At 63.1% G+C, this 57,671-nt stretch carries 44 protein-coding genes (2 of these 44 running past the window's edge); 26 read left to right on the top strand and 18 right to left on the bottom strand.

Translation table 11 applies throughout. The features are described 5' to 3' along the window. Positions 1 to 669: the 5' portion of an FAD-dependent oxidoreductase gene (locus tag HEP69_RS18820; RefSeq protein WP_290560041.1), read on the bottom strand. The gene continues 669 nt to the left of window position 1, outside the view; 669 of the gene's 1,338 nt are visible here — the first part of the coding sequence; it begins with the start codon at positions 667 to 669; its stop codon lies beyond the left edge, outside the window. 489 nt (positions 670 to 1,158) lie between these two features. On the opposite strand from HEP69_RS18820, the gene HEP69_RS18825 reads away from it, so the two are divergent. After that, entirely contained in the window at positions 1,159 to 1,941 is a 783-nt protein-coding gene (locus tag HEP69_RS18825) for a UDP-2,3-diacylglucosamine diphosphatase (protein WP_290560042.1), read from the top strand. Continuing rightward, on the top strand, positions 1,938 to 2,960 hold the full coding sequence (locus HEP69_RS18830) for a glycosyltransferase family 1 protein (protein ID WP_290560043.1): 1,023 nt from the start codon (positions 1,938 to 1,940) through the stop codon (positions 2,958 to 2,960). The genes HEP69_RS18825 and HEP69_RS18830 overlap by 4 nt, the downstream gene beginning before the upstream one ends. Before the next feature lie 35 nt (positions 2,961 to 2,995). Here the strand turns inward: HEP69_RS18830 and HEP69_RS18835 are convergent, their stop codons facing one another. After that, positions 2,996 to 4,504 carry a hypothetical protein gene (locus HEP69_RS18835; protein WP_290560044.1) on the bottom strand — a complete coding sequence of 503 codons (1,509 nt, stop codon included), beginning with the start codon at positions 4,502 to 4,504 and terminating at the stop codon, positions 2,996 to 2,998. A gap of 396 nt (positions 4,505 to 4,900) precedes the next feature. Between HEP69_RS18835 and HEP69_RS18840 the strand changes: the two genes are divergently transcribed. The 4 genes from HEP69_RS18840 to HEP69_RS18855 all read left to right on the top strand — a co-directional run bounded on the left by HEP69_RS18840 (position 4,901) and on the right by HEP69_RS18855 (position 9,306). Further along, positions 4,901 to 5,989 (top strand): cyclic nucleotide-binding domain-containing protein, encoded by a 1,089-nt coding sequence (locus tag HEP69_RS18840; protein ID WP_290560045.1) that lies wholly within the window; start codon positions 4,901 to 4,903, stop codon positions 5,987 to 5,989. A gap of 356 nt (positions 5,990 to 6,345) precedes the next feature. Continuing rightward, complete coding sequence (locus HEP69_RS18845; RefSeq protein ID WP_290560046.1) at positions 6,346 to 7,062, top strand: methyltransferase; 717 nt, start codon at positions 6,346 to 6,348, stop codon at positions 7,060 to 7,062. Then, positions 7,059 to 8,669, top strand: coding sequence for a transporter substrate-binding domain-containing protein (locus tag HEP69_RS18850; protein WP_290560047.1), 1,611 nt, complete (start codon positions 7,059 to 7,061; stop codon positions 8,667 to 8,669). The genes HEP69_RS18845 and HEP69_RS18850 overlap by 4 nt, the downstream gene beginning before the upstream one ends. Positions 8,670 to 8,673: 4 nt before the next feature. Then, positions 8,674 to 9,306 carry a hypothetical protein gene (locus tag HEP69_RS18855; protein ID WP_290560048.1) on the top strand — a complete coding sequence of 211 codons (633 nt, stop codon included), beginning with the start codon at positions 8,674 to 8,676 and terminating at the stop codon, positions 9,304 to 9,306. Between the two features lie 15 nt (positions 9,307 to 9,321). Here HEP69_RS18855 and HEP69_RS18860 read toward each other — a convergent pair whose 3' ends face one another. Both HEP69_RS18860 and HEP69_RS18865 read right to left on the bottom strand, forming a co-directional pair. Then, positions 9,322 to 11,397 carry an adenylate/guanylate cyclase domain-containing protein gene (locus HEP69_RS18860; protein ID WP_290560049.1) on the bottom strand — a complete coding sequence of 692 codons (2,076 nt, stop codon included), beginning with the start codon at positions 11,395 to 11,397 and terminating at the stop codon, positions 9,322 to 9,324. Positions 11,398 to 11,594: 197 nt separating this feature from the next. After that, the gene (locus HEP69_RS18865; protein ID WP_290560050.1) at positions 11,595 to 12,641 is read right to left on the bottom strand and encodes a LacI family DNA-binding transcriptional regulator; all 1,047 of its coding nucleotides are present in this window, start codon (positions 12,639 to 12,641) and stop codon (positions 11,595 to 11,597) included. A gap of 238 nt (positions 12,642 to 12,879) precedes the next feature. Between HEP69_RS18865 and HEP69_RS18870 the strand changes: the two genes are divergently transcribed. From HEP69_RS18870 to HEP69_RS18920, 11 genes are all read left to right on the top strand, one after another. After that, a complete protein-coding gene (locus tag HEP69_RS18870) occupies positions 12,880 to 13,071 on the top strand; it encodes a hypothetical protein (RefSeq protein WP_290560051.1) in 192 nt (63 codons plus the stop codon). 23 nt (positions 13,072 to 13,094) lie between these two features. After that, on the top strand, positions 13,095 to 14,240 hold the full coding sequence (locus HEP69_RS18875; RefSeq protein ID WP_290560052.1) for a TRAP transporter substrate-binding protein: 1,146 nt from the start codon (positions 13,095 to 13,097) through the stop codon (positions 14,238 to 14,240). A gap of 116 nt (positions 14,241 to 14,356) precedes the next feature. Further along, positions 14,357 to 14,872: a TRAP transporter small permease gene (locus HEP69_RS18880; protein ID WP_290560053.1), complete on the top strand. Its 516-nt coding sequence runs from the start codon at positions 14,357 to 14,359 to the stop codon at positions 14,870 to 14,872. A gap of 14 nt (positions 14,873 to 14,886) precedes the next feature. Continuing rightward, positions 14,887 to 16,218, top strand: coding sequence for a TRAP transporter large permease (locus HEP69_RS18885; protein ID WP_290560054.1), 1,332 nt, complete (start codon positions 14,887 to 14,889; stop codon positions 16,216 to 16,218). Positions 16,219 to 16,230: 12 nt separating this feature from the next. After that, positions 16,231 to 17,538, top strand: a complete 1,308-nt coding sequence (hisD, locus tag HEP69_RS18890) for a histidinol dehydrogenase (RefSeq protein ID WP_290560055.1) — start codon at positions 16,231 to 16,233, stop codon at positions 17,536 to 17,538. A gap of 3 nt (positions 17,539 to 17,541) precedes the next feature. Continuing rightward, positions 17,542 to 18,300 carry an SDR family oxidoreductase gene (locus HEP69_RS18895; protein WP_290560056.1) on the top strand — a complete coding sequence of 253 codons (759 nt, stop codon included), beginning with the start codon at positions 17,542 to 17,544 and terminating at the stop codon, positions 18,298 to 18,300. Then, positions 18,297 to 19,283 (top strand): alcohol dehydrogenase catalytic domain-containing protein, encoded by a 987-nt coding sequence (locus HEP69_RS18900; RefSeq protein ID WP_290560057.1) that lies wholly within the window; start codon positions 18,297 to 18,299, stop codon positions 19,281 to 19,283. Before HEP69_RS18895 ends, HEP69_RS18900 begins: the two co-directional genes overlap by 4 nt. A gap of 12 nt (positions 19,284 to 19,295) precedes the next feature. Continuing rightward, the gene (locus HEP69_RS18905; RefSeq protein WP_290560058.1) at positions 19,296 to 19,601 is read left to right on the top strand and encodes a UxaA family hydrolase; all 306 of its coding nucleotides are present in this window, start codon (positions 19,296 to 19,298) and stop codon (positions 19,599 to 19,601) included. Positions 19,602 to 19,612: 11 nt separating this feature from the next. Beyond that, positions 19,613 to 20,791 (top strand): UxaA family hydrolase, encoded by a 1,179-nt coding sequence (locus tag HEP69_RS18910; protein ID WP_290560059.1) that lies wholly within the window; start codon positions 19,613 to 19,615, stop codon positions 20,789 to 20,791. Positions 20,792 to 20,857: 66 nt separating this feature from the next. Next, a complete protein-coding gene (locus HEP69_RS18915) occupies positions 20,858 to 21,871 on the top strand; it encodes an Ldh family oxidoreductase (RefSeq protein ID WP_290560060.1) in 1,014 nt (337 codons plus the stop codon). 93 nt (positions 21,872 to 21,964) lie between these two features. Then, positions 21,965 to 22,372: a universal stress protein gene (locus HEP69_RS18920; RefSeq protein WP_290560061.1), complete on the top strand. Its 408-nt coding sequence runs from the start codon at positions 21,965 to 21,967 to the stop codon at positions 22,370 to 22,372. Positions 22,373 to 22,488: 116 nt separating this feature from the next. Here HEP69_RS18920 and HEP69_RS18925 read toward each other — a convergent pair whose 3' ends face one another. Then, the gene (locus HEP69_RS18925; RefSeq protein WP_290560062.1) at positions 22,489 to 23,481 is read right to left on the bottom strand and encodes a LuxR C-terminal-related transcriptional regulator; all 993 of its coding nucleotides are present in this window, start codon (positions 23,479 to 23,481) and stop codon (positions 22,489 to 22,491) included. On the opposite strand from HEP69_RS18925, the gene HEP69_RS18930 reads away from it, so the two are divergent. Genes HEP69_RS18930 through HEP69_RS18960 form a run of 7 tightly spaced genes read left to right on the top strand, consistent with a single transcriptional unit; the run spans position 23,465 to position 30,494 of the window. Beyond that, positions 23,465 to 24,364, top strand: coding sequence for a 3-keto-5-aminohexanoate cleavage protein (locus tag HEP69_RS18930; protein WP_290560063.1), 900 nt, complete (start codon positions 23,465 to 23,467; stop codon positions 24,362 to 24,364). The two genes, HEP69_RS18925 and HEP69_RS18930, sit on opposite strands and share 17 nt — an antisense overlap. A gap of 31 nt (positions 24,365 to 24,395) precedes the next feature. Further along, positions 24,396 to 25,403, top strand: coding sequence for a TRAP transporter substrate-binding protein DctP (gene dctP / locus HEP69_RS18935; protein WP_290560064.1), 1,008 nt, complete (start codon positions 24,396 to 24,398; stop codon positions 25,401 to 25,403). Positions 25,404 to 25,452: 49 nt separating this feature from the next. Next, a complete protein-coding gene (locus HEP69_RS18940; RefSeq protein WP_290560065.1) occupies positions 25,453 to 25,959 on the top strand; it encodes a TRAP transporter small permease in 507 nt (168 codons plus the stop codon). Further along, positions 25,959 to 27,275, top strand: coding sequence for a TRAP transporter large permease subunit (locus HEP69_RS18945; RefSeq protein WP_290560066.1), 1,317 nt, complete (start codon positions 25,959 to 25,961; stop codon positions 27,273 to 27,275). The genes HEP69_RS18940 and HEP69_RS18945 overlap by 1 nt, the downstream gene beginning before the upstream one ends. A 5-nt stretch (positions 27,276 to 27,280) precedes the next feature. Further along, positions 27,281 to 29,308, top strand: coding sequence for a dehydrogenase E1 component subunit alpha/beta (locus HEP69_RS18950; RefSeq protein ID WP_290560067.1), 2,028 nt, complete (start codon positions 27,281 to 27,283; stop codon positions 29,306 to 29,308). A gap of 5 nt (positions 29,309 to 29,313) precedes the next feature. Then, entirely contained in the window at positions 29,314 to 29,718 is a 405-nt protein-coding gene (locus HEP69_RS18955) for a RidA family protein (protein ID WP_290560068.1), read from the top strand. Then, complete coding sequence (locus HEP69_RS18960; protein ID WP_290560069.1) at positions 29,718 to 30,494, top strand: aldolase/citrate lyase family protein; 777 nt, start codon at positions 29,718 to 29,720, stop codon at positions 30,492 to 30,494. The genes HEP69_RS18955 and HEP69_RS18960 overlap by 1 nt, the downstream gene beginning before the upstream one ends. A 204-nt stretch (positions 30,495 to 30,698) precedes the next feature. Here HEP69_RS18960 and HEP69_RS18965 read toward each other — a convergent pair whose 3' ends face one another. Then, positions 30,699 to 31,142 (bottom strand): MarR family transcriptional regulator, encoded by a 444-nt coding sequence (locus tag HEP69_RS18965; RefSeq protein WP_290560070.1) that lies wholly within the window; start codon positions 31,140 to 31,142, stop codon positions 30,699 to 30,701. Positions 31,143 to 31,756: 614 nt separating this feature from the next. Here HEP69_RS18965 and HEP69_RS18970 point away from each other — a divergent pair. Then, complete coding sequence (locus HEP69_RS18970) at positions 31,757 to 32,938, top strand: efflux RND transporter periplasmic adaptor subunit (protein WP_290560071.1); 1,182 nt, start codon at positions 31,757 to 31,759, stop codon at positions 32,936 to 32,938. Continuing rightward, complete coding sequence (locus HEP69_RS18975; protein ID WP_290560072.1) at positions 32,935 to 36,075, top strand: multidrug efflux RND transporter permease subunit; 3,141 nt, start codon at positions 32,935 to 32,937, stop codon at positions 36,073 to 36,075. Before HEP69_RS18970 ends, HEP69_RS18975 begins: the two co-directional genes overlap by 4 nt. Positions 36,076 to 36,541: 466 nt before the next feature. Here HEP69_RS18975 and HEP69_RS18980 read toward each other — a convergent pair whose 3' ends face one another. The 12 genes in view from HEP69_RS18980 to HEP69_RS19035 are tightly spaced (at most 30 nt apart) and all read right to left on the bottom strand, a layout consistent with a single transcriptional unit that may run on beyond the window. Continuing rightward, entirely contained in the window at positions 36,542 to 40,012 is a 3,471-nt protein-coding gene (locus HEP69_RS18980; RefSeq protein WP_290560073.1) for a DUF6519 domain-containing protein, read from the bottom strand. A 30-nt stretch (positions 40,013 to 40,042) separates the two neighbouring features. Next, complete coding sequence (locus HEP69_RS18985) at positions 40,043 to 42,283, bottom strand: phage tail protein (RefSeq protein WP_290560074.1); 2,241 nt, start codon at positions 42,281 to 42,283, stop codon at positions 40,043 to 40,045. Beyond that, on the bottom strand, positions 42,283 to 44,784 hold the full coding sequence (locus HEP69_RS18990; protein WP_290560075.1) for a baseplate J/gp47 family protein: 2,502 nt from the start codon (positions 44,782 to 44,784) through the stop codon (positions 42,283 to 42,285). Before HEP69_RS18990 ends, HEP69_RS18985 begins: the two co-directional genes overlap by 1 nt. Then, entirely contained in the window at positions 44,781 to 47,201 is a 2,421-nt protein-coding gene (locus HEP69_RS18995; protein WP_290560076.1) for a putative baseplate assembly protein, read from the bottom strand. Before HEP69_RS18995 ends, HEP69_RS18990 begins: the two co-directional genes overlap by 4 nt. Further along, a complete protein-coding gene (locus HEP69_RS19000) occupies positions 47,198 to 47,557 on the bottom strand; it encodes a GPW/gp25 family protein (protein WP_290560077.1) in 360 nt (119 codons plus the stop codon). Before HEP69_RS19000 ends, HEP69_RS18995 begins: the two co-directional genes overlap by 4 nt. Beyond that, positions 47,554 to 47,898 (bottom strand): hypothetical protein, encoded by a 345-nt coding sequence (locus HEP69_RS19005; RefSeq protein WP_290560078.1) that lies wholly within the window; start codon positions 47,896 to 47,898, stop codon positions 47,554 to 47,556. Before HEP69_RS19005 ends, HEP69_RS19000 begins: the two co-directional genes overlap by 4 nt. Before the next feature lie 30 nt (positions 47,899 to 47,928). Continuing rightward, positions 47,929 to 48,441: a phage baseplate assembly protein V gene (locus HEP69_RS19010; protein WP_290560079.1), complete on the bottom strand. Its 513-nt coding sequence runs from the start codon at positions 48,439 to 48,441 to the stop codon at positions 47,929 to 47,931. A 16-nt stretch (positions 48,442 to 48,457) separates the two neighbouring features. After that, positions 48,458 to 49,609 (bottom strand): hypothetical protein, encoded by a 1,152-nt coding sequence (locus HEP69_RS19015; protein ID WP_290560080.1) that lies wholly within the window; start codon positions 49,607 to 49,609, stop codon positions 48,458 to 48,460. Beyond that, on the bottom strand, positions 49,606 to 49,965 hold the full coding sequence (locus HEP69_RS19020; RefSeq protein WP_290560081.1) for a hypothetical protein: 360 nt from the start codon (positions 49,963 to 49,965) through the stop codon (positions 49,606 to 49,608). Before HEP69_RS19020 ends, HEP69_RS19015 begins: the two co-directional genes overlap by 4 nt. Beyond that, positions 49,962 to 50,630, bottom strand: a complete 669-nt coding sequence (locus HEP69_RS19025; RefSeq protein WP_290560082.1) for a hypothetical protein — start codon at positions 50,628 to 50,630, stop codon at positions 49,962 to 49,964. Before HEP69_RS19025 ends, HEP69_RS19020 begins: the two co-directional genes overlap by 4 nt. Positions 50,631 to 50,642: 12 nt before the next feature. Continuing rightward, positions 50,643 to 52,040 (bottom strand): DUF4157 domain-containing protein, encoded by a 1,398-nt coding sequence (locus HEP69_RS19030; protein WP_290560083.1) that lies wholly within the window; start codon positions 52,038 to 52,040, stop codon positions 50,643 to 50,645. After that, positions 52,037 to 57,671 carry the 3' portion of a hypothetical protein gene (locus HEP69_RS19035; protein WP_290560084.1) on the bottom strand. The gene runs 1,916 nt beyond the window's last position, so the window shows 5,635 of its 7,551 coding nt (coding positions 1,917-7,551); its start codon lies beyond the right edge, outside the window; the stop codon is at positions 52,037 to 52,039. Before HEP69_RS19035 ends, HEP69_RS19030 begins: the two co-directional genes overlap by 4 nt.

Raw genomic sequence — 57,671 nt, forward strand, 5'->3', positions numbered from 1 at the left:
CAGCGGCTGGGTCAGTTTCCGCACGTAATTGCGACTGCCTCCTGAGACGGTGCGCCACTCGGGTGGGCGCAGATCCAGCAGCCGGTGATTTGCAAAGAACCGGACAAAGCTTTGGGCCGGAAACGCCATGATATCCGCATCCGGTGTCGACCAGATGGCCGCCCCCATAGGAACCAGATAGTCTTCGACAAAGCTGGTGGGATAGCGTTTGGCGGCCAGGTACTGGGCCAGCGAAAGACCCGACAATGCGCCGCTTTCAAGATCCGCCAATGCGGTTTTGTTGAACCGCAAAATCGCGCGCAACATCGACAGGAAGCGGGGCGAGACAAGATTCTTGCGCTGCGCGAACAGCGCGTCAAGGGTGTCGCCGCACCACTCCAGCGCGCCGTCACCGACAGACACGCCAAAGCTCATATCGCTCCACTCGGTCGCCACGCCCAGATGATCGAACAACGCCGTCAGGTCGGGATAGTTGCGCCCGTTATAGACGATAAACCCGGTATCGACGGTAATCGGTGTTGTACCATGGGTGATATCGACGCTTGCCGAATGGCCTCCTGGTCTCAGCCGTTTCTCATAAAGAGTGACCTTGTGGTCGGTGAACGAGTGCAAGGCCCAGGCCGCCGCATTACCGGATATTCCCGATCCAATAACCGCGATGGAAGCCATATACTCTCGTTTCTCAGCAAGATGCGTCAGGTCGCTCGCGCAGTATTGCCGAGGGTCTTGGGCGCTTCAAGGGGGCTTGCGCGTGGTGTGGTGGCCGATACCGCCGTCAGTCGCGAAACCAGGCTTGTCAGGCAGTGGCATACCGTCCTTGCAGCGTGCATTCCGCCTGGGACGCGACCTTATCGGCGGGGCGCGCGAACCGGTCCCGCGCCCTTGCCCCGGTGGATCGACGCACGCGGCCTTACCCGAGATCAGGACGGTGTAAGCATCTGAGATGCCTCACTTTCGCCACACACTGGTCGGTATTCGCGCTATCCATGACCGGCGCGGTCCTTTACGGTTGAGGCGAGCGAACACATGGTTCAAACACACGCAGGATAGTCGGCATGGTTGTCATCCATCTTCTTTGCAAGCCCGCAAACCTGTAACCGGTCCAAGGACGCACTCGCCATAGATAGCTCGTCATCACCTGCTGGGTCTGGGCCGGAGATGTACCGAACCCTGTTCTTGTCCGATATCCATCTGGGCAAGCACCATTGCCATGCCGACCTGCTGCTGGAGTTCCTGCATCATCACGAGGCCGAAACGATTTATCTGGTTGGCGATGTGTTCGATGTCTGGTGCCTGCGCAAAAAGATGTATTGGCCCCCGTCCCATGACCAGGTGTTCCGGCATCTTGTGAGGCGCGCCGAAACCGGGACGCGGGTGATCTATCTGCCCGGCAACCACGATGATATTCTGCGCCGATCCCGCAATCTGTCCTTTGGGCCGATCGAATTCACCGACAGTGCCGAACACCGCTGCGCCGATGGGCGGCGATACTTGGTCATCCACGGCGATCAGTATGATGTGGTGCTCCAAAAGGCCAATTGGCTTGGTCCCATCGGCGACTGGTTCTACGATGTCGTGCTGACGGCGAACAAAGGGCTCGGTGCGCTTTGGCGCCGCACAGGGCGGACCCCGGCCTGGTCGCTGAGCGCGATTGCAAAGCAGATGGTCAAGAGAACCGTGAACTACGCCAGCCATTTCGAGGATGTTGTCGTCGCCGAGCTGGAGGCCAAGCGGCTGGACGGGATCATCTGCGGACATGTGCATCATGCCGAGGATGGCGACATGCGCGGGTTTCACTATGTCAATACCGGCGACTGGGTCGAAAGCTGCACGGCGGTTGTCGAACACTACGATGGTCGGCTGGAAATCCTCACCTGGTCGGATGCTGTGCAGAGCCGTGCGGCAACGGCCGCGATAGCCGCCAAACAGGCTGCCGAATGACATCGGTTCTGTTCGTCACCGATGCCTGGAGACCGCAGATCAACGGCGTCATGCGTACGTTGGAACACACGATCCAGGCGCTTGAGCGGATCGGCATCAGATCCGAGGTTCTTGGCCCGGACGGATTTACCACCCTCCCCTGCCCGACCTATCCCGATATCCGGTTGGCTTTGACCACGCGGCGCAGGCTCAGCCGGATGATCGCCGAGGCCGACTGTGCCCATGTGCATATCGCGACCGAAGGGCCGCTGGGCCTTTTGGCGGGATCGGCCCGTCGTCGCCATGGCCAGACCTATACAACCAGCTATCACACGCGGTTTCCCGAATACATCGCGGCGCGCGCCCCTGTTCCTGTGGCGCCTCTTTACGCGTGGCTGCGGCGGTTTCACAACCGTGGCTCGGGCTGCATGGTCGCCACCGAGAGCCTTCATAGCGATCTGGCCGGGCGCGGCTTTCGCAACCTGATGCGGTGGCCGCGCGGGGTCGACACGGACCTTTTCCGCCCGATGGCCGAAACCGGGCTCTTCGCGGATCTGCCGCGACCGATCTGGCTGAACGTGGGCCGGGTGGCGGTGGAAAAGAACCTGCCTGCGTTTCTGGGCCTCGATCTGCCGGGCACCAAGGTTGTGGTCGGAGACGGACCGCACCTGCCACAGCTGCGGCGCAGATACCCCCAGACGCGTTTCGTCGGTGCAAAATCGGGGGCAGAGCTTGCCCGCCATTACGCCGCTGCGGATGTGTTTGTCTTCCCCTCGCGCACCGACACGTTCGGGATGGTCATGCTTGAGGCGCTGGCAGCCGGTCTGCCGGTGGCGGCGTTCCCGGTGATGGGTCCGCGCGATGTGATCGCACATGGTCGGACGGGTATGCTGTCAGAGGATCTGGGGGCCGCCGCGCTGGCCGCGCGCGATCTGTCACGGGCCGAGTGCCGGACAGTCGCCGAGAGCCGTGGATGGTCAGCCTGTACCGAGCAGTTCGTGCAAAACCTGTCCAGAGCCGAACCGGCAACGGTTGCCTGACATTGGTTGCGCGTCTCCGAACGCCCGGGCCGGGGCTATGCCCGCGCGCGCTCGAACATGTCGGTCGGCCTGCCGTTTTCGTCCGTAACGACAAGAGGTTCGAAATCCGCACGGAACCGTTCGGGCATGGCATGCAACGGGCGATAGGCCAGCCGCCGCGCATCGGTCATCGCCGAATAGGTCAATGCAGGCTCTTGCCACGATTGCCGCATCTGCGCCACGCTGCCCAGCCCGATCCGCGGACCGAAGCGGTGCAAGGGCCGCACCAGAGACAGCGCCGTCAATTCAGCCGACATCGACTTGCGCCAGTGCCAGGCATGGCGCAGCACATGCCGTGTCAGCGCCATTTTACGGCCGCGCATCCCAAGCAGGTCGCGCAGGAAGGCGGCAACATGCGCGACCGGCTCTTGCGGCCATTCGACCAGTTTCTGGCCGTCCATATCGCTGAGCAGGACATTGGGCATGATCCGGCCCTCCCCCAGCGCCTGGTCGAAATAGGGCGTGCCCACAATCGGAATGGTGACCGACACCAATCCCGGCAAGGGCATCCGGTGATCGTTCAGCAATACCTCGATCTGGGCCTCGACCTCGGCTGTGGTTTGCTGGGCAAAATCAAAGATCAAACCATAGTCGAACTGGATTCCGTGGTTGGCACAGGCATCCGACAGCGACAGCGGGTCTGACGCAAGGCTCTGTTTCTTGTTAAAGCTTTGCAACACAACCGGGTCGAGGGATTCGACCCCCGAAAACAACCCCATGCACCCGTTTTCCGCCACCAGCTTGAGATTGTTGGGCCGCTTGAAGAAATCGCCGGTTACCAGCGCGCCCCATCCGCGAAACTGTCCGGCGCGCCAGCGTTCGCCCAGCAGCTTGACGCGATGCTCAAAGCTTTTGCGGTTGCTGCCGAAAAAGTTGTTGTCGAGCACCATAACAGCTTTGACCTTGCCCATCGCATCCAGTTGCCCGGCGATAGATGTATCGGAATGGGCCACATAGGCGCGGTTTTCGCCCGATAGCGAACAGAACGAGCAGGCGAAATTGCAGTTCTTCGTCGTCTCGACAAATCCCAAACCCATCTTGGGCCTGGTCATGTCGTAGCGCGGTGCGCCAGAGGGCGCAGCGGCTGCCTTGCCAAAGACCGCTTCGATCACCGAGGTGATCTCATCGACATCGCCCATGCAGGCATAGTCGAAAACGGCCTCGCAGATCGTTGGCAGCGCGCGCGGGATCGGGCCGCCGATGACGGTGACCACCTTTGGATTGGCGTTGCGAAAATACGCAGACAGTTGCCGCGCGCGATCAAAGCATGCGGTCAGCCCGGTAAAAACGACCATATCCGGCCATTCAAACTGTTTGGCGTTCAGAAACGCGCCGTGAAACGCTTCGTCCCAGACCCGGATGTCACAATGGTCCTGATCGAAATACCCGGCCAGAAAATAAGGCGCCATGGCGCGCGGCACGAAAAGCCGCGTCGGCGTGGCCATACGCCAGGGATCAAAATAGGCATTGATCACTAGGATCCGGTGCTTTCGACGACCGCTCACGGGATTATCCTCATTCAGTGCGCCGTTTGCCCGACCAATCCGACGATATCGGAAACCCTCGCCAAGACGGATCAACGCGTGCCCCCACACAGGCGGCACTCTGCCGTCCGGGCAAGGACTGTTCAACCCGTTAACGAAACATCGCGCGCGCCTATTTGCCCGTGACAAACCGGTTCAGAGCGACGCTCTGCGTCCTGCCATGCCTCCGGTGCAGGATGTGCCGCGTTCAAACAATGGATCCGCACTCAAGCCGACAAAAACCGACACCACGACCAAAACCGGTCGCCTGCCGGAAATGCGGGCATATTCAGCCGTACCGTGGTTGTGAAAACTCAGCGAATGCCTTTAGTTAGGGCACACTCGGCCATCCCTTATCCACTAATCGAGCATCCAATCATGGACACAAGCCTTCGCGATCACTTGCTGAGCAATGTTGCGTTTCAGAAACTGGCCGAGGCGTCGCTGGATGCGGTGGTTGCAGCGTCTCGGGAAATGGATCTGGATGCCGGTCAGGTCATCTTGAAAGAGGGTGAGCACGACAGCGACCTTGTTCTGATCCTGTCCGGCACCGCGCGGGCGTTTCGGGTGGACAACGACGGCCACGAGGTCGAGCTGAACGAGATCCAGGCGGGCGATTGCATCGGAGAGCTGTCCCTGCTGGATGAGGGGCGCCGCACCGCCTCGGTCAAGGCGCTGACGGATTGCTCGATCATTCGCGTCCATGTGGATCAGCTCACCGATCTGTCGGTGGTCGGCGATCTCAAGGCGGCGCTGGCCACGATTGTGGTGCGGCGTGTGCGCTTGCTGAGCGATGAGATGTTGGCCAGCATGCGTGCGCAACTCGAAGCGCGAACCCTCCAAAATCAGTTCGGCTATTTCCTGATTTTCACCATCGCGATCTTCATCATCTCGACCTCGATCTTCTATCTCGTGGCCGAAGACTATGTCGAAGATGTCTATGATCCGGGGTTTTCGTGGCAGACGGTGCTGCTTTTTGCGGTGCCTTGCCTTTTTATCATTCGCGTTCTCAAGATCCCGCTGCACGATCTGGGCATCAAACGCGACGGCTTATGGACATCTGTCTGGCAGGCTCTGGCCTTTTGCGTCGTGCTGTCGTCTCCGGCCCTGATTTACATGCTGTTCTTCCGCGAACCGGTCGCGGCCGAAGATCGTCCGGTGCAGATCACGACGATATTCCTGGCACAGTACTTTCTGCACACGGTCGTGCAGGAGATTGGCGCACGCGGTCTGATCCAAGGGCTTTTTGTGAAATTCCTGGATGACCAGAAAGGACACCGGGCCGTTTTGTTGTCCAGCACGATCTTTGCGTCCTTGCATGTGACACTTGGGCTGGACGCGGTGATCCTCACCTTCTTTGCAGGCATTGTTTTCGGCTATGCGTATCATTTCCAAAAAAACCTCGCCGGGGTCATAATTATTCACTACTGGTTTGGTGTTCTTGCGGCCTCTCTCGTTGCTCTTTAGGCGCGCTCATATCAAACTGTGGCGGCGTCACATGCAATGCTTTAACGATCTGCAAGGGATTTCCGCCTGTGGATGACGATCTATGACCGGGCTTCAGGCTGACCCGAACCAGGCGCCCGTGGCCCTGTGGGCGGCGCGGCGCGATCTGGCCGAAGATGCGGCATTTGCGGTAACCCCGTCGGATCGCCGCCCCGCCTGGGTGCGATGCACCGATCTTTGGTTTATACAAGGTAGGGTCTCGCTGCGTGCAAGCGGCGCGTCCCTGACACACCATTCGGCGCCCTGCCGTCGGCCCACCGGCTGATCGAGATCGAGAGCGAAGCTGGTCCCCCGACACGCATTTTGAAAGCCTGGATATGTCGCATCCCATTCCGCTTGAACTGACCAAACCGTCGCCGATGACTGTGTTCCAACCCAGCGAATACACGGCGCTGATCCTGTCCTATCTCCGGGATCGGCCCGAAATCGTGCGCGGGCGCGATATCTGCGAAATCGGCACGGGTAATGGTGTGATCGCAGCGCAAGCGGCCCTTTTGGGTGCGTCGAGCCTGACCATTACCGATATTGAAGAGCTGGGGCTGGAAGCGGCGCGGGAATGCCTGTCGTCGATTCCGACCCCGCCCAAGCGCATCGAGTATCTCAAAGGGCCGGTCTGGGACCCTGTCGGCAGTCGCACATTCGATGTGATCCTGACGAACCTGCCGCATTTTCCCTGCGAGACGCTCCACCTGCCGGGGCGGCTGCCCAGCTGGGCGGTTGGCGGAGTGGACGGGCGCGACATCCTCGATCCGTTCATCGACGGCATCGCCCGGCATCTGCGTGAGGACGGTGTCGCGATCTTTACACATAACCGCTTCGTCGATATCGAGCTGACGCGTCGGCATGTCGCCGATGCGGGTCTGCATCTGGCCACCAGCCACGACATGATCGTGCCCTTGCATCCTCTCAAGGTCGCGGCGCTGTCACTGGGGACGTCGGACCACAGCGCAGACCTGTTTCAAATCGGATCCCATTGCTTTGGCCGGGTGTGCCTGGCCATCGTCGGTCGAGCGGGATCTGGAGCGGCGGTATGATCCGGGCCCTGACAGGCCTTATGTGGGTCGTGCTGGCGGGGTTTTTGGCGGGTGCCATGCCCGCCTGGGCACAGGATGCGGATGCGCTTTTGGCCCAGGCCCGGGCCGAGCTTGGGCCGGATTGTGCGGCCCAGCCGCAGCCGGACCGGCTGTCGGACATCCTGTGCGCGGGCGAAATCCGGATCGGCGTGCGCGACGGCTATCCCAACTTCGCGGTCAATCGCGCGGGCATTCGCGCGGGCTATGAAATCGACCTGGCACGGCGGATAGCCGGAATAATCGGTGTCGAGGCGCGTCTTGTCGATGTCACGCCCGTGACGCGGATCTCGGCCCTGTCGAACGGGACGGTCGATCTGGTGATCGCCACGATGGGCCACAACTCGGTCCGGGATGCCAATGCGCGTTTCATCCGGCCGCATTACTATTCCAGCGAAACCATCCTCATCGGGCCCCGCAGGCTGCGCATCGACGGCTGGGGGGATGTGGCGGACCGGACCGTCTGCACCACGGTGGGCAATTTCGCCAACGCCATGCTGGTCGAGCGGGTCGCGCGCCTGATGCTGTTTGACACGCCCGCCCGCCTGATCGAGAATCTGGAATCCGGGACCTGTCTGCTGATCGTTCAGGATGACAGCGTGATGGTCAATGCGCTGGCCGATCCGGATTTCGGCGGTCGGTTTGAACGCAAGCTGGGGATTTCGGAAATCCCCTGGGGCATGGCCGTCGCGCTGGACGGCACCGACAGGCTGGGTGCCGTTCTCGATGCCCTATCCATCCAGCTTCACAGCGGCGGTGCGCTTCTTGAAATGGCTGTGCCGCACGGGATCGAGCTGCGCTTTCTTGAGCGGATGCAAAATCTGTGGTCGCAGCCCGGTTGCCAGGACACTCCGTCGGTCTGTGTGCTTGCACCGCTCAACACCGATCTCGACCCCGGCCCGCTCAAGGCGGTGATCGCTGCGATAAACGCCTGGATGCAGGACACGTTCGCGTTTCTTTACAGTCAGTTCGCCTGGGATCTGTTTATCAATGGGGTTGCGATTTCTCTGGTTGCGGTGGTCGGTGTCCTGATCGCCACCTTGCTGATTTCGCTGCTGTTCGCAGCGGGGCTTTTGGTGAAGAACCGACTGCTCAACGGGGCGCTCGGGCTTTTGCTGATGATCTTTCAGGGCAGCCCGCCGATCCTGATCCTGGTCATGCTTGCCACCTTTGCCAACGCGATCTTCTTTTATTCGCTCACCGTCGCCTTGTTCGTTGCGATACTGGCGATCGGATTGGTCAACGGAGCCTTTGCCGGTCAGGGTATCGCGGATGCGTGGCGATCGCTTGATGATCGCATATCGGACCGCAGCCGGTTGCGCCGCGCCATTGTCCGCGCCGGGCCCCAGATCGAGGCGTTTTTGACGAATGCGACCCGCGGTATCGCCGCAGCCAGTTACGTGGGCGTCGCCGATCTGACCAATGCGATGAACGACATCGCGTCGTTTTCGCGCAATCAGTCGATCACATATTGGATCCTGTTGATCTTTTACGTGCTGGTGGTGATGGCGGTGGTCAAGCTGTCGCGCGCGCTGCGGCTGAAACTCGAATACGCTCTGGCGGGGGAATGACACCATGACCATCCCCTTTTCAGACGGTTTTGCGCTGCGGCTGGCGCAAGGGCTGATCGTGAACTTCCAGATCGCGCTGACGGCGCTGCTTGTCGGACTTGTGCTGGGGGCGCTGCTGGCCGCTGTGCACCAAACGCGCCTGCCCTTGGCCGCGCGCGCGACCGACATGATGATGAGCGTGCTGCGCGCGATGCCGGTCTATATCGCGATGTTCTTTCTCGCCGGTGTCTTGCGGCCCTATTACAGCACCTTGGAAACGGTTTATGATGACCCCGGCGTGGCCTTCGTGATCCTAGCCTGTATGCCGTATATCTGCGCCTATGCCTATGATCAGGTGGGCGAGGCCATCTTCCAATGGCGGCGCGGCGCCCACCGTGCCGCGTTGTTGCTGATCCCCAACATGGTGCGGGCGTTTCAGGTGCTGGTGTCGGCCTCCTGCTTTGGCGCGGCGATCGGGGTGAACGAAGCGATGAGCGCGGTGCTGACCGAGGCCGAGCTGATCGGCAATTCGCCCTGGCGCTATGGTCTCTTTTTGCTGACCATCGTGATCTTTGTCCTGCTCTTGCAGATCATCGTCGCGACGAGCCGGTGGGTGCACCGCCTGATCGAGCGCAACTATGCCGATGCGCCGCATTGAGCGGATAGACCGTACTCAGCCATCTGCCAATTGCTCAAGAACGGCCAGCGCCACGCTGTCCTGCGGAAACTCCGCAAGGATCGCGCGATAGAGGCGCACGGCCCCCTCGATGTCGCCGGTCACGCGGTGCTGATGCGCATCGCGGCTGAGTTCGGCAAGGCGCAGCGTTTTGTCATCCGGCTCAAGCTCGGCCCCCATGCCGAACGCACCCAGCAACTCATAGACCGTAACCGAGCCGCGCCGACCCTTGATCGTCACGTCGCCGATGGGTCGCGTGCACAAGGTCTCCCCGGCTTCTTTATAGACCGCGTGGCTGATGCAGATATTCGTGCCATAGGTCTTGTTGATGGCTTCCAGCCGGGAGGCCACGTTCACCCCATCGCCCAGAACCGTATAGCTCATACGCTCCTGCGATCCGATATTGCCGACCAGCACCGCATCGCTGTGAATACCGATGCGCACCTGAAGCGGCTGCATGCCCCGCTCGGAAAGCGCCATCCCAAGTTTTTTGACTTCGAGCTGGACCCGCAGCGCGGTCAGACAGGCCCGACGGGCATGATCCTCCAGCAGATTGGGCGCCCCCCAAAAGGCCATGACGCCATCTCCGATGAACTTGTCGATGGTGCCGGCCTCCTGGTTGACCGCACCGGTGACAATCGACAGGTAATCCGAGACGCGCAGGAGCAACTCGCGGGAGGGCAGGTTTTCCGAGAGTTCCGAAAACCCTTCGATGTCCGAGAAAAACACCGTCAGAAAGCGGCTGCTGCCGCCGATCTCCAGTTTCTGATCCGATTGCACCAGTTGCCGGACCAGACCAACCGGCACGAACGAGGCAAAGGACTTGATCGCCGTGTCAAGCGTTTCGACCGCCCGCGACAACAGCTTTATCTCGCGAATGCGCACGCGCGGTAAGGGCGGCAAAGGATCGGGGCTGAGATCGCGGATCTGTTCGACATTGCGCACCAGCGTCTCCAGCGGCCGCGCGATGCGCTGCGCCAGCACCCAGATCACGAAAATCTGGAGGATCGTGGCCGCCAGACCAATGATCAGCATCTCGCGGTTATTGCGCACGATCTCGGTGTTGAAATCGGCCATTGGCGCGATCACGAAGGCTTGCCACGCCTTGCCCTGGGCGGCAGCGATGGGCTTGAGCGAGGCGAGATATTCCTGCCCTGCATGCTGCACGACGAAGGGCTCGCCATCCTGTCCCAGGCGCGGTCTCTGGCTGTATGCCACACCGACAACGGCCTCTTCCCATTCCGTGACATGGGGCAAACGCAACGCACCCGACACGTCGGGTTCGATCTGCGCCTGGCCGGAATTGGCAAGAACATTGCCGCGGCGGTCGAGAATAAAGCTCAGCGATCCGGGACTGATCTTTTGACGGGCCAGATAGGCTGACAGACTGTCGAGGGTCAGATCAATGGCCGCGATGCCGCCCAGCCTGTCACCCCAATAGAACGGGGCGGCGACAGTAAAGCCGACAAGCCCAAGGGCCGCGAACACATCCGGGTCCGAAATGGTCACATCCTGACCATCGCGGGTGACCCGGTACCACAGGCGCTGTCTTGGATCGTAGCCGGTCGGCATGGTCGATTGTCCAAGATCCTTGCGCGCTGCGTTCTCGAACACATAGGTCTCGATCGGAACGCCCGCCTCATCGGGCTGGATCCAGCGCCGGGCAAAGACCGTGCCGTCGGGCAGATCCCGGTCCTGCACCCTGTGATCGGCCTGCATCCGGCGGGCCTGGAGAAAGCCGCCATCCGCCTCTAGCCCGATATAGGCGCTCAGGACGCCGGGGGTGCCTCGGGTGACCGAGGCGAGATAGTCGATGGCGCGCAGGTCAGCATAGAAACCGGACTGCACCATTCCAGCGATTGCAGCGCTTTCCGCCTTGGATACGACTTCGCGAAAGAGAGTTTCGATGCTGTCATCGACATCCGCCTGATAGAGCCCGATCCGCTCAATCGTATCGCTGCGCACGATGCGGCTGCTGGTCAGATAGCTGTAAAAGAAAGCCCCGACAAAGACAGGCACCGTCAACACCAAGAAGAGTATCAGGATGGTCGTTCTCAGACTGGGTGTGTACACATCAAAGGACCTGATTGCAAAAGAGCATTGGGGCCATGCCATCACCGCACGTCCCTTTGCCTCTACTTTAACGAGTCTGGCGTCGGCGCCAATGGGCCTTAGCGCCGAATTCGGGCGCGCGGGCCTGTCCCATCGTCACAGGCCCGCGCGCAGGCCGCTTTTGGCATGATGCCGCCCCGATACCGGTGGGTGCCGCTCTATGAATGGGGCGCCGTTCCGGGGGCGGGTCCCAACGATTGGCGCAGGCGGATATCGGTGGTCAGCAATGCACTGGGCAGGGCTGTCTCGTCTTGCAGGGCCTGGATCAGCATGCGCGCGGCGCGGCGCCCCATTTCCCGGTGTGGGACGTGCACGGTGGTCAGGGCAGGTTCCGCCAACATCGCGATTTCGATGTCATCGAAGCCTGTGATCGAAATGTCCTCGGGAACGCGCAGACCCATCTCCCGGGCGGCGCGCAGGGCGCCGATTGCCAGCACGTCGTTGCCGCACATCACAGCCGTCGTTTCGGGCGCCGCGCTTAAGGTCTGGCGAAACGCGATTTCTCCGGTTTCGATGCCATAGGCCGCCTCGGTCACGTGCAGTTCTGCCGGATCAAGGCCAGCCTCGCTCATGGCAAGCTCGATGCCCTGCACCCGCCCCCGTGCCCGGTCATTCATGGCGGTCGGGGCCGAGATACACGCGATGTTGCGGTGGCCATAGCGCAGCACCAGCCGGGCGAGTTCAGCCATGGCCGCGCGGTTGTCAAAACCGATGGCGGCCTGGGGCTGCGTTTTCTCATAGGACCACGCGACAAGCGTGGGGACTTTCCTCTTGTTGAGGAAATCGTAAAGCGATTGGTGGCGGTCATATCCGATCAGCAGCAGCGCGTCGGCGCCGCGGGCTACCAGCGTGCGCACCTGTTCCTCTTCCAGCGCCTGCTGATAGGCAGAGGAGGCGATCAGCAGTGTCTTGCTGTGGCGTCCCAGCTCTTCTTGGAAGGCCTGCACGCCGCGGGCAAAGACCGCGTTTTCCATCGTGGGGATCACCGCGCCAATGGTGTTGGTATATTTCGCCGCCAGGGCGCGGGCGCTGAAATTGGGCGCATATCCAAGATCGGCAACCGCCTTCAACACCTTCTTGCGGGTCTTCTCACCGACCTGGCCCGGAGTGTTGATGCAGCGCGATACCGTTGCGGTCGAGACATCCGCGAGGCGCGCAACATCGGCCAGTGTCGGAACGGCGCTGATACCACTGTCGTTGTCCATCTTAAGGGCGGTCCGATCTGTTCACTCAGAGCCTTGTTGCTGCGGCCACGGGGCCGGTGTCTGGCTCACGTTGCAAGCATATGGGCGGGTTTTGGCCGGATTTCCAGCGGATGCTTAAACGCCATTGTTAATATGTAAGCGCTTGCATGACAAATTGTAAGCGCTTACATTCAAATCGAATCACAAGACGGAACGTCACGGATTGTCGTCTGAGATCTCTGGGGAGGGATTGGAGATCATGGCTTTTCTCATCGCAATTCTATGTGTCTGCGCGTTCACGGCGAATGTCATTGTCGGCGCCGTCGGAGATGCGCCGCTTGTCGGCAACGTGGCAGAGATGCTCATTCTGTTCGCTGCGGCCATCGCATTTTCAGCAGGTATCCTGCAACGCGAAGCGCAGGAAAAGGCCCAGCAAAACAAAGACGAATAAAACCGTTTCTTAGGGAGGAACACATGAACAAGTCCAACACCGAATTGGCGTCCGCCGGGCGCCGGAACTTCCTGAAGCTTGCGGGCTCGGGCGGGTTTACGGCGGCCATGGTCGCGGGTGCCGCTGGCCTGCTGTGGTCAGACGAGGCCGTCGCGCAGACCGCCGCGGAAGAGCGCGAGCGCGAGCGCAGCGCAGATCACATCATGACGCTGGCCACGGCCTATGTGCTGGGCGCGTCGCGCAGCTATCCGATCATGCAGCTGGATCTCAAAGAGAACATCCAGAACATGACCAACGGCAAGGTTTACGTGCGTCTCGCGCCTGGCGGTCAGCTTGGTGCCGGCGGCGCGCTGGCCCAGGCCGTGCAGGGGGGCACGATCCAGGGGGCGCAGCACTCGCTGGCCAATTTCGCGCCATTCGCCCCGGTGGTTGACCTGATCAACCTGCCGTATTTCTGCGGCTCCAACCAGCGCTTCACCAACCTGACCTCGTCGGACGCATGGAAGGCAGAGGTGGACCCAAAGATCGCCGCTTCGGGCTTCAAGGCGCTCTTTTACATTGTGATCGACCCCCGGGTGGTCGCAGTCCGTCAAGGCGGCAATGCGATCATCACCCCCGCCGATATGTCCGGGGTGAAGTTCCGCGTGCCTGGATCGGCGATGTTGCAGCAATACTACCGCATGGTGGGTGCCAACCCGACGCCGGTGGCCTGGGGTGAAACGCCGTCGGCAATCCGGCAGGGTGTGGCCGATGCGCTGGATCCGTCCGTGGGCGCGTTGCACGTCTTTGGCTTTGGCGAGATCCTCAGCCACGTCACATTCACCCAGGCGGTACCGGACAGTCAGGTCTATTCGATCAACCTCGAATGGTTCGAGTCGCTGCCTGCGGACGTGCAGGAAGGCATCGAGTTTGCCGGTGAAATCACGCAGGCCCAGAACCTTGCCAAAGTCCCGGCGGCGCGTGGCTATGCCATGTCGCAGCTTGTGGCGAACGGGGTCGAGTTCCACGCGCTCTCTGGTGACCAGCTTGCGGAATGGCAGTCGGTCGGCGGCTATCAAAACAGCGATTGGGACGGCTTCAAGATGGACCTCGCCGGATCCATGGAGACCTTTGCCAGGCTTGAGGAAGCGGCAGGCACGATGGGCCGCTACTATGTCCACGACGCCTAACCACGCAGTCAGCCCGTGCGCCACGACGGCGCGCGGGCCTCTTCGCTCTTTCAGGCAGATGTGAGCATGTCAGGCACCGGACCCGGTGATGTCCGGGGCGCGCCCGCGGAGGAACTATGTCCAGCATTTTCAAAGCGATAGACCGAAACGGAGAGCGTTGGCTCCTGTTGGTTTTCTACGTCATGCTCGTTGGGACGATGTTTATCGAAGTCGTCCGGCGCGAGGTCTTCTCCTATTCCTCGATCTGGGGGGAGGAGATGGTGCGCTACTCCTTCATTTATCTGGCGTGGATCGGCGCGGCCTCCGCCGTCAAGGAACGCGGGCATATCCGTATTGATGTGATCATGAATTACGTCGGACCGCGCGCAAAGGCGCTGCTGTACATCTTTGGCGATGTCGTGATGTTCGTGGTGGCGGTAATCGCCCTCTACTGGTCGTGGGAGTCTGTGCATGTCTCCTGGAAGTTCAATTCCGTGACCCACGGTCTGCGGATCGGCCAGTATTTCTTTCTTTTCGCGGTGCCCTTCGGCTTTGCCCTGGTGACCTTCCGGCTCGTGCAGTCCTTTCTGCGTGACCTCTCCGACCTTCGTAACGGACGCCCCGTCTACGAAGGTGACAAGTTGTTTGACTGAGGGAGGGCGAGACCATGATGTGGCAAACGCTGGAGCAAGCCGACCTTATATTGGGTTGGGATTTCTATGCGCCTGTGATCCTGTTCGTTGTTCTGGTCGGGCTAGCGGTGCCGGTCTGGGCGGCCATAGGTGCCTCGACCGTTTTGATGTTGGTGTGGTCCGGCGCCCTTCCGCTGAGCCTTTTGGGCGAAAAGCTCTTTTCGGGTATCGACGCCTTTGCCTTGACGGCGGTCCCGCTTTTCATCCTGACGGGCGATGTGCTGGTCCGAACGGGCTTGTCGCGAAAATTTCTCGACGTCGCCGAGGCGTTGACCTGCTGGGCAAAGGGCGGTTTTGGATCGGCGACGGTGCTTGTTTGCGGTATGTTCGCGGCAATCTCGGGCTCTGATGCGGCCGGGGCCGCGGCCGTGGGCCGGATGACCATCGACCGGCTGGTAGAGAGCGGTTATCCGCGCCCCTATGCCTGTGCCCTGGTGGCGGCGGGCGCCTGTACAGGGATCCTGATCCCGCCCTCCATCGCCTATATCATCATTGGCCTTGTGCTGGGGATAGCCGTGTCGACACTGTTTCTCGCGGCCCTGATCCCCGGCATTCTGATCTTGGTATCGATCCTGGTGACCAACATCGTGATGAACCGGCTCAACCTTTGGGAAGGCGGCGGGATCATGACGGTTGCGGAATGGCGCGCCAATCTGTGGAACACGATCAAATCGGGCTGGTACGCCTTTCTCGTGCCGGGGATCATCTTCTATGGCATCTTTTCGGGCCGACTGACACCCACCGAAGCAGGCGCTGTCGCTGTCGTGGTGACCATCGCCATCGGCTTTATCATCGGAACGCTCAAGTTCTCGGACTTTCCCGCGATGCTGGTGAGCTCGGCCAAGGTGAACGGTGTGATCCTTCCGATCATCGCCTTTTCCATCCCGCTGGCCGAGGCGCTTGCAATCATTGGCGTGCCACAAGGGTTCGTGGGGGCACTCACGTCTCTGAGCGAGAACGAGTTTGTGCTCATCGGTATGATGGTGCTGATCCTGATCGCGGCGGGCTGCGTGATGGAGACCACGCCCAACATCGTGATCCTCGCACCGATCCTCAAGCCGCTGGCCGACAACATCGGGATGAACGAAGTGCAGTTCTGCATCATGATGATCACAGCGCTTGGCGTCGGCTTCATCACCCCGCCGCTGGGTCTCAATCTCTTTGTGGTGTCGGGTATCACGGGCGAGTCGATCCTCAAGATCGCGTATCGCGCCATTCCGTTCGTGTTCTTCATGCTGATCGTCACGCTGATGATCGCCTATATCCCGGCGATTTCAACCTCACTTCTTCCAGATGTTTACCGATAGGACGCACACGCAATGACACGTGAGTATCTCAAGAAAGCGACCCTGACACCGTCGAGCGGGGCCTCGGATGTGCATGACATTGTCCAGGGGATCCTGTCCGATATCGAACAGGGCGGCGATGCCAAGGCCCTCGAATATGCCGCCAAGTTCGACAAATACCAGGGCAATGTGATGCTCACGCAAGACGAGATCGAAGCCGCCGCCGCACGTGTGCCAGAGAAGATCAAGGCCGACATCCGCTTTTCGCACGCCAACGTGAAACGCTTTGCAGAGGCGCAGAAGGCCACCCTCAAAAGCGTTGAGGTCGAGGTCGTGCCAGGCATGATCGCCGGGCAGAAGACGATCCCGGTCGATGCGGCAGGCTGCTATGTGCCCGGTGGGCGCTATAGCCACATCGCCAGCGCCATCATGACGGTGACCACGGCCAAGGTCGCGGGCTGCAATCACATCGTTGCCTGTTCCCCGCCACGGCCCGGCGTGGGGATCGCGCCAGCGATCGTATACGCCGCCCATATTTGCGGCGCGGACAGGATCATGGCCATGGGCGGTGTCCAAGGGGTGGCCGCGATGACCTTTGGGCTTTTTGGCTTGCCGAAGGCCAACATCCTTGTCGGTCCCGGAAACCAGTTCGTGGCCGAGGCCAAGCGTATTCTGTTTGGCCGCGTGGGCATCGACATGATCGCGGGCCCGACCGACAGCCTGATCCTCGCCGACAAGAGCGCCGATCCGATGGTGGTGGCCACCGATCTCGTGGGACAGGCCGAGCATGGCTATAACTCCCCGGTCTGGCTGGTGACTGATGACCGGTCCTTGGCCGAGGAGGTGATGCAGCTTGTGCCCACGCTCATCGACGCGCTGCCCGAGGTCAATTGCGACAACGCCACCAGGGCCTGGCGCGATTATGCCGAGGTGATCGTGTGTGCGGACCGCGATGAGATGGCCGCAACCTCGGACGAATATGCGCCCGAGCATCTGACGGTGATGGCCGAAGATCTCGATTGGTGGCTCGAACGTTTGTCGTGCTACGGCTCGCTCTTTCTGGGCGAAGAGACCACGGTGGCCTTCGGCGACAAGGCCTCCGGGACAAACCATGTGCTGCCGACCTCGCGCGCTGCGACCTATACGGGCGGGTTGTCTGTGCACAAATACATGAAGATCGTCACCTGGCAACGCTCGACCCGCGAAGGCGCCAAGCCGATTGCCGAAGCCACGGCGCGTATTTCCCGGCTTGAGGGTATGGAAGGGCACGCGCGCACGGCCGATATCCGGCTGGCCAAGTTCTTTCCCAGTGAAACCTTCGATCTGAGCGCCGAGGATTAACCGATGCGTGCCAGTTGGCGGCCAGATCTGACCGGCCATGTGGCTGTGGTGACCGGGGCAAGCTCTGGCCTGGGGCGCCGGGCGGCGCTGGCCTTGTCCGAGGCGGGGGCCTCGGTGATCGGTGTAGCGCGGCGGGCAGAGGCGTTGGCCTGCTTGCAGGCAGAGGCCCGAGGGCCGGTTCACGCGTTGCCATGCGATCTGACCGACCGCGATGGATTGGCCGATCTGGCCGCGACCTGTGCTGCGCCCTTTGGTGCGCCCGATATCGTGGTCCATGCCGCAGGCATCAACACGCGTGAGTCGGCCGATGCGGTCACACAGGAGGGTTGGGATGTCACGCTGGGGCTTAACCTCGCGGTGCCGTTCTTTCTCTCCCAACATCTGGTCGCGGGCATGAAGGCCAAGCGGTGGGGGCGCATCGTGACTTTCGCCTCGCTGCAATCCTGTCGCGCCTTCCCGGGCGGGGTGAGCTATGGGGCTTCCAAGGGTGGCATCGCCCAGCTTACCCGGGCCATGGCCGAAGCCTGGTCGGGCGACGGGATCATGGTCAACGCCATCGGTCCGGGCTTTTTCCGGACCGAGCTGACAGCGGCGGTGTTCGATGATCCCGAGCGCGCGGCGCGCAATGCCGCCCAGACCTGTATCGGGCGCAACGGCGAACCCGAAGACATCGACGGACCTCTGCTGTTCTTCTGCTCGGACGCGTCCGGCTATGTCACCGGTCAGGTGCTTATGGTCGACGGGGGGTTCACGGCGAAATGAAGGCATTGGTTTACACCGGCCCCGAAGAGCTTGCCTATCGCGATGCGCCGGATCCGGCAGCCGATAAGACGCACCCTCTTATCCGCATCGACAGCGTGGGGATCTGTGGCTCGGACATGCATGCCTATCTTGGCCATGACGACCGCCGCCCGGCCCCTCTGATCCTGGGGCACGAGGGGGCCGGCACCGTTGTCGGCGGGCCCCGCGATGGCCAGCGCGTGACGATCAATCCGCTGGTCACATGCGGGATCTGCCGCGCCTGCAAGAGCGGTCGCGACAACCTCTGTACGACCCGCCAGATCATCTCCATGCCGCCGCGCCAGGGCGCTTTTGCACAATATGTCGCCATGCCTGACCGCAATCTGGTTGCGGTGCCGGATGACTGCCCTCTTGAAAAGGCCGCATTGGCCGAACCCATCGCGGTGTCCTGGCATGCGATCCGCCTGGGCCTTGAGGCCGTGCCCCGGGACATGACCGAGACCGCGCTTGTGATCGGCGGAGGCGCCATTGGTGTCGCAGCCGCACTCAGCCTGTTGGCGCAGGGCGTGACAGAGGTGACATTGGTCGATCCCAACCCGCTGCGCCGCAGCTATCTCGGGCTTGAGGCGGGCTATGCCGTCGCGGCACCGGAGGATGTGGAGGGTCGGTTCTTCGATATCACGGTCGATGCGGTTGGATTTGATGCGACCCGGGCCACGGCAGCGGCCACCACCCATCCGGGCGGCGTCATCCTGCATATCGGTCTCGGTGGCGGTCATGCCGGGCTGGATATCCGGCGCATGACCCTGCAAGAGATCACCTTTATCGGGACCTATACCTATACCGCCCGGGATTTCCGTGACACCTGCACGGCGATGTTTGACGGCCGTCTCGGGCCGCTCGACTGGACCGAGACCCGTCCGCTGTCCGAAGGCGCCCGTGCCTTCAGCGATATCCGTTCGGGCCGCATCGCCGCGCCCAAGATCCTTCTTAAACCACAGTAACCGGAGACATCGATGTCCAATCCATCCCCCAACGAGGTGCCGCACCTGCTCGTGCACGAAGCCGCCGACAACGTGGGCGTTGTCGTGGTCGAGGGCCTGACCGCTGGCACAGACATGCTGTGCTGCATCACGCATGACAACTCGACCTTCCGCCTGACGGCGGGCGCCGATGTGCCGATCGGACACAAGATCGCGCTCAAGGACCTCAAGGACGGCGACACGGCAATCAAATACGGCGCCGATATTGGAAAGATCATCGCCGATATCCCGCAGGGCAGCCATGTCCACACCCACAATTGCAAGACCAAACGCTGGTAAGGAGAGCCGACATGTCGAAGTATTCAAACATGACCTTTATGGGCTACCGCCGCGAAAATGGCCGGGTCGGCGTGCGCAACCACGTCATCATCTTGCCCGTGGACGATATCTCCAACGCGGCCTGCGAAGCGGTCGCCAACAACGTCAAGGGCACGCTGGCGCTGCCGCACGCCTATGGCCGCCTTCAGTTCGGCGAAGACCTCGATCTGCATTTCCGCACAATGATTGGCACCGGCGCAAACCCCAACGTGCACTCGGTTGTCGTGATCGGTATCGAACCCGGCTGGACCAGGCGCATCGCCGATGGCATCCGCGAAACCGGCAAGGAGGTGGCTGAATTCTCGATCGAACAGAAGGGCGATTTCGAGACGATCCGCGCCGCGTCCTGGGCCGCGAAGGACTTTGTCCACAAAGCCACCGAGGTGCAGCGCGAGGAATGCTCGGTCAACGAGCTTTGGGTCTCCACCAAATGCGGAGAGAGCGACACAACCACCGGGCTGGGCTCGTGTCCGACCGTGGGCAATATGTATGACAAGCTGCTGCCCGAAGGGATCACCGGCTTTTTCGGCGAAACCTCGGAGATTACCGGGGCCGAGCATATCTGCCAAAAACGCGCGATCAACGAGGAGGTTGGTGCGCGGTGGTACAAGATGTGGAAGGCCTATCAGGACGATGTGATCTTTGCCCATCAGACCGATGACCTCAGCGACAGCCAGCCGACCAAGGGCAATATCGAGGGCGGACTGACGACAATCGAAGAAAAGGCCCTGGGCAACCTCGAGAAGATCGGGCGCACGTCACAGTATATCGATATTCTGGGCCCTGCCGAGATGCCCAAGGCGGGCAACGGCCTCTATTTCATGGACAGCTCGTCGGCGGCCGCCGAATGCGTGACGCTGATGGCGGCGGGCGGTGCCGTGATCCATACGTTTCCCACCGGGCAAGGCAATGTGGTCGGCAACCCAATCGTGCCAGTGATCAAGATCACCGCGAATCCGCGCACGGTGCGCACCATGGGCGAACATGTCGATGTCGATGTCTCGGGCATCCTGCGCCGCGATCAGACCATCGACGAGGCGGGAGACGCGCTGATCGAGATGATCCGACGCACCGCCAATGGCCGTCACACGGCCGCCGAAGCGCTGGGACATCGGGAGTTTTCGATGACAAAACTCTATCGCAGCGCTTGATAGGACCCAAGGAGCGGCTCACTTGGCGTGGGCTGCTCCCGCCATCCGCAGGAAGATTCACGCCCTATGGCCGAGACCAAGCATCTCTCTTTGGCAGACGCGCACGCCTTGCTTGGCGCGGTGTTCCGCGGTGCCGGGCTGTCGGAGATGGCCGCTGCCTCGGTAGCCCGCGCCCTCGTGGCCGCCGAGGCAGAGGGACAGACGGGCCATGGCTTTGCGCGTATCGCGGATTATGTCGCGCAGGCGCGCTCGGGCAAGGTCAATCCGCGCGCCCAGATCACGGTCCACGCACGGGGACCTGCATCGTTACATGTCGACGCGGATCTGGGCTTTGCTTACCCGGCGCTCGACAGGGCTTTCGACGCCCTTGTACCCTTGGCGCGCGAAATGGGCATTGCCGTCGTCGCCTTGTCAAATTCGCACCATTGCGGCGCGCTTTCGGTGCAAGTCGACCGCATTGCCCAGGCAGGACTGATCGGTCTGATGGTCGCCAATACGCCCAAGGCCATTGCACCGTGGGGTGCGAAACACGCGGTGTTCGGCACAAATCCGATCGCCTTTGCAACGCCCTGTGACGACGGTCCACCGCTGGTCATGGACCTGTCGCTGTCAAAGGTGGCGCGCGGCAAAGTGATGGCCGCCAAGAAAAGCGGCAGGAACATTCCCGAAGGTTGGGCGCTCGATAGCAAGGGCGAGCCGACCACCGATCCAGACGCGGCCCTAGCAGGCACCATGATCCCGATTGGTCAAGCCAAGGGCACTGCGCTCGCGCTGATGGTGGAACTGCTCGCCGCCGCCTTTAGCGGCAGCGCGTTCAGCCATGAGGCGGGGTCTTTCTTTTCAGCGGATGGGCCAGCGCCGCGCGTGGGCCAGACACTTATCGCCATCAACCCAGCCCCGCAAAGCGATTACGCAAAGCGTGTCACCCAGATCTTGACCGAGATCACAGGCATGGAGGGCGCCCGCCTGCCCGGGGCCCGCAGACAGGCCGCCATCGCAGTGGCCCGGACACACGGGTTGAGTGTCCCTGCCCCGCTTTTCGACGCGGCGCGGGCGCTGGCCCAAGCGAGCCCGCCATGATGTGCGGCAATACTGAACCCCTATGCCGGGGAGGCTTTCGGTGCAAACCGACAGCCGGTCCGCTCCGGCTGATCCTGCAATGGAGACCTTGTCATGCCCACGTCGATTCTCATTCCGGTTGCCATCGACCACGAACCTCTGGTCGATGCGAAAATCGCCACCGCCCGCCGGATGCTTGACCGGCAGGGGCGGATCACGCTTCTCACCGTGCTTGAGGCCATTCCCGGCTTTACCGCCGAATTTGTGACGGTTAAGTCGGAAAACCACCTCACGGCAAAGGTCATGGCCAATCTTAAATCCGCCGCCGGAGATGCCACCGACATCGATTGCAGAGTCACCACCGGCAAGCCCGGTATCCGTATCAGCGAGGTCGCCAAGGAGATCGGCGCCGATCTGATCATCGTGGGGGCACACCACCCCTCGGCGATGGAGTACTTCCTGGGCTCCACCGCGTCGCGCGTCGCGCGCCGTGCCCCTTGTTCGGTGCTGATCCAGCGCTGACACGGTCAATGGCCCTCGGACCGGCCCCCTCTGGCGTGCCGACCGGCAGATAAGACCTGTTTTGATTGCGGCCTGCGCCATGGCCGGCTCGTTGTCGTCTTGCCGACACAAAGGGGCTAGCGGCGGGCGGCTTCGGTTCGGTTCCTGACCCCCAGTCTTTTGAGGATCGCGCTGACATGCAGCTTGACCGTGCCTTCCGAAATGCCAAGGTTCTCTGCGATTTTTCTATTTGACGCGCCGTTGCGCACGAATGTCAGTATTTCAGCCTGGCGCTTGGTCAGGGGGGGTGCGCCCTCAGAGGGGGGCAAAGGCGCGCTGGTTGCTGTCGATGCGACCAGCCCGCGCGTCGCCAGGAGCGCCTTTTCAAATGTGCCGAACCTGTCGGATAACAGCGCGATCTGCGCGGCGACCTCACTCTGGTTACTGCTGTCCACCTCTTGGATAGCCGCCACAATGTCCCGCAAGGCGGCCAAGGGGGCGGCGAGATCCTGTGCCGCGATATAGCTGAACCGGCCTTCGGCAACTTCGCTGCGGCGGGCCTCGGACAACGCGCGTTCGAGCGCATCCAACGCTTCGCGGCGATCGGTGATATCCAGCGCGACACCGTCCCAGATCACCGCGCCATCCGCCTCCTGCCGTGGTTGGCCGAGCGAGCGCACCCAGCGGTATCCGCCGCCGGGTGATTCGACCCGCACTTCGATATCCAAAGGCGTCAGATCGCGGGCGGAACGCTCGAGCGCGCCGACAAATCCGGCGCGGTCGTCCGGGTGGACCCAACCATGGTCCACCGCATCGGCTTTCATAAGCTCCTCGGGGTTCAGACCAAACGAGTTACGAACCCCGGAACTGACATAAATATAACGGTATTTTCCACTTGCGGTGCGCATCCGCTGCATCGTGTGACCGGGAAACCGATCAGCCAAAAGATCGGCGACATCGGGCGTGCGTGCGACGGGGGCATTCTCATCTGACATAGTACTAAAGTTATATAAGTTATGGCAAAATGCAACTATGATATAACTTTTTATATGACTTTTTCCCTGTTCGGGATATACCCGGCAGCATTCGGGCCATCCGAAACGGGAGGACACCTTGGAAAAAATCATCATCGAAGCGCGTGTCAACGAACTGGCAACACGGCGTGGCAATCCGCATGTCCCGTTCCTGCCGAACGAGATCATCGCGGATGCCAAAGCCTGCTATGACCAAGGCGCATCCGTCTTTCATTATCACGGGCGGACTGCCGATGGTGACCCGGAACACGCGGCCGAGTTTTATCTGGAAACCAACGCCGGTATCCGGGCGCAGTCGGATATCCTGATCCACCCCACCCTCGGCTATGTGGCCAATGACACCGATGCGATGAGCCGTTTTGCCGCCATCGAAGAAATGATGAAATCCGCCGAAACCGCGCCGGATTTCGCGCCGATGGATACAGGCAGCGTGAATGTCGACTGGTGGAACCCGCAAGACGGCAAATACGACACCACCGAGCTGATCTACAAGAACTCCACCGGGACGCTGATGCATTTTGCCGAGCGGATCAAGCATCACGGGCTGAAACCCTATCTGGTAAGCTGGAACGTGAGTTTCACGCGCCAGATCGAACAATTCCTGAAAATGGGCGTGCTGAGCGACCCCGCCTATATCTGCTTTTGCATGACCGACGAGATTATCTTTGCCGGTCATCCCGGAACCGAGGCGGGGCTGAATGCCCACACCGCATTCCTGCCGCAGGGGTTCGACTGCGTCTGGACGGTCGTGAACTACAAAGGCGACCTGTTCGAGTTGACCGAAAAGATCATCCGGGAAGGCGGTCATATCTCCGTCGGGCTGGGCGATTACGCCTATATGGATGGCGCGCGGCACCTCACCAATGCCGAGGTGATTGCCAAGGTCGCGGCCCAGGCTCGGGCCCTGGGGCGTGAACCCGCCACCGTCGCCGAAACCCGCACCATTCTCGACATGCCAAAAATCAAAATCGCGGCCTGAAGGCCGCATATCATTCCATAGGGAGGAAAACATGAAACTCACCAAGTTCTTTGCGGGCGCTGCGGCTCTGGCCCTTATGGGCGGGGCGGCAAGCGCTGAAACCTTCAAAATGCAGACGTTCCTGGGCACCAATGCCTCGACGACAAAGGCGTTCGAGGAGATGGCCGCGCAACTGGCCGAAGACACGGGCGGCGCAATCCAGATCGAGGTGCTGCCCGGGCGCGCGGTTGTCGGAGCGGCCGAGACAATCGAAGCCATACAGAACGGGCTTCTTGACGGGCAATACACAGCGCCAAGCTATTTCGCAGGCAAGGACCCGGCGATGGGCGTTTTGGGAGACACGCTTGCGGCCTATCCCGACAGCGCCACGCGGGATCGCTGGTTCACCGAAGGCGGTGGGCTGGAACTGGCCCGGGCGCTTTACAGCACATACGATCTTCACCTGATCTGCCCGATCTATTGGCCCTCGGAACAGATCCCCTCCAAAGTCGAGATCAACGGCGTCGCCGATCTGGAAGGCTTGAAGATGCGGGCGCCCGGCGGATTGGCCTCCGACCTCCTCAGCCGTGCCGGTGCATCGCTGGTGACGATGGGTGTTGGCGAAAGCGTGACTGCGATGGAAACCGGTGTCCTGGATGCTACCGATCTTGCCAACGTTGCGCTGAACGTGGCTCTGGGGATGCATAATCAGGCGAAATACTCGGTGCTTGCGCGCCATTCGATGGCGGTGACAGAGATGAGCGTCTCCAAGGCCAAATGGGACAGCCTGTCGGCGGAGAACCAGGCCAAGTTCGAGGCCGCGTGCACCGCATTGTCCAAAGGGTTGAAAACCACCCTGAGCGCCGAGGACGCGGCCGCAGAAGCGACAGCCAAATCCGAGATGGGCGTGACCTTTGTCGCCTTTGGCGAAGAAGATGCCGCGACGTTCCGGGCCATGACGGCCGAGGTCTGGGCCGACTGGGGCGCCAAAAGCGGGGATGCGCAAGCCATCGTCGACAGCCACAAGGCCTTCCTCTCCTCCATCGGGTTGATGAACTAGGGCCCGATGCGGGTGAGCCTGGCGCGGCGCGCAGATTTGGACATCGCATATGTTTCTTGACCGTTTGGCATTGGCCCTTGGCCGGACAACCGCGTGGTGTTTTGCAGCGATTGTCCTGATCATGGTCTATGAGGTTGTGGCGCGCTATGCGTTCAACGCCCCCACCAGTTGGGCGCATGAAACCTCGATCCTGTTGGCGAGCATTGGGTTTGTCTTTGGCGGTGCGTTCTGCATGGCCGAAGGTACACATATGCGCATCACCCTGTTGGTCGAGAAATGGCCCAGGCTTGCCCGGTTTTCCGATGCTGTCTCGCTCCTGGCGGGCCTCATCTATCTGGGCGGACTGACCTACGCGGCCTGGCGCATGGCCGAGCGCGCCGTCTGGCGATTTTCGCTGAACGGCGCGTGGGATCCAGAACGGTCGGGAAGCACGCTGAACTCGCCGCTGCCGTCTTACCTCAAGGCGCTTTTGTTTGTCGGATGCGCCCTGTTTCTGCTGCTTGCCCTGAAACAGGCCGCGGCGCTTGTCTTCGGCCGCCGCGGGAACGCCGACTGATGGAAATCGGAACCATCACGTTTCTCATCATCGGGTCGATGGCGGGGTTGTTGATGTTGGGCGTGCCATTGGCCTTTGTGTCTGGCGCGATCGCCGTTGTTCTGGCGGTCACGCAATTTGGCGTGAATGCCCTCTTTATCGTGGGGTCGCGCACGGTCGACTTTTTGGACAGTTTTGCCCTGATCGCAGTGCCGATGTTCGTTCTGATGGCCTCAATCATGGAGAAATCCGGGGTGGCCCGCGATCTCTATCGCGCGTTCCATGTGTGGGCCGGATCGGTGCGCGGCGGCATCGGCGTGGTCACGACCGGCGTGGCGGTCCTTCTGGGCGCCACCACCGGGATCATCGGGGGCGAGATCGTGCTTTTGGGCCTGATCGCGCTGCCGCAGATGCTGAAGCTGAACTATGATCGCAAGCTGGCCATCGGCACGATCACCGCAGGTGGATCTTTGGGGACGATGATCCCGCCGTCGATTATCCTAATCTTCTATGGTCTGACAGCCGAGGTTTCGATCTCGCATCTGTTTCTCGCCACGCTGGTTCCGGGGCTGATGCTGGCCAGCTTCTATGTCGCCTATATCCTGGTCCGCTGTGGTCTGAATCCGGAACTGGGCCCGCCCTTGCCACCCCACGAACGGGATATGCCGCTGCGCGAGAAGCTGGCGCTGTTCAGGGGTGTGATCCTGCCAATGATGGTGGCGGGGGGCGTGTTGGTGTCGATCTATGCCGGTTTCGCCTCGATCACAGAGAGCGCGGCACTTGGCGCTTTCGGTGCCGCGATCGCGGCCTGGGTGCGCAACGCATTCAGCTTTGCCATGCTCAGCGAAGTGCTGATTCAAGCGCTCAGAACCTGCGGGATGGTGTTCTGGCTGGTGTTTGGGACCAACGCGCTGATCGGTGTCTATAATCTGATGGGCGGGATTGCCTTTGCATCTGACATGCTTGCCGGGGTCAGCCAGGAACCGGCAGTCATTTTGGCGGTGATGATCGGCGTCTTTATCCTGCTGGGGTTCTTCATCGACTGGATTGGCATCCTGTTTCTGACCATGCCGATCTTTCTGCCGGTGCTGACGCAATTGGGCTATGATCCGATCTGGTTCGGGATCGTCTTCAACCTGTCGATGCAGATCGCCTATCTGACCCCGCCCTTTGGGCCTGCGTGTTTCTATCTCAAAGGTGCGGCGGGCGACACGCTGGAGCTGACCGAGATTTTCGCCGCGCAATGGCCGTTCATCGGCCTGCAAATCCTTGCACTTCTTATCGTCGTTATGTGGCCCGACCTTTCGCTCTGGCTACCACGTCTTGTTTACGGGTGATCGTTATGGCTCAGGTTCAGATCCTCGATACCGTCGCCCGCGCAGGGCCAGGCAATCGGCTGGGCCCGGACCAGCTGCGCGCCGCGCTGCGGATGATGCTGCGGATCCGGCGGTTTGAGACCCGCGCGAAAGAGCTCTTCTTGAAAGGTGTGATCAAGGGTACGGCGCATTCCAGCGTCGGACAGGAGGCGATTGCGGCGGGGGCCTGCACGGCCCTGGGACCGGATGATTTTCTGCTGACCCATCATCGCGGCCACGGGCACACGATCGCCAAGGGTTCAGATATTCGCCTGATGTTCGCCGAGCTGATGGGCCGCGCGCCGGGATATTGCGCCGGGCTGGGAGGATCCATGCATATTGCGGATTTCGACCGCAAGATCCTGGGGGCGAACGGGATTGTCGGCGCGGGCATGGGCCTGGGGACCGGTGCGGCGCTGGCCGAACAGCTGAACAAAAGCGGCAATATCGGGATCACTTTCTTTGGCGATGGCGCGGCCAATGAAGGGATCTTTCACGAGGCGATGAACCTTGCCGCCATCTGGAAACTTCCGCTGATTTTCTTTTGCGAAAACAACCAATACGGCCTTACCACCGCGACCGAAGCGGTCACCGCAGGCCCGTCAATCGCGGCACGCGGAGAGGCCTATGGCCTGCCCAACGACCGGATCGACGGCAACGATGTGGCGGCGGTGTTTGAGTCGGTGGAACGCGCCGCATTGCGGGCCCGCGCGGGCCAGGGCCCCACCCTGATCGAAGCGCTGACCTATCGCTGGGACGATCATTCCATGCGGGCCAACCTTCCGGCGTATCGCAGCGGCGATGAGCAGGCAGAGTGGAAATCGCGCGACCCCATCGCCCGCCTGCGGGACCAACTTGCCGCAACCGGAGAGCTGTCGGGCGCCGCCTATGACGCCGCAATCGCCGAGGTCGAAACCGAAATTGAAGCCGCCATCGACTGGGCCGTGCAACAGGCTGAGCCGGATATGGATCTGGCCCTGGCCAATGTGCGACCGCCCGCCCGCATCCGCGCCTTTGAGCCGCCGCCCGGACCGCGCATGCTGACCTATGCCCAGGCCATCACCGAGGCCTTCGCGTTGGAGATGGAAGCGGACGAGCACGTCATCATTCTGGGTGAGGATGTGGGCGAAACCGGCGGGATCTTCGGTCTCACAGCGGGGCTTTACGATCAATTCGGCGCAGACCGTGTGCGCGATACCCCTATCTCCGAAGGGGTGATATCGACCTGCGGTGTGGGTGCCGCGATGTCGGGCAAGCGCGTGGTGGTCGAAGCCCAGCTGTGGGATTTCGTCACGCTGATGATGGACGCCATCGTCAACCAGGCCGCAAAGGCCCGCTTCATGCTGGGCGGCAAGGCCAAGGTACCGATCGTTTTTCGCGGCCCGCAGGGGGCAGGCATCAGGCTGGCCGCCCAGCATTGCCAGTCGCTTGAGATGTTCTTTGCCAACGTACCGGGCTTGCAGATCTATGCGCCCTCAACGGCCTATGATGCCAAGGGCCTGATGGCCGCCGCCATCGCCGATGACGGGCCGGTCGTGTTTCTGGAACACAAGCTGCTTTATCTTGGGGCCACGCAACCCGTACCCGAAGCGCGCTATCACATTGAGCCTGGCAAGGCGCGGGTGGTGCGCCCAGGTCACGATTGCACCGTGATCGCCACGCTGGCCATGGTCGACCGTGCCGTCCAAGCCGCTGACCGGCTGGAGCGCGAGGGGATCAGCGTCGAAGTGATCGATCCGCGCACGATCAAGCCGCTGGACTCCGACACGATTTGCGACAGCGTCCGGAAAACCAACCGCGCCGTGATCGTGCATGAAGCACCGCTCTTTGGCGGGTTCGGGGGCGAGATCGCGGCGACCATTCAGGATCAGGCCTTCGATTGGCTGGACGCTCCGGTCGCCCGCATTGGCGCGCCAGAGATGCCGGTGCCTTACAACGACCGGCTGGAGCGCGCCTATATGCCCGACGCCGCCCGCATCGTCGAAGCTGTGAAATCCGTCTGCTACAGGAGGTGACTGTCATGCCCGCACGCAAAGTGATCATTCCCGAAGGGATGGAGACCATCTATGACACCTATCATTATGCTCCGGCGATACAGGTGGGCGACACGCTCTACCTCTCTGGTCAGGTCGGGCGTGACAAGGATCTGCGCGTCGTCGAAGGGACCGAGGCGCAATATGTCCAGGCCTTCGAGAATGTAAGAACGGTTCTGGGGGCCGCCGGCGCCTCGTTCTACGATGTGATCGAACTGGAAACCTGGTTCAGCGACAGCATGGCCGATCTAAAGACCTTCCTCAAGGTCAAGGACCGATACTTTATCAACCGCTATCCGACCTGGACGGGCTTTGCGGTCAAAGGGTTTTCGATGCCCGGCATTCTGGTCGAGATCAAGTGCAAGGCGATCCTTGGCCTGGACGCCACCTGATGCTGACGCTCCAGTCACTCCTTGCGGGTCCGGCGACGACGCTTGGGACGTGGACCCAGATCGCGGCGCCGGAAATGGTCGATCTGATTGGGTTGAACGGTTTTCAGTTTACCATCATCGATTGCCAGCACGGTCCTTTCGGGATCGAAACCGCCGAAAACCTTGCGCGCGCGGCGGATGCCAATGGCATTGCGGTTGCGTTGCGGGTGTCCAGAAACGATCCGGTCGAGATCATGAAGGCGCTGGATGCCGGGATCCGGCATGTCGTCGTTCCCAATATCGAAACCGCCGAAGAGACGGCGCAGGCCGTGGCCGCCACCCGCTTTGGGCCGCATGGATTGCGCGGTGCCTGCCCGTGCTGCCGGTCGGGCGGGCACTTCATCCGCAACTGGCACGATTATGTGGTCGAAGAAGAGGCGCGCACCGGCGCGATTGTACTGGTCGAAACCGCCGAGGGGCATCGCAATATCGCTGAGATCTGCGCGACGCCCGGACTGGCCGCGCTCATGGTGGGCCCGTTCGATCTGGCGGTGTCGATGGGGCTGAATGGTGAGTGGCGCAGCGACACGGTCACCGGCGCGGTCACCGACATGCTGCGCGCCGCACAGGACGCCAATGTGCCGACGATCATGCCGGTCTTTGCACCGTCAACGGCCGAGTGTCGGGACCTGATCGACCATTGGCATAGCCTCGGCGTTTCCTGCTTTGTGATCGGGTCGGACAAGATCATCGTGGCTGATGCGTTCGCGACCTGGGCTGATGCTCTGCGCGGATGACAGGGGCTTTGCGGCAAGACCGCAGCCCGAATACGCAGACGGCCCGGTTCTGCACGCGCCATGCGACCAGAGGGCAATCAGCCTTGCGCATCCGCAAGGCGGCCTGGGGTTTTGCATAGGTCTGTCGAGGCTATTGGAGCGCGCGTTGTCTTGGACACCCCGTCGACGGGCCGTCCTCTTCCTCTCTCTGACCCGAGACGATGCTCATCTCAGCATATCGGAATTCAGCCGCTCGGTCAGGAAACGACGCACCTGCATCAGATCAGGCGAGGGGGGGCCAACAATTGCGGCTTCTGCGGCATGCGCCCTGCGCTTTCCCTCAGTCAAGAACTCGCGGCCTTTGCTGGTCAACTCAAGCGTCCGGGCGCGCCGGTCGTCTGGCACGGGGGTTCGGACAAGCAGCGCTTTGCCTTCCAGCTTGTCGACATAGCGGCCGAATGTTGTCTGGTCGCGCTTTTGGAAACGGGCATACTCCGATTGCAACTGCCCGGGCGCGCTGTCGACCAGCCACAGAATGCCCAGACCGATGACATCGACCTCCATGCCTGACAACCGTCGATGCGTTTCCTCAAAGACGAGGCGCCCAATGGTGTTGAGCAGCATGCCCAAGGGAAGCTCGCCCGAAGCGATATCCGTGAATTCTGACATTATTCGACCTCCCGCCTCTTTCTATTTATCTCAGATGAGCTAATCTCATTTGAGAGTTACTATGCAATAACCGGGGCGGCACATGCGCGCGCGTGCGGATCAGAGCGATACCCCGTCACAGGCGGCCAAGCCCCTCGATGGCTCTGTCACGCCTGCCAGTATTTTCACACCGAAGGAAGGGCAGAAACAGGCTTTTGTGGCCGCACAAATGGCGGGGGATCGTCGCTTGGATACAGGCGTTCGGTGGGAAACAGGCTTGCGCGTGCCGAGAAGGACGGCACAGTTTGGAATGTCCGGCGATCGGGCTGTCTTGCAAGGCGTGACACAAAGCGCGTGCGCCCGGTCGTTGCGCTGCAAGCAGAGCTCATGCGGTCCTCGACGCGGAACGCGTCACCGGGCCTCTCTCAACGTCTTAACTCCGCAGTCGAGGTCCGATCGCATCGCAGCCCAACATATCTGCCCGGCAATCGGGCAGCGAGCCTGATCCTGCGGGTAAAGAGTGCGATTTCTTCAGAAGATTGGCCAAGACGATCCCGCACCAAACTACGCTCATGAAAGACAAGCCGTGACGGCGCTTGGCGCGCTTTGCACGCGATAAAGGAGAGGCCAGGAAGATGACACAGCGCACTCAGCGGACCGGGCCCGTGTGGTCCCCCGCTTCTTGGTTGCTGGTGACCGCACTCTCGGTCGCTACTCATTTTTTCGCGTCCCCCGCCAGTGCCCAGAACGGGCCGCCCGAGGTCAGCGTGGCCCGCCCCGCCGTCCAGTCGATTGTCGATTATGACATCTACACAGGCCGCACCCGTGCCCTTCAGGATGTCGAAATCCGCGCCCGCGTCTCGGGATTTCTCGAAGCCATCGTGTTTGAGGAAGGGATGATCGTCGAGGCCGGCGCGGTGCTGTTCCAACTGGACACGCGCCAGGCCGAGACCGAGGTCGCGCGGCTGGAGGCCCGCCTGAGCGAGGTCGAAAGCGCGCTTGCCCTGACCGAGATCGAATATGCCCGTATCCTGGAGCTGCGTCAACGCCAGTCGGCGGCGCAACAGCAACTGGACGAGGCCGAAGCGCTGCGGGCAAGCGCGCGCGCCGTCGTCCAGGGCGTCGCGGCAGAATTGCAGGCGGCCCGCATCACGCTGTCGGACGCGACCGTCAGGGCCCCGTTCACCGGTCGGATTGGCGCGTCTGAAGTGGATATCGGGACGCTGATCGACGGCGGCAGCGCGCAGGGCACCCTGCTGACAACGCTTGCGTCGATCGACCCGGTGGAAATCGTCTTTGACGCGCCAGAGGCGGATTACCTGACATATGTGCGGCTCGGCCTCGTGGGAGAGGCCGCGTCATCCCGAACGGCACCCGCCGAGATCCGCGTCCGACTTGCCGACGAGGCCGACTGGATCCATCCCGGGCGGATCACGTTCATCGACAACCGCCTCGATCCAAACACCGGAACGATCCGGCTGCATGCGACCATTCCCAATCCGCAAGAGCTCTTCCTGCCCGGCCTTTTTGGTGAGGTGCGCGTCCCGCGGCGCGGGCCATATGACGCGCTGCTGATCCCTGATACCGCGGTGCTCACCGATCTGGCTGGACGAGTGGTCTATGTCGTGGCCGAGGATGACACGGTAGAGGCCAGACCGGTCGAGACCGGCCAGCGCATCGGCGACATGCGCGTCATCAGGGACGGGATCACGTCAGAGGATCGGGTCATTCTCTCGGGCTTTTTGACGCTGGGCCCCGGCGCCGCCGTGATCCCGCGCGAAACGGATCTGACCGCCGATGCGAAGGCCACCCGATGAGCTGGTTCCACCTGTTCGTCGACCGGCCTGTTTTGGCTTCTGTCCTTTCGATCGTTCTGGTGATCGCGGGCATCGGCAGCTTCTTGAGGCTGCCCGTCGCGGAGTATCCGACCATCGCACCTCCCACCATCACGGTCTCGGCGATCTATCCGGGCGCCACGGCGGAAACCGCGGCCCAGACCGTCGCCGCCCCGTTGGAGGAGGAGATCAACGGCGTCGAAGGCATGGTTTACATGCTGTCGCAATCCACCGGCGATGGCACCGTCGGTATCACCGTCACGTTCGAGCCCGGCACCGATCTGGATGCCGCCAACGTGCTGGTGCAGAACCGCGTGGCCCGGGCTGAGCCGTCCTTGCCCGCACCGGTGCGCACGTTCGGCGTCACTGTGCAAAAGTCCAACGACGATATTCTGACGATCATCAATCTGATTTCGCCCGATGCGTCGCGCGATCTGCTTTACCTGTCGAACTATGCGCGTACCCAGATCATCGACCGGCTGCTGCGGGTGGACGGCGTGGGCCAGGTCAATCTCTTTGCCGAGCGGGCGTATTCGATGCGGATCTGGCTCAACCCCGAGCGCCTGGCCGCCCGGAACCTGACAGCCGGAGAGGTGGTGGCGAACCTGGCACTCAACAACACCCAGGTGGCGTCGGGCACCTTGGGCGGACTGCCCAACGGTGAACCCGGCGCCCAGCAATTCGGGGTCGAGACCCAAGGTCGCCTGACCACGCCCGAGGCGTTCGGGCGCGTTGTCGTGAGCCGGTCCGAGGGTGGGCGCGTGACGCGGATCACGGACGTGGCGCGGGTCGAGCTGGGCGCGGAAACCTATGCGATCTCGGGCTATCTGAGCGACGCTCCTTCAATCCCCATCGCGATCTATGCCTCTCCCGATGCCAATGCGCTCGCCGTGGCCGAAGCTGTCGCGGCTGAGATAGACACGATGTCAGCGACCTTTCCGGCAGGGGTCCAGCATCGCATCGCCTACAACCCGACGGAGTTCATCTCTGCCTCGGTCGCCGCCGTTTATCAGACCATCATCGAGGCGGGCGTATTGGTCGTTCTGACCATCCTGGTTTTCCTGCAAACCTGGCGCGCCGCGATCATCCCGGTGCTGTCGATCCCGGTCTCGTTGATCGGCACGTTCCTGTTTCTTGCGGCCCTTGGTTTTTCCATCAACACGCTGACCCTGTTCGGGCTGGTTCTGGCCATCGGTATTGTCGTGGACGACGCCATCGTTGTGGTCGAAAACGTCCAGCGCTACCTGCGGGACGGGCTCAGCCCGCGTGAGGCCGCCCGGCGCACCATGGATGATGTCAGCGGCGCGCTGATCGCCATTGGCCTGGTGCTGGGCGCGGTGTTCATTCCGGTGGCCTTTGTGACCGGTGTCACCGGCATCTTCTTCCAGCAATTCGCGCTGACGGTCGTTTCGGCCACCACCATCTCGGTCGCCGTGTCGCTGACCTTGTCGGCGGCCCTGTCCGGCAGCCTGATGCGGCCCCCGGCCGAAAGCGGGTTCGGCGCCGCGCTCAGCAACGGGTTCAATGCGGGATTTGACAGGGTCGCCAATGCATATGCGGCGCTGACACGCAGGTTGATCCGTTTCAGCCCCGTTGTCTTTCTGGTCTATGCCGGGTTGATCGGGTTTGCGGTCTTGCTGTTCCTACGCACGCCCACAGGCTTTATCCCCGATCAGGACAAGGGCTATTTCATCGCCGCCGTGTCCTTGCCACCCGGTGCAACACTGCCCCGCACCGAAGCCGTTGTGGAAGACCTCAAGGAGGTGTTGCTGGCCCATCCCGCCATTGCCGAAACGGTGGGTTTCGCAGGCTTCAACGGGGCAACGTTCACACCCGCGACCAATGGCGGTGCCGTCTTTGCGATCCTGGAGCCCTTTGAGGATCGTCTGGCAAATGACCACTCGGTCGCGAACATCATCGCGGCGCTCTGGCCGCAGGTCGGCGCGATCGAGGAAGCACTTGTGTTTCTGCTGCAACCGCCTGCCGTTCAGGGCCTTGGCAGTGCGGGAGGGTTTGAGCTCTATCTGCAAGACAGACAGGGCCGTGGCGTGGCCGCGATGGAGCAACAGTTGAGCACGCTCGCGGCGGCGGCGAATGCCGATCCGGCGCTGGAGGGGGTGTTTTCCTTTTTCAACACGGTCAGCCCACGGGTTTTCGCCGATATCGACCGGGACAAGGCCGAGATCCTCGGCGTTGGGCCGGGCGCCCTCAACGAAGCGCTGGAGATCAATCTGGGATCGGCTTACGTCAATGATTTCACCTTCATCGGGCGCAACTACCGTGTGACCGCGCAGGCCGATGCGCCCTATCGTGACGAGCTGCGCGACATCGCAAGCTACCGGGTGCGGTCCGACAGCGGCGCGCTGGTTCCGCTGGGCTCGATTTCCGAGTTCCGATACACGACCGGTCCGGACCGGTTGCCGCGCTATAACCTCTACCCCTCGGCCGAGCTTCAGGGCAACGCGGCGCCCGGCGTGTCCTCGGGACAGGCCCTCACCGCAATGGAGGCCGTAGCAGAGCGCACCTTGGCAGATGGGTTTGACATCGAATGGACCGGTCTGGCCTTTCAGCAGCAACAGGCGGGGGCGGCCGGTTACATCCTGTTTGGCCTGTCCGTGCTTTTGGTGTTCCTGACCCTCGCGGCCCTGTACGAGAGCTGGATATTGCCCTTTGCCGTCATTCTTATTGTGCCGATGTGTCTGCTTTCGGCGATGATCGGGGTATCTCTGCGCGGGTTCGATAACAATATCCTGACCCAGGTGGGGCTTGTGGTGCTGTTGGGTCTGGCGGCAAAGAACGCCATCCTCATCGTCGAGTTCGCGCGCAAGGCCGAGGCTGCGGGCGCCACCCGCATCGAGGCCGCGGTAGAGGCCGCCCGCCTGAGGCTCCGGCCGATCCTGATGACTTCGCTGGCGTTCATTTTCGGTGTGATCCCCCTGGTCATCGCCAGCGGCGCGGGCGCGGAGTTGCGGCAGGCGATTGGCACGGCGGTGTTTGGTGGAATGATCGGCGTGACCGCCTTCGGGTTGCTGTTCACGCCTGTGTTCTATGTGGCCTGTCGCGCGCTGGCAGAGCGGTTGGGATCTCACACCCGTGCTATTGGTGAAGACACCATGTAAATGCACTTTGGTCGTCCCTGCACCGCCCGTCGGCAGATATCGGGATTTTCACGACCGACACCTCTGGCCAGAGATCAAGGCCCACCATGCATTCCAGCTCATATGCCGGATCAGACCCGAGACTGTGATAAGACATGCCCGGAAAGCGGCGCCGCATTTTTGTGACCGCCCCGATCCGTTCCGTGATCTGTGAACGAAAGCGCGTGTTTGGGAATGCGCGCTCCTGAGGCTGCCGATTTTACGGCAAACCGATCGCCCAAAAAGGCAGAAGCGAGCCGCAATACGCCTCGCCTCAAAGCTCCAACGGGGACTCGAACCCCTTTCATAACGAAATCAAACCAACCGAAGCTGAACGAAACCGTCAAAAGCACCGTGCATCCGTGTCAGAACCCTTAAAACCTACACTCTTCACGCGATTCGTGCAAAGGCATTGGCGGTATTCAGCCGACCTGCCGGAGGTCTTACATCACCCAGTGACGTTGTTCCGGGTCAGCATTGCCGAAGGGATCGCATAGCCGTCGAGCGACCAGTTATCCGCCGCCAGCCATTGAACGTCCGCCCGCTCTGGCGCGGGGCCCGTATGGGTCATTCGCAGCGCCGTGGCGTCGATATCTATCATGTTCTCCTTGAACATCACGAAGGGTCCCATGCGCCCGTATATCCGCACCGCCTCGTAATAGCGCATGCTGTCCGTGCGGCCTGCGGCCCAGTGGATCTGATTGGCGTGCATGCGCACCCGCTCGGCATTGCCGACAAACAGCCCAAAGGGTGCGACACGCCGCTCGACCGGCAGGCGCAGGAAAATGACGTTGTCGCGCAGCGTGATCGAGCTGGCCCTGTCAAAGGACTGGCGCGTGGGGTCGCTGTGGCTCAGCCCGATTTGCATCGAGACGCAAAACCCCTCGATCCGATTGCCCGAGATGTCGGCGGCCCCCAATGTGCGGCCGCCGATCACCAGACCCTGATGCCCCGAAGGCAGCACATTCGCGGCAAGACTGTCAAACCACGCGTTGGCCGATGGAAACCGTGCCCGAAAAACGCTGTCGCGCACGATGCGTTCGGCCACATGCCGCGCGTGGAGCAGCAGATCCCGGTCCGAACGCACGTTGTCAGGCGGCGCGGCGCGCAGGATGTTCTGCCAGTCCCGCGTGCTGATCGGACTGTCAAAGGCCAGGCGCTGATTGTCGATGACAAGAGCCGTGGCGCGCGGCGCGGTTTCGTCGAAACTCCGCACGGTCACGGGGCTGCGCAACAGCAGGCTCTCGCGCACAGGCTGCTCCAGCCGGGCAAAGGCCGTTTCCCCGATACTGGCCTGCAAGGCGCCAAGCTGCCGCTCATAGCTCGGCAGTTGCCTGGGCGTACGCGTTGCGGTCCGCACAAGGCCGGTGACATATCCCGCGAACGCCTCTGGGTTCGCGGTTTGCCCCTCGGCCGGGGGATTGGCCGCCATCAGTTCGGACCATTCCGCCTGCGGCACCGACGACGGGATAAAGGCCGTAAAGGCGCCGCCGCGCAGCATACGGGTGCCGGCGATCGGCGATGTTGATTCAATCAAAGGCCGATCCACCAGTTGCGCCACCACAGCGGCACGTCGGACCGGGTTTGCCAACAGGCGGTCAATGGTCAGGCCGCGCGGTCGCCGTGCCACGCAGATCTCGTTGTCACGGACCCAAACGCGTGCCGCATCGGTCATCAGAACCCCGATCTGGCCATATCCCGCAGTCAGCCTGTTGTTGACCACCCGAATGGCGCGCAGCGGGGTGGGCCTTTCGGCGCGGTCGAAATCAAGCGGGCGAATGGTCAGGCACGTGCGCGTACGCCCGGCACCGGCACCACAGGACAGCGCACAGTTCTCGATCGTCACATCCCGGCAGCCCGTCGTGGTGATCGTGCCGTTGAGATGCCGCACAGCGCCAACGGCATCACCGCCATCGGGCGTGGCAACCGACAGGTTGCTCAGAGAAAAACTGAGGCAGTCGATGGCCTCGATCGCCCGTTCGGCCCGCCGCACAACGATCTCGGTTCCTTCGCCGCAGCCCGAGATCTCGATATGGCCCAGACCCGACAGGGTGGCCGTCTGGCGTGCCTCGTATCGGCCTCGCTGGAAACAGATATGCGCATTCTCCCGAGGTTGCAGGCTGGCCAGCAGCGCCACCCAATCCATGCCTGGCGTCACGATGTAGGTGGCGCAGCCGCCCTGGGTCATCTCGCACAGCGCGTCGATCGCCTCCTGCACGGTGTCCGTGCCGGCCAGCGGCGGACAGTTCGACGGATCGTAGGAGACTGTTGCGGCAGTGCTCAGATTGGCGTTGAAGCTGATCGGCAGATGCCTGCGATTGCCTCCGGGATCCAGCAGTTCCGCTTCGACCCGCTGGCTTGGCGTGCCACTGTCGAGCGACCAGTTGGTCTGCACCACACCGGCCGCGTCGGTGGTCGCAACCAGCGAGGTCACCCCACCGGTCAGCACCCCGTTACCCTCGACAACGGTGAACCGGACGCGCCGCCCGGCCAGCGGTGTCTGGCCCCGCGACACGCCGACCCGCAAGGGCTGCGGCAGGGCAACCAGCGTGGCGGCGTTCACGGGGTCGGGCGCCGTCTCCTGCCCGTCGCCGCCCAACAGGTCCATGGTCACCAGACCGGTCAGCGGCGGAAACAGGTTGCGGCAGTCCTGCGTGACGCTCCAGGTGCTGTCCTTGGTCAGAAGCCCCAGCTTGCAATAGGCATGTGAGATGCCCTCCGGCGGCAGGCGCAGCGGGTCGCCTGTGCCGGGCCCGCGCGGCCATTCGATGTCGTTGATCTCGTGCCTGGCGGGGATTGTGACGTAATCGCCCGATGCATAGGTCCTGCCCGCCTCGAACCCGATCTCGACACCGTCCTCCAGCGGCAGGTAACCGTCATCGGTTCCCGGGACGATCACGGTTTGCAGCCCGTCTCCGTCCCAGCGGCGCACAATCGCGTTGGCCCCAAAGCTTACAATATCGACCGGGCCATCTGCGGTCACCGGATCAAGGATCAGGACGTCGTCCTGTGCGTTCAGCAGCCGCACCATCGTGCCTGGCAGCCCTTGCAGGGCGCGGTCGTCGTCGATCAACTCGACCCAGTCGCCCGGTCCGAACCCGCGCGCCCGATCTCGCCCGATGCTGGCTACGGTCAGGTTGGCGCCATTGCTGGAGATCCAGCGGGTTGCAACCGACCCGTTTTCGCGCGACCACTTGAATGTCGCGGTGCCCACAGGCCCGCCCTGATGGATCTGCACACGGTAGAGCTGGTTTGACACGCGCCGATACCCTGCCCCGGCCTCGACCACGCAAGGCCCATCATCAATGGTCGAAGGCTGCGCCCGGGCGCGGAAGGTACCGTCGGGGCCGGTGATCAGATCCGTCCAGGCCACCGGCATGCTATCGCAGTGAACCTCAGCCGACAGCGGGCCTGCGCGGACCAGCCGCACCTGCCAGATCGTGCGCGCCGCCCCAGCCGTATCGGCCCCGCCCAGTGCGGTTTCCAAAAGCGCAGGGTCCTGCAACGGCGTAATCAGGCGGGTCCAGCGGTCGAGAACGGCAAAATACTGACCGTCCGGAGCCGCATCCAGTGTCACGTCGATACCTGTGTCCAACCGCACGATAGGCGCGCCCGCGGGCAGATGCGGCTGCGCCTCCAGATCCACCGCTTCCGCATTTTCGCACAGCACGCCATGGACGTAATAGGCGCCCGGACCCGCACCGAGGCCTGCGCCAAAAGGACCGATGGCAAAGCCCGCCTCGTTTTCGGGCGCGCCGCATGGGCCGACGATGTGGGTGGTTCGCCGCCGACGCAGGTAATCCGCGATACTCCATTGCTTGTTCAGGTCCTGATCAAGAACGATCCGTCCCTGAAAACTCAGCACGCCGCGATCGCCCGCAGCCGGATCGAATGTCCATCGGCTGAAATCACCATGCATGGCAGGTCTCCTTGATTGTGAGGCGGCGCATCAGGTCACCTCGATCAGCCCGGCCTCAAGGCCAAAGCGCAGATATTCGTCGAGTGCGCGGCGCGCGTTGGCGCGGCGCTGCGGCAGGGCGAGAAAGCCCCAGGCGCCCATCCCTGCCCCGTCATCGGCACCTGCCGCGATCTCGGGCGGGGTGCGGAGGCCTGGCAGGGCATAGGCATAATGCACCGGATCCAGCGCACCGAAGCTGGGCACGATCCGGGCCAGAATGGCCGGCTGCTGGGCCGCGGGCACATCGTCCAGTGCAAGATCCGGCTGGCAGCGATAGCGACGCGGCAGGCTGGATCCGGGCGCGACATAGCAAAACCGCACACAGCCTTCCTGCAATCGCCGGGCCAAAGCCACGTCGGTGAAAATCGAATTGCTGGCGTGGCAGCGCTCGACTGTCACCGCCCCGATGCAGGTGGCGCGTTCCATCCGCACCTGCGCATCCTGCAGGTCGATCGCCGCACCCCCATCACCGTCGATTATACTCTCGGTAATCTCACAGGCAGCGATGTCATCCATGGCAGAAAGCGGCCCGATCCGGGCCCGGCAGAGCACCAGTTCCAACGCCTCGTTGTCCAGGCCGATGGCCAGCCCGCCGGCCTCTGGCGGCTGTGTCAGATGGTCCAGCATCAGCATTCCCAGACCGGCGCCCGGCCCATCCAGCACGGCAAGGGCGCCGTCCAGCAGCAACCCGTTCAGAACGAACTCACCCGGCGTATCGCTGCCGCCAGGGGCAGTGCCGATAACCTCCAGATCGCCGATCACACAAGGCCGCAGACCCGACGCGTCATACAGACCCAGCGGCCGCACGGTCTGTCCCGGCGCACCCCCCTCGACAGGCACGTCAGGCCAGCCAGCGGCGGCAATCACCAGCAGGCTGCCCTCCGGCAGCTCGATCCGGTCCGCACCGGTCAGCGTGTCCTCGAACGCGGCGTTTTCGGCCATGCAGATCAGCCCGACCTGCCCGGCAGGCAAGGCGTTCCAGGCCGCCACGGCCTCGTGCAGCGTGGCAAAGATGGTGGTGTTATCGGCGGCTTCGGCCCGGGTGACCATGACCTGCCAGTCGATCGAGCGCGCCCCGAAAATGTCTTGCAGCGCCTCGGACCTGTCATAGGGCCCACCGCCCAGATCACCCAGGCCCAGCGTCGCGTGGCTCACCCGTATCTCAGCGGCCGTGTCGCCCGCAGGCAGCGCCAGCCGACCCCGCTCCACATCGATGCCCACCCGGATCGGCAGGGCAACTGATGGCCCGCCGCCGACGGGCTGGTAATCGAGGCTCGGCGGTGGTCGGCGCCAATCGGTCGGATCCGCCGACAGATCGCCCAGATGACAGATCGCGACCTCCTCGACCGGCACCTCGGTCAGCGGATCGGCAGCGGTCGGCCGGACCCAGATCCGGAACGGCGGTTGCGCGGTGAAGAACTGCGGCGTTGGCGCGGGTCGGCCATCGGCGATTGCCTGACGCCGCATGTCAAGCTCTGCATGCAATGCCATGGGGCGCAGCAGGCCCGGCGTGTGTTCCTCCCGGGTCAGGCTTTCGATCCCCCGCTCGGCCTCCGGCGTGTTGGCCAGTGGAATGTCCCGGCGCAACGGGTCAAGATGCGCGCGGCCCGCCACCCCGCCATCGGTGTCGCGCACCAGCACATGTGCCAGCGGAAAGGCTTCTGCCTTCCAGACGAACAGTCCGATATTGGGAATGTTGTAGCGCCCCTTGCCCGCAGTGATCCGCCCCATCTCGGCCATTCTGGGCCCGGGATCGAAAGCCCCATCTGTCAGTTCCAACGCCGCTGCGTCCCGCAGATCCAGCGTGCCGGGATAGCCGTGGCGCACATGGTTCATATGCGCCGTAACCGACAGGTCCAGGAAATGCTCTGCCGCGGTGGTGATCCAGCCTGTCGTGTCACGCACCACCTCCTCGATCACCGGGACGGTCCCCTTGCGCCGACGATAGGCCAGCGTATTGGCCACATAGGCGCGTTGCGGCAACGCCCGGTTCGCCGTGACATCGTTGGTCAGCCGCACATCCAGCAGATCGGCGATATAGGGCACGACCCAGGGATCGCAGGTCTCGATGAACCAATTGGCATAGCGCGCCGCGATATCGTCTTCCATCGCCTCGGCCTGCTTCGCGATAACGCGGATCAGGTCCTCCAGCGCGCCGCCGCCGCTTTCCGCATCGCGCAGCCGGTGGATCGCCGGAAGCAGCTCATAGATGCGCTTTTCGTCCAGAGCCATCAGAGGGTTCCTTTCAGATCGAGCGTGACGGGATCGACCAGCAGCAGCTCGGCCGGGACCAGTCCCGCGGATGTCGCTTGCGCCAGATCGGCGGGCAACCTGTCTGCTGTTCCGGCCTGCCCGACAAAGGCCAGCGTGCGCAGCACGACACCCTCGACCCCCGGGCAGTCATGCAGAACCGACATCACCTCGGATCGGGTGACCGCCTGTCCAAATCCCCGCGTGGCAAAGGAAAATGCCTGGGCGACGCGCACCGCCGCCACCTGGGCCACATCCTCGGGGATCAGATCGGACCGCACCACCAGATCGGCGGCCAGCGTGAACCTCCGGGCCATATAGCTGCCCAGACTGACCGGCTCGTCGGAATGGCGCGCCAGGTCGATACCGTCGCGCAGGTTCTGATAAAGCGTATCGGTCGGCAGAACCGCCGCCCCGTCCGCCCCGGCGATGGTGATATGAACCAGCCGCTGCGAGCGGGTCCACAAGGTCTGCGCCCGGGCCTTGCCGATCCCTGAAAACGCCGCCGCAAAATCCTGATAATCGGTCAGCGTCACGATGCGGTCGATCAGCCGCGTCTGCAGCGCCGCGTTCCGCCGTGCATCGGCCGTCACTTCGGCATCCGCCGCGCCGCTGGCCGGAACCGGGTTGATCACCGCCTTTACGCCCAGCGGTCGGCTCGTCAACTGGTCGATGCGGCCTGTGTCAAGGTTCCCCTCGGTGCCGTTGCCGACCCGAAGCCGGGCCGTGACATTGGACTGGCCCGAAGCCGGGCGCGCACCCGCCATGCGCCCGTCACCAAAAGTGATGAGAGCCGCGCCGTCCTCCAGCTGTGTCAGCGTATAGACCCGGGCCGAGGTGCTTTGGCGGTAAAATGTATCGACCTCCTCCCACAGCTCGCCATCGACGCGGACCTCCAGCGTCGCATGCGCGCCGGTACCGCCGCTGGACGAAACATAGCTGAGCGGCACCGATTGCAGGCGGAAGCTCTGGAACCCGCGGGCGGCATCCGCGCTGCCCAGGACTTCGCTCCGCGAAGCGCCCATGTTTGCCGCCGCGACATTGGCATTGATCCGCAGCGACAGCCGGTCATAGGTGTTTTGCAGATCGGTCTCGAAGGTCAGCCGGGTCAGTCCGTCCACGATATCGACCTGGGCAATTGTCACCACTTCGCTGACCGGCGTGCCGTCCGGCGTTTGCCCACGCAGCGCCACAACACGGCCTTTGGTCAGATCTGGATCCGCGACATTCAGCGTCACCGCATTGGCCGCGACCGGAGAGCTCAGCGGACGCGCGGCCAGCGGCAGGCGCTCGCTTTGACAAAGCACGCTCGCGGTGCGCGGACTGTAGAACTGGATGCCCTCGCCCTGAATCGAAAGGCGCGTGACCTTGGCCGAGATCAGAAACCCGTTGTGCGACTGGCTGCGTAAGCCGGTGATGCGATAGAGCGACGGCAGACCGGCACCGCCGACGACCATCCAGCTTTCGGCCACCAGCCGGGGATAGACCTGATCCAGAAACAGATGCGATTGGCCGATGTCATACAGCGCATCCGCCCAGGCCAGCTGTTGTGTGGCATAAGGACCGGGCATGAAGGCGTTGTCTTCGGGATTCAACTCTCCCACGCGCAGCGGCAGCGGCAGATCGTGCCACTCCATCGCATTATGGCCAAATGCCGCCGCACGCTGGCGCAGGACATAGACCTCGGCGGCATCCCCAGCCGTGATCGTGTCCAGCGCCGCATCCAGACGGACCCGCGTATGCTCGGGCCGCGGGTCATCCGGGGTCGGTGGCGAAAACGGGTCCACCGCCTGCACATAGCGCAGGTCGAACTGGGCTGTAGCCGGATCGACCTGCGCTCCGGCTGCCACGAACAAAAGCGGCAGGCCGGGCTCCAGGCCTGTGTCTGTGCCCGCGATAAAGATCTCATCGGTGCCGGTCCCGATGGTCACGGGTTCCGTCAATCGCGGCCGCAGCGCGTTCCAGCGGGGCCGCCCGATCAGCTCGGCCTGCGTCTCGAAGGCCTGCGGCATCTCCTCTGGAGCGGGTGTGCTTTGCGCCTGTGTGCCCGCGGGCACCGTGATCTTATCGGGGGTCGAGGGCGTCACCTCGCAATCGAAGGCAAGCCAGGTGTCGCTGCCGACGCCCGGCTTCAGCTTGTATCCGACACCCGCCGCCATCTGCCGCACCGACAGCCGGTCTTCGGCTGTGCGCAAAAAGCCCTCGTTGGTCAGCTCCTCCTGGTAAAAGCCCAGCACATCCAGCACGCCGGCCCAGCCATCCAGCAACGCAATCGTCGGGTCGTCGTCGTCGCGCACCGTCAGCCGCCGCATCGCACCGGTCCGCGCCAGCTGCTCCAGCATATCCGCCTTGAACGCCGCATGGGTGCCGACCCGCGCGTCGATCCGCGCCCGCCCGGGCGCGTTTTCGCGGGTCCGGGGTACGCGCGGCGCTGTATCCTCGCAACAGCCGCAGGTGGCTTCGGTTCGATTGCTCCGGGTCATACGCCGCCCTCCACATTACATTGAAAGACCCCGTGCTCGGGCAGGTTGGGATTGTTCTCCAGCCGCAGAACCTCGCTCTGGCCCGGCAGGATACGCGCCGCTCCGGTCAGGTCGCCATCCGGCGCGCCCCAGCGCCGCAGATGGGCGATCCGCACCGAGGCGACACCGTCCACCTCCATCGCCGCCGCAAGAATTTCCGACGTATAGAGCGGCTGCCCGAAGGTCAGATTATCCGGGTGGAAGAACCCCGGCAGGCCTGAATGTCGATACCCAGAACTGAACCGGTCGATCAGCGCCGCCTTCACATCAGCGGCGAACCGGTCTGGGGTCGCACAGGCATGGAGCAACAGGTCAAGGTTGAGGAAAATCGGGTCGCGCAGTTGCACGTCGACGCCAGCCATCCGCCGCGTTTCCAACCGATCCACAAGCGCCTGCCGGAACGCCGTGTCCTCGCTCACCAGCCGGTTTTCGCGCCCGTCCACCGTGACCACCACCGTGTACCAAGACCCGAACCAGAAATGCTCGGCCACGGCACGCTGCACGTCCGGGTCTTCCTCGGCGACGTGGGCGTAATCCTCGGCGATGACCGCCCGACGCTGCGTGCGGTAGGCTTGCGGCGCAAAAGCGCGCGCGACGGCCAGCGGCTCGGGCGCGGTGCCGCCCTGGCCGGGCAGCGGGTTACGCACCCGTTCGACGCCGTCCAGGGCGGTCACCACGTGCCGCAGCGTATCCGATCCGTCATTGCCCATCGGCCCGCCACCCTGGCGCACCCGCGCCGTCAACGTGGTCCCGATCGTCGGCGCCTTGCCGAACCGGTGGTTGCCAAACCGCAGGAAGGTATGACCGTTGCGCTCAGGCTCGGCCACGAAATGCGCATCGAACCGCCGTGAGCGCAACAGATCGGCGCGCGGATGCCACTGCTCGATCCCGTCGCTGAGCTGCACCGCCGGCAGCGCCTGGTCCGCAGTGCGGGCCATCACCCACGTGGCCGGATCCGTACGCGCCGCCCCGGGATCGAAGGGGTCGGCAAAGACAACCTCCATTCGGGGCAGCCGTGGGGTATAGGCACGGTCGCTGACCCGCGTGGGCGGGTCCAGCGCAAGGCCCTCCACCGTCAGCCCGTGATCGGCCGGAACGATATTGCCGCGCGCCAGGCCGGTCGGAATGACCTGTGGCGTGCCGCTCTGATCCAGCACCTCGGCCGACAGGCACAGCGGGAAGGGCAAGGCATCCGCCGTATCCCAGACAATCTCGACCACATCGACACCTTCCAGATCGTCGCGCAGCTGGCGTGTCCCGGTCAGCCGCACCACATGCCGACGGGATGGATCGGCATCCTGTACCAGACCGGTGTCAGGGCTCGCACTTTCTTCGAGCAGCACCAGATCGCCCTGCACCAGACCGCGGTCATCGCTGTTGTCCAGCCAGGCGCGGGTCGCTCCTTTCGGCAGACAACACAGATCGTCGGACCACTGATGGAACGGCATCTCGTTTTGCAGCGCGTTGAGGCGCAGCGCGGCCATCGTCTCGAACACCGTCGGACCGCTGCCCAGGTGACCTGGCAGATCGCCCGGATCGATGGTTGCCTCGGACCTGTCGACCCGCGTCAGCAGCGGCGTTCCCAAAGGCAGCACCGCACCGTCCGCGGCACTGTTCAGCCGCACCGTCAAATGCGCCCAACACCGCGCGTTCAGACCCTGTCCCAGATGATAGTCCAACAACCGCGCATGCCGCGCCACCGACCGGCGCAGCCGCGCCGTCATCAGATACCCTTCGGGCGTGATCGCATCCTGCTGCTGGCTCAGATGATCGCCCAGATAGGCCAGCAGCTCGACCAATGTGATCTGCAAATCGGCGGCATTGCGGTCCCGCCAGTCGGGGATCTGCAATGCCATCCGGTCCAGGATCAGCCGCCGGAAGCTGTCGTAATCCTTGGCCAGATAGTTCAACACCGGCTCGCTCAGCGGGGTCTGGGCACAGGCGGCCTCCAGCGCACAGTCGAAATCGCTGGGGCATTCGGCTTTGAAGGAAAAGCGGATCTGTGACAGCCAGGGGTCAAAACCGGCGGGCACCGGGCTTTCCGACAGGCTCGCATCGGTCACCAGATGCAGGCAATAGGGCGAGAAATCGCCTGCCCGGTTCAGCGTCAGGATGACCTCGTTATCCGCCACGGCCAGTCCGGTGACAGCGATCCCGCGGATCCGCTCGCCGCCGGTGATGCGGAAATTCCGCGGGGTGAGGGCGGGCGCCGCAGGCACGCCCCCCGGCGCGCCCGGCAGCGGGTGGGCAAAAAGCACGCGCAGCTCGGTCTGAGCCGGGTTTGCGATCTCAAGATAATCCAGTCCGTTGATCGCTGCCTGATCGCGCAGCGCGGCCAATCGCCGGGGCCGGTCACAATGATAGCGGTCATCGCTCATAACGCACGCTCCAGTCTGGTTTGGCGCCGTTCGCCCGACCGTTGCAGGCGATATGAGATGTCCAGCACCAATCGCGCCTCGTCCGCAGTCACCGAAATCGCGTCGATCTCGGCGTAATCGGCAATCCACTGATCGAGTGCTGCCTTGACCGACGCTTCGATGGTGGCAGCCAGCGCGTCGCCATTCGGAGCGAACACCGTCTGCAGGATGCCACTGCCGAAATTCGGGCGGTTGATCCGCTCGCCCGGCGCGGTGAACAGAACCTGCTCGATCAGGTCGCGGACATAATCCGCCTCGCCGGTCAGGCGGGTGCGGCCGCGGCTGTCGATGCCATAGGGGAAATCAATATGGGTCATATGCCGGTCACCCTGGGTTGTACGACAGACACCACAGCGGGACCTTGCGGGATCTGTTCGACGCTCGTGCCGATCCCCGCGGAAGTGCCAAGCAGCGCAGGTAATCCATTGATGAAAACCCGCGTGGCCGGCGCGGTCCACCGGACCGTCACGCAGGGCTGCGGCTTGGTTCCGGTGCCAATCGGGACCTGGAACGGGCATCCCGCCACCGTCCAGACATCGCTGGCCACCGATGCGGGCGCGCCAGACAACAGCACCCGCGGCACGCCCGGCGCCCCGGTCGCCGGAGCGGCATGCGGGCACGATACGCCCGCGCCAATCTGAAGAAGCGGTCCCGGCATGTCTGTCCTCCCTTTCCTGTGTCTTGTGGCTCAGGCCACTGTCAGCGCGCCGCCATTGACGGTCACGACGTTGCCCACCATGGCGATGATCGCGCCCTTGCCGTTGTTGAATGTGATCCCGGTGTCGTTCATGGTCAGGGTCGCGCCGGTTGTGGTCTTGAGAAGCACACCGCCTGTCGGCCCGGGCACATCGCTCAGCATCAGCGTATTCTGACCCAATGTCTGGATCACCACGCTCGACACGCCCGGTGGCGCCGCATTTGCCAGCGCCGGTACCTCGGCCGGGGTGCCATAAAAGCCGCCCACCCAGATCGGCTTGCCCGGATCGCCGCCTTCGAACTCGATCCAGACCCCGGCGCCCACCATCGGCAGCGCAACGGCCCCCATCTGCGGTCCGGCAAACGGGAAACACGGCATCGCCCAGCCCGACGGCGTGGCCCCCAGCACATCGGGCACCTGCGCCATGATGCGCCCCTTGAACAGGGGATCGACATTGTTGATCACCGTGCCCCGGAACTTGCCGTAATAGCGGCGGTCGGTCATATGCGCGCTCCTTTTCTCACCAGGCCACCCTGGCGTTCCGCGTCATGCGAAAGTTTTGCTTGAACGATCCGGGCTTGAGCGTGCTGGTCACGCTGTCGACATAGTAGGCGCCCGAATGCAGATGACCGGCGCCCTGCACCTCAACCAGCCGCCGCGCCCGCAGCACTTCGCCATAACGTGTGACATCCAGCGAGCCCGAGGCACTGATGATCTCGGCATTGCGCGAGGCCTGTCCCAGCGCCTTTGCGGCGGTCACCGGAAAGGTATCCGCGGCGGTGTCTGCCTCTTCGTCATCCTCGTCGCGTTCACGCGCGGGCGGACGGCGGTTGAGCAGCTTATAGCCCATCGGAAACGGCGGACGACGCCCCAACGGCGGGTTGATCGGGTTGATCCCCGGCACCGGGATCGGAATGTTCACATGCGTTTCGTCATTGCGGTAGAAGACAAAATAGATGTTCTTCTTCAGCCCGTCATAACTCACGGAAAAGCTGTCGATATTGCTCTCGCCGTCCATGTTGATGCGCATCGGCGATTGCGTCGGGCCCACTTTTACCTCCGGCCCCCAATACGCGATATTCATTCCTGGCGCGGGACCCGCGGCCACAAAGAAGATATAGCCCGCCTCGCGCGCCAGCCGGTTGATATAGGCATAGTCGGTTTCGGCCTGCATCTCGATCCGCTCCAGCGGGTTGGACACCGCCAGAAACAGCGACGGCGTTGCCGCAGGCACAACGCCATACATCGCGTATTTCGCCAGCAGAAACGCCACCCGTCCAAAAGGCGGCATCGGCGGCATCGGGATCGCCGAGATATCGACCAGATCCATCATCTGGCTGACATCGGTGCCGGTCAGGCTGAGCGTCGCTTGCCCGGCCTGGTTCGACGGTGCGAAATCCTGCCGCGTAATGATCCCGTCGGCCAGCACCTGTTCGCGCCCCGCCAGCGTGATCGAGATGATCACCCGGTTTGGTGGCTCGAACAGGATGCCGCGCGTCACCTCGCGGCCCATCTCGCTGTCCTCGGAATAGGTGAACCGCAACTGAAACCCGCTGCGCCCCTTGCTGGCCTCGGTGGTCTGCACCTCGACCACGCTGTCGACGATCGCGGCCGAGACCGGCGTCGCAATCACCGGCCCCATGCGAAGCGTGAGATGCGCGCCCCCGGTCACAGATCCCCCTCCGGTATGGCGATCACCACCCGTATGCCCGCTTCGGCCAGGACCGCATCGGGATCCAGTGCAAGGTTGGCGTCACAAATCAGCCAGAACATCGTCGGATCGCCCAGATAGCTGGCCGCCAACCGGTCCAGCCGGTCACTGTCGGTGACGCGGTGCTCGGCGACGACCCGCATCTGGTCGGGGTCCACCGGAAACCGACGCGTCAGATAGGTCACCCTGCGCCCGTCGGGCAACGTGCGGCTTTTGATCGGCAGGTTGTAATACCGGCTGTTCGGCGTCAGCAGCGTTGCGATGCCCGGGCCTTCGGGCTGCACGATACCCAACAGTGTCAACGGATCGGCGGTCATGGCAGCTCCTCCAGGCCCAGATCGTTGATTGCACCCTGCGGTTGCTGCCGCGCCAGCCGCTCGCGGTTGCGGTGATAGGCCCGGTACATCGCCGCGGCGCGGGATCCATAGCCGACATCGCTGGTGGTCAGCACCGTCATGTTCAGGCTCAGCCGCACCCGCAGCGGGTTGAGATCGGGCGTAAAGCCCTCCTCGACCGCGCTCATATCCGACAGGACCACCGGAACCACCCGGTCCTGGCCCCACACAAACAGCACCAGCGACGCTTTGCGCGGGATGATCTCCAACTCGCCCCGCTGCGCCCGGTCGTGGGTCTGCTGCACGCTCTGGGCGCTGGGATAAAGCACGTTCTCGAGTGCGGCGAGCTGCGCATGCAATCCGACTTCGACCGCGGTCGGATTGTCACGCGGAAACTCCAGTTGATCGGTGGCATCCAGCTCGGCCTCGATGCTGATCGTTTCGACCGGTGGCCCGGTCAGGCGCAACGCCTCGGCCCGGTCGCCACCCTCGCCCGCGCCGCGCGCCTGGATCGACCGCGACAGGCTTTCTGGATTGTACTGGAACGCGATCACCCGCTCGACCGCGTCGGTCTCGCTGTCAATCAGCACAAAACCGCCCTGGCGGACGCGTGGCGCGCGCGGCGAGGCAGAATATGTAGTCGGCATGGCGCGATCTCCCTAATCGGTGGCAAAGCGGTAGATCCCGAGGATGATATCGCTCACCGGGATGATGGTGGTTTCAATGCCCTGTTGGCGCAGGTGCTGGTCGTATCGGTCCATCTGCGTGGGATTGTCCCAATAGGCGCTGGCCTCCATCGCCGAGGACAGGCCCAGATTGACCCCCTTGGCGGCGGTCTGGCCGGCCAGCGCGGGACCCAGGATCGGTGTCAGCATCCGCGTATAGCTGCAGGCCGCAGCCGACCAGCTGCCCATCAGCGACAGCGTCTGTTCATCCGACAACTGGCCGCCGCGGCTGCGCAGGGGCCGCATGATCTCGAACCAGTCCATCTGGTCCAGCCCAGGGGCAAACGGGCATCCAGGTCGCACGACAGGCAGGTCGGGCCGCATCGGATCGGGGGCGCCAAAGTCAAGATCCAGGTGATACCGCACGGGTGGCACCCAGGACCAGGGCGGCGGAACCGCTATCTCTGCCGCTGCCGGCCCTTCGGGGCGGGTTTCAGGCGCAGGTTCCGGTTGCGGATCGGTGGTCTGCGCCATGCGCGGGTGCAGCGGGACCGCCGCAGTGCTGTCGGCCTCGGCGCGCTCTGGCATCGGGCGGACACGCAGACCAACCCTGCGATTGGGCGTGTAGCGGTCACCAAACTCCGAGGTCTCGCCATGGGCGACCAGCACGATCTGCGATCCTTCCGGCAGATATGGGGCAAGCTCACGTTGAACCCGCGCCGCGCGATGCGCCGAAAGATTGTGGTTGTAGTTGCTCCCGCCTTCGCTGCTGGCATAGCCATGCAGTTCCACCAGAACGGCGCCGCTGTGCCCCTCAACCAGGCTCAGCGCGCCTGCAAGCGTTTCTTCATCGACATGGGTATCATCATGCTCAAACAGGACATGAGCGTCTTCGGGCGCGCGCTTCTCGGCCGTCTCATAGGCCACGCGGGGGGCCGCCGCACCAAAGCCACCGCCCGCCGTGCGCTCGTCTGCCAGACTGACCGGCGCGCCGCCCGCACGCTCGGACTGGGCCACATGCGCCAGTTCGTGCTCCAGCCGGGACCGTCCCTCGGGCGTCTGCGACGTCAAAGCGGACCTGTCGGCGTAGACGTGCCGTCCCTCGGCCAGTGCATGCGCCCCGCGATCGGCCGCCACCGCCGCGCCAACGGCATCGTCATGCAGCCGAACCATCGACAGATCCGCGCCGAAGCGCCTGCCGAAACGCCGAAGGAGCGCGGGTTGCAATGGGCGCCCCATACCCTCGGGCTGGGCGCGGGCGGGCGGCGCATCTGTCAGCCCCGCAGACCACGCGATCCGGTCGGGGGTGGCGGCGCGTGCATCTTTCTCGGCGCGCGCACCGGGCCGTCGATCCGGCATCGCCGTGGCTTTATCTGCGCGCGTCCGGTTCATGGCCCACCCCTCGGGTTGGGCTTGCGAAACTCGATGTCGCTGAATTCGATCTGGGCCAGATTGACCATCAACCGTTTTGGCACACTGCCTTCGATATTCACCCATCCGCTCAGGGCGGCGCCGCCAACACTGCCGTTGGACACCGTAATCGCACCGACCTCGACGCGGCCAGCCCCACCCGACAGGGCCACGTTGAGGGTCTGAAGCTGGGCTCTTTCAGCGTTGAGCTGAACCGTGAACGACGGCGGGGCTTCAGACGGGGCTTCGCGACCTGGACCCGAGCTTTCCGGTTCCGCGGCCTCGGCGTCCAGGTCGGTATCCGGCAAGTTGGTCCTGATCTGGAAATGATCGATCCCATCGGGGGCGAGCTGGATCGTCCCATGCGTGCCAGGTGCCGTCCCAAAGCTGAAATCGAAGGGATTGGGATTGTTGATGCTCAGATCGACAAAGACGTTGGAGATCTGGAGCGGCCCGGTCGTCCCGCCGCTCTCGGCCATTGTCCCCAGGCGCGTATTCATCCGCATCAATGCGCGCAAGGGCACGGACCCCACAGTCACGCCGGTCGGGGTTGTCCCGTCAGGATCGGTCAGGCCGAACTCCACGATGGTGATCCAGTCGGGCTCCGCTTCGCGGTCCGGATCAAACAGATTGTTGTAAAGCGCTTCGCCAAGCTGGATGTCGAAACTGTCGTCATCGACATTGCCCCGAAGGATATTCAGCCATCCGCCAAAATCCGTTTTCTCATCGACCAGCCTGCGTACCTGGGCCCGCAGAGCCTGCATCAAAGGGTTCAGATCCGCCGCGCCATCGGTGACACCGATCCGCACATCCAGGTCGATGGGAACCTGCGCTTCGCCCTCCTCGTCGGTTCGCGTCATATCGATATCAAGACTGACCTGTCCCGTCGCGGTATCGATGAGATCGCGATACTGCACGCTGTAGGACCGCAAGAGGTCGCGCATGTCCGGTTCGGTGCCCGCGGGTCGCGTATCTTCGGGCAGCAGGGCCGAGACATCGTCCACGACAATGGACGCATCCCTGAAGATCGCGCTGTTCAGCCGGATCACCTGGTCGGTCTCGCCTGTCGATGTGTATGGAACCGGTTCGGCATAGGCGATCGAGATATCCGGCGTTCCCGAGAAGCTTTGCGCCCTCACGCGCACGCCCATGTCGGGGATATGAACTTCGAACGCCCCACTCTGGGCCCGCAGCACCTCCAGACCGTCCGGGGTCAGCCGGATGCGCTCGGCCCCAAGGTTTGGCGCCGAGCCGTCCGCCCCGCGCAACAGCCGGAAGACCGCAGATGGCAAAAGGCGCCCCAGATCCAGATTGAGCTGCGAAAGCGATGGCTGATTCAGGTCGATCTGGTACCCTCCGGCGCCCAGGAAATCGGCGTCGACCGTGTCAATTGTCAACGCGCCCTGCCCTTGCAGAATGCCCGGCAGATCGGCCGCGATGTTCGGAATGTTGATCCGTCCGCTTTCTATCAGGCCGGTCAGCAGATACTCTGTCGTGCCGGCGCCCGCATCGAAATCTGCCTGCACGGTGAAAAGCGCGCCGCTCTCGGTCGATCCCAGCCGTACATTGTCGATCGTGGCCCTGTCGCTTTCCGGCAAGGTGATTTCGGCGCCCAGCGATTTCAGTGTGATGCCCACACCGCTGGCGCTGATCCTGGGGATCTCCAGCTCGGTGATGCGGATTTCCTGGAACGCGGGCGCGTCTTCGTGTTCGGATGGATGAAAATCTATCTCTGCGCTCAGCTTGATATCCTCAAGCCGGATATCTCCGACCGGCGTCCCGGCGGTGCCCGAGGCCAGCGGTATGGGGATGTCTATACGCATCGAGCTGCCGTCAAGGGTCAGCTGGTTCACTTGCACCGTGCCCACGCGCAGCTTGTTGATCGACAGGCCCTGCCCGTGGGTATAGGTGATGCCGCCATCCTCGGCGGTGCGCAGGTTCTCGACCGCGACGCTTGTCGTGGTGTCCCCCGCCGTCACGTCCGCATCGGCATCCAGTCGACCGATCCGGGCAACCACACGATTGCCCTCCTGGAACTGGAAGTTGAGGTCTTGCGCATCGGCACTGCCATTGGCGCTGAACCGCTCGCCGAGGGTGGCGTCGAAATAGGTCCGCAAACGGCCCAGATGGATATCGCCGGAGGTCGGCAGACCCCCGCTCCAGTCCAGCCCGTCGACCCGGAAATCGGTCAGCTCGATTGGCTGATGCTCGGGATTGTCCCGGCCCGTGTTGTCAAAGCTCAGCGTCAGGTTCCGGCCCGGATCGACATAGCGGAAATGCCCCGCCGTCATCAGCGGTATCCGCATCGAGGTGATTGTCACATGCGGAGTCTGGTCGGTCTCGCGTTCGATCCGCCCGGACAGCGAGAACCCGTGAATATGGGCGGATCGACGCGCCTCCAGCAGAACGCCTCCGCGCGTCCGCCAGCGGAAATTGCGGATCGCCAGATCATCGAAGGACAGATCGTTGATCTGGATCAGACGCTCGGAATAACTCACATCCGCACCCAGATTACCGAGGCGACGGATCGTCACACGGTTGTCGCCGATCACCAGCATGCCGTCGCTCAGATCGACCTCGTTCATCCGCACATCTGTCCGGCCACCGCTGTTGAGAAATCCGCCACTGACAAAGTCAACCTCAAGCGCGGCTGCCCGCGCCGCGCCCGGCGACACTTCGGCTTCTGGCAAGCTCGACACCGTGCCTTCGGCCGCGTGGGTGACCACTGGCCCACCGGTTCCGCCCGTCATCGCTTCGTGTACCAGACCGGCCACCTGAAGCGCATCGATGGTCTGAACCCGTGCGCCGCCATGCAACCCCGAGGCATCCGCCTCCGTGCCGGTCTCGGACGTCGGCGCGACATAGCGCAGATTGTCGAAGTCGATCCCGCCCAGCGACCCGCCATGCACCGTGATCTGCATCCGCCGGGGTGCCTGCGGTGTCTCGCCCGGCTCAGGTTCGGGCTGAAAGAAGGACGGCGCCTCGGTTTGATAGATCATCGGCCCCGGACCGCCCTCATAGGACAGGCGGCCGATATGACCCGACAGCGCTATCTCCCGCAGCGCACCGTCGTTTTCCGGGTCGGTGAGCAGGGTCATGTGCAGATTGGACTGGATCATGACCGCCGTCCCCGGCGCCTGGATTACGTCCTGGCCATAGCGCAGGTCGACCCCGGACAGGGTCAGACGTTCCAGACGGGGGATGTCGACCTGCCAACCGTTCTCAAGCCGGTGCGCGGTCGATTCCAGCCCGCGCACATCCAGATTCGCGACCTGAACGCCAAAGAGCGCCGCATTTGCGCCGGTCAGGGTCAGACGCCCGGCGTTCAGCCCTCCGCCCGCGACCATGTCAAACCCCGGATCCTGCTGACCCCGGAAGACCCGCTGAAGCATGTTCACCAGAAGGCTGATCGACAGATCAACCTGCTCGCCCTCCAAGGACTCAATCTCGATCCCCAGCCCTTCAATGTCCCGCAGGATGAAATGCTCAAATCCGGCGCTGACACCGACTGCCCGCGGCGTCAGTGTCAGCCCCAGCGTAACCCCCGTGGCCTCTGCCTCGCCGATGTCGATGTAAAACGCGGCGCGCAATTGGCGGCGCATCCGGGCCAGTTCGATCCGCTGGCTCTGGGTCAGATCGGCGACATCCTGGTCGGCCAGTTCGTGATAGGCAACCACACGCGGCAGCAGGACCGAAAGCCGCAGCCGCGCGTCTTCGTATTGCGCATGCCGCGGCGGGTCGGGATAAGCCGCCGCCAGATCCTGGGTGATCTGGATCATCTGGTTCAACACCTCGACATCCGGCACATAGGTAAATCCCAGCCCTTCCGCCTCGACCCGTGCGATGGTCAGCGACAGACCCTCGTCGGTCGAGGGCGGCAATCCCTGCGCCGCGCCCGCCTCGTGATCCAGTCGTTCGCGGAAAAGGCCGAGTGCCGCCGGATCGGCCAGCCGGTCCAGCCCGGTCGCCGCCAACAGGCGCAGGGCGGTCTGTCCTTGGCCTTGCCCGGAAATGCCTTGCAACGAGATGCGGTCCGCATCCAGTGCGGACCGCAGGCCTGTGGCCTCGAGACCGCCGATGTCGATGGTGACGCCCAGCCGCCGCGCCCGTTCCAATGCCACCAGCCTGCGCACCTGCGGCTCCGAAAGGCTGTCGGGGGTTTGCCGGTATCGGCGCGCCAGATCGCGGCGCTCGCGCTCGACCGCGTCGGCCTGCTCAAGCTGCGATTCCATCCCGGAAATCTCGTCCAGCAACTGCTGCCCTGCCGCACCGTCGCGATCCGTCGGCGACAAACGATCCCGATGCCGCCGCGCCTGGGCAATACGGTTGCGAAGATGCTGGTCCGGCGTGGTCGCGATCCCCAGATCGAAATCGGTAATGGCCAATGCCTGCAACCGGGTACCGTCGCTGGTGGAAAAACCACTGATGTCGATCCGGTCGAACGAAATCGTCCGCCCGGTCAGCCCTTGGATCGTCTCGTCTTCCGCCAAGGCGCTCAGATGCGAATAGACCTCAAACAGCCCCAGCATGGTAAAGAACATGAACGGCAAAGGGATCCATGTGCCTTGGGGCAAGGTCTGTCCCGAGCCCTCCACCGCATCCACCGATTGGGCGACAATCTGCAAGGCCGACAGATCCACCTGGCCAAAGGTCAGCGCGGTATCAGGGCTCAGCATGCCGCCGCTGGTGACGGTCAACCGCTGCGCGTCGCCCTGGATCCGGCTGGGCGTGGTGTAGTATTCATCGCGGTACTGAGCGACCACGTGCAACCCGGAGATTCGGATCGGCCCGGTTTCCACCCGCGTCGTACCGAACAGATGGTTGAACCCTTCCAACCGCAGATCGGGCACGCGCAGATGCATTTCCCGGTCGGGCAGGTTGAACCAGACCATACCGGTGTTTTCCTGTTCACCCCGCGCGTCGCGCTCGGTCCCGCCCTCGGGAAGCCGCACCTGCGTCTGGTCCAGCGTCATCGCGGCAAAGTTCAGGGCCCGCTCCAGATCGATGCGGAACCCGCCGCCGCGGCGGCCCAGCAGGAAATCGCTGCCGAAGATGAACAGATCCAGCAGACTGGTGATTGTCGGCAGGGTCAGGTAAAGAGCGCGCCCCAGAGGTTGCAGGAATTGCAGCGCGCCCACCGTCGACAGGATGCAGGTGGGCAGCGCGTCCGGGTCCGGCTCGGTCCGGCGCGAATCCGGGCGACGGTCGAACAGGCGGTACCGCGCGACGATCGGGGCCAGTTCGGCGACCTGATAGGCGCTCTGCTGCTCCGAGATACGGAACACGCGATCATAGGCGCCAAAAGCAATCGCCATGCGGATCTGCGCGTCCAGCTCGAACCGGCGTTCCGGGGTCCAGAGTGTCTCGCCGGGGTCGGTCGCTTCCAGCCGCGCGATCACGTCCTCGCGGTTCAATCCACCGTCGCGGGACACGAACAGATGCATGTCGCGGCTGTCGCGCATCCGCCTGTGCAGTTCGGACCAGATCTCGGCCAGCTCTTCACCGCCGCCACGGTTGAAGAACTGCTCGCGCTCATGCGGGGGCAGCGCCCGGATCAGCCGAAACGCGATATAGGCATCGCGGTCGGTCACCGCCGTGTCCAAGGACCAGGGC

It is taken from the genome of Aestuariivita sp. (assembly GCF_021404545.1).
GTDB lineage: Bacteria > Pseudomonadota > Alphaproteobacteria > Rhodobacterales > Rhodobacteraceae > Aestuariivita.

What these genes read in the sequence shown, in the direction of transcription:
- HEP69_RS18825 (WP_290560042.1), top strand. Translation starts at nt 1,159, where the DNA reads ATGTACCGAACCCTGTTCTTGTCCGATATCCATCTGGGCAAGCACCAT.
- HEP69_RS18945 (WP_290560066.1), top strand. Translation starts at nt 25,959, where the DNA reads ATGGAAATCGGAACCATCACGTTTCTCATCATCGGGTCGATGGCGGGG.
- HEP69_RS18960 (WP_290560069.1), top strand. Translation starts at nt 29,718, where the DNA reads ATGCTGACGCTCCAGTCACTCCTTGCGGGTCCGGCGACGACGCTTGGG.
- HEP69_RS19020 (WP_290560081.1), bottom strand. Translation starts at nt 49,965, where the DNA reads ATGACCGCCGATCCGTTGACACTGTTGGGTATCGTGCAGCCCGAAGGC.
- HEP69_RS18845 (WP_290560046.1), top strand. Translation starts at nt 6,346, where the DNA reads ATGTCGCATCCCATTCCGCTTGAACTGACCAAACCGTCGCCGATGACT.
- HEP69_RS18940 (WP_290560065.1), top strand. Translation starts at nt 25,453, where the DNA reads ATGTTTCTTGACCGTTTGGCATTGGCCCTTGGCCGGACAACCGCGTGG.
- HEP69_RS18905 (WP_290560058.1), top strand. Translation starts at nt 19,296, where the DNA reads ATGTCCAATCCATCCCCCAACGAGGTGCCGCACCTGCTCGTGCACGAA.
- HEP69_RS18850 (WP_290560047.1), top strand. Translation starts at nt 7,059, where the DNA reads ATGATCCGGGCCCTGACAGGCCTTATGTGGGTCGTGCTGGCGGGGTTT.
- HEP69_RS19010 (WP_290560079.1), bottom strand. Translation starts at nt 48,441, where the DNA reads ATGACCGACCGCCGCTATTACGGCAAGTTCCGGGGCACGGTGATCAAC.
- HEP69_RS18980 (WP_290560073.1), bottom strand. Translation starts at nt 40,012, where the DNA reads ATGCATGGTGATTTCAGCCGATGGACATTCGATCCGGCTGCGGGCGAT.
- HEP69_RS18990 (WP_290560075.1), bottom strand. Translation starts at nt 44,784, where the DNA reads ATGACCCGGAGCAATCGAACCGAAGCCACCTGCGGCTGTTGCGAGGAT.
- HEP69_RS18985 (WP_290560074.1), bottom strand. Translation starts at nt 42,283, where the DNA reads ATGGCTCTGGACGAAAAGCGCATCTATGAGCTGCTTCCGGCGATCCAC.
- HEP69_RS18950 (WP_290560067.1), top strand. Translation starts at nt 27,281, where the DNA reads ATGGCTCAGGTTCAGATCCTCGATACCGTCGCCCGCGCAGGGCCAGGC.
- HEP69_RS18875 (WP_290560052.1), top strand. Translation starts at nt 13,095, where the DNA reads ATGAACAAGTCCAACACCGAATTGGCGTCCGCCGGGCGCCGGAACTTC.
- HEP69_RS18870 (WP_290560051.1), top strand. Translation starts at nt 12,880, where the DNA reads ATGGCTTTTCTCATCGCAATTCTATGTGTCTGCGCGTTCACGGCGAAT.
- HEP69_RS18915 (WP_290560060.1), top strand. Translation starts at nt 20,858, where the DNA reads ATGGCCGAGACCAAGCATCTCTCTTTGGCAGACGCGCACGCCTTGCTT.
- HEP69_RS18830 (WP_290560043.1), top strand. Translation starts at nt 1,938, where the DNA reads ATGACATCGGTTCTGTTCGTCACCGATGCCTGGAGACCGCAGATCAAC.
- HEP69_RS18885 (WP_290560054.1), top strand. Translation starts at nt 14,887, where the DNA reads ATGATGTGGCAAACGCTGGAGCAAGCCGACCTTATATTGGGTTGGGAT.
- HEP69_RS18840 (WP_290560045.1), top strand. Translation starts at nt 4,901, where the DNA reads ATGGACACAAGCCTTCGCGATCACTTGCTGAGCAATGTTGCGTTTCAG.
- hisD (WP_290560055.1), top strand. Translation starts at nt 16,231, where the DNA reads ATGACACGTGAGTATCTCAAGAAAGCGACCCTGACACCGTCGAGCGGG.
- HEP69_RS18865 (WP_290560050.1), bottom strand. Translation starts at nt 12,641, where the DNA reads ATGGACAACGACAGTGGTATCAGCGCCGTTCCGACACTGGCCGATGTT.
- HEP69_RS18880 (WP_290560053.1), top strand. Translation starts at nt 14,357, where the DNA reads ATGTCCAGCATTTTCAAAGCGATAGACCGAAACGGAGAGCGTTGGCTC.
- HEP69_RS18910 (WP_290560059.1), top strand. Translation starts at nt 19,613, where the DNA reads ATGTCGAAGTATTCAAACATGACCTTTATGGGCTACCGCCGCGAAAAT.
- HEP69_RS18925 (WP_290560062.1), bottom strand. Translation starts at nt 23,481, where the DNA reads ATGATGATTTTTTCCAAGGTGTCCTCCCGTTTCGGATGGCCCGAATGC.
- HEP69_RS18965 (WP_290560070.1), bottom strand. Translation starts at nt 31,142, where the DNA reads ATGTCAGAATTCACGGATATCGCTTCGGGCGAGCTTCCCTTGGGCATG.
- HEP69_RS18855 (WP_290560048.1), top strand. Translation starts at nt 8,674, where the DNA reads ATGACCATCCCCTTTTCAGACGGTTTTGCGCTGCGGCTGGCGCAAGGG.
- HEP69_RS19005 (WP_290560078.1), bottom strand. Translation starts at nt 47,898, where the DNA reads ATGCCGGGACCGCTTCTTCAGATTGGCGCGGGCGTATCGTGCCCGCAT.
- HEP69_RS18900 (WP_290560057.1), top strand. Translation starts at nt 18,297, where the DNA reads ATGAAGGCATTGGTTTACACCGGCCCCGAAGAGCTTGCCTATCGCGAT.
- HEP69_RS19025 (WP_290560082.1), bottom strand. Translation starts at nt 50,630, where the DNA reads ATGCCGACTACATATTCTGCCTCGCCGCGCGCGCCACGCGTCCGCCAG.
- HEP69_RS18920 (WP_290560061.1), top strand. Translation starts at nt 21,965, where the DNA reads ATGCCCACGTCGATTCTCATTCCGGTTGCCATCGACCACGAACCTCTG.
- HEP69_RS18955 (WP_290560068.1), top strand. Translation starts at nt 29,314, where the DNA reads ATGCCCGCACGCAAAGTGATCATTCCCGAAGGGATGGAGACCATCTAT.
- HEP69_RS18895 (WP_290560056.1), top strand. Translation starts at nt 17,542, where the DNA reads ATGCGTGCCAGTTGGCGGCCAGATCTGACCGGCCATGTGGCTGTGGTG.
- dctP (WP_290560064.1), top strand. Translation starts at nt 24,396, where the DNA reads ATGAAACTCACCAAGTTCTTTGCGGGCGCTGCGGCTCTGGCCCTTATG.
- HEP69_RS18995 (WP_290560076.1), bottom strand. Translation starts at nt 47,201, where the DNA reads ATGAGCGATGACCGCTATCATTGTGACCGGCCCCGGCGATTGGCCGCG.
- HEP69_RS19000 (WP_290560077.1), bottom strand. Translation starts at nt 47,557, where the DNA reads ATGACCCATATTGATTTCCCCTATGGCATCGACAGCCGCGGCCGCACC.
- HEP69_RS19030 (WP_290560083.1), bottom strand. Translation starts at nt 52,040, where the DNA reads ATGAACCGGACGCGCGCAGATAAAGCCACGGCGATGCCGGATCGACGG.
- HEP69_RS18975 (WP_290560072.1), top strand. Translation starts at nt 32,935, where the DNA reads ATGAGCTGGTTCCACCTGTTCGTCGACCGGCCTGTTTTGGCTTCTGTC.
- HEP69_RS18970 (WP_290560071.1), top strand. Translation starts at nt 31,757, where the DNA reads ATGACACAGCGCACTCAGCGGACCGGGCCCGTGTGGTCCCCCGCTTCT.